The sequence below is a fragment of the Streptococcus sp. SS4 genome (genome assembly GCF_030440125.1).
Lineage (GTDB): Bacteria > Bacillota > Bacilli > Lactobacillales > Streptococcaceae > Streptococcus.
The window spans coordinates 1-57,671 of sequence record NZ_JAQFJM010000003.1 but is presented as its reverse complement, the minus strand read 5'-3'; the positions used below and the strand labels follow the sequence as shown (position 1 = coordinate 57,671).

General features: G+C 40.7%; 49 protein-coding genes, 1 tRNA gene and 1 pseudogene. 9 read left to right on the top strand and 42 right to left on the bottom strand.

The features are described from left to right. Positions 1-70: 70 nt before the first annotated feature. The 7 genes from rseP to PCY16_RS03495 all read right to left on the bottom strand — a co-directional run bounded on the left by rseP (position 71) and on the right by PCY16_RS03495 (position 6,974). Entirely contained in the window at positions 71-1,333 is a 1,263-nt protein-coding gene (gene rseP, locus PCY16_RS03525) for an RIP metalloprotease RseP (RefSeq protein WP_049553845.1), read from the bottom strand. A 16-nt stretch (positions 1,334-1,349) separates the two neighbouring features. Beyond that, positions 1,350-2,144: a phosphatidate cytidylyltransferase gene (locus PCY16_RS03520; protein WP_037598929.1), complete on the bottom strand. Its 795-nt coding sequence runs from the start codon at positions 2,142-2,144 to the stop codon at positions 1,350-1,352. 12 nt (positions 2,145-2,156) lie between these two features. Continuing rightward, a complete protein-coding gene (locus PCY16_RS03515; protein WP_002886457.1) occupies positions 2,157-2,906 on the bottom strand; it encodes an isoprenyl transferase in 750 nt (249 codons plus the stop codon). 128 nt (positions 2,907-3,034) lie between these two features. Further along, entirely contained in the window at positions 3,035-3,373 is a 339-nt protein-coding gene (locus PCY16_RS03510) for a preprotein translocase subunit YajC (protein WP_002886455.1), read from the bottom strand. A 125-nt stretch (positions 3,374-3,498) separates the two neighbouring features. After that, the gene (locus tag PCY16_RS03505; protein WP_002883635.1) at positions 3,499-4,215 is read right to left on the bottom strand and encodes a YebC/PmpR family DNA-binding transcriptional regulator; all 717 of its coding nucleotides are present in this window, start codon (positions 4,213-4,215) and stop codon (positions 3,499-3,501) included. Positions 4,216-4,370: 155 nt separating this feature from the next. Continuing rightward, a complete protein-coding gene (locus PCY16_RS03500; RefSeq protein WP_022496557.1) occupies positions 4,371-5,948 on the bottom strand; it encodes an ABC transporter ATP-binding protein in 1,578 nt (525 codons plus the stop codon). 153 nt (positions 5,949-6,101) lie between these two features. Further along, a complete protein-coding gene (locus PCY16_RS03495; RefSeq protein WP_037600167.1) occupies positions 6,102-6,974 on the bottom strand; it encodes a helix-turn-helix domain-containing protein in 873 nt (290 codons plus the stop codon). Between the two features lie 314 nt (positions 6,975-7,288). Between PCY16_RS03495 and PCY16_RS03490 the strand changes: the two are divergent. Then, positions 7,289-8,538 (top strand): annotated as a pseudogene (locus PCY16_RS03490) (ISL3 family transposase). Between the two features lie 139 nt (positions 8,539-8,677). On the opposite strand, the gene PCY16_RS03485 reads toward PCY16_RS03490, so the two are convergent. The 17 genes from PCY16_RS03485 to mecA all read right to left on the bottom strand — a co-directional run bounded on the left by PCY16_RS03485 (position 8,678) and on the right by mecA (position 26,402). Beyond that, positions 8,678-10,027 carry a glucose-6-phosphate isomerase gene (locus PCY16_RS03485; protein ID WP_022496539.1) on the bottom strand — a complete coding sequence of 450 codons (1,350 nt, stop codon included), beginning with the start codon at positions 10,025-10,027 and terminating at the stop codon, positions 8,678-8,680. Between the two features lie 103 nt (positions 10,028-10,130). Further along, on the bottom strand, positions 10,131-10,946 hold the full coding sequence (locus tag PCY16_RS03480; protein ID WP_037600399.1) for an endonuclease/exonuclease/phosphatase family protein: 816 nt from the start codon (positions 10,944-10,946) through the stop codon (positions 10,131-10,133). Between the two features lie 97 nt (positions 10,947-11,043). Further along, the gene (locus tag PCY16_RS03475; RefSeq protein WP_037600157.1) at positions 11,044-13,230 is read right to left on the bottom strand and encodes a PTS transporter subunit IIBC; all 2,187 of its coding nucleotides are present in this window, start codon (positions 13,228-13,230) and stop codon (positions 11,044-11,046) included. A 154-nt stretch (positions 13,231-13,384) separates the two neighbouring features. Then, positions 13,385-14,323: an AEC family transporter gene (locus PCY16_RS03470; RefSeq protein WP_037600155.1), complete on the bottom strand. Its 939-nt coding sequence runs from the start codon at positions 14,321-14,323 to the stop codon at positions 13,385-13,387. Between the two features lie 163 nt (positions 14,324-14,486). After that, the gene (locus PCY16_RS03465; protein ID WP_037598920.1) at positions 14,487-15,299 is read right to left on the bottom strand and encodes a metal ABC transporter permease; all 813 of its coding nucleotides are present in this window, start codon (positions 15,297-15,299) and stop codon (positions 14,487-14,489) included. Then, a complete protein-coding gene (locus tag PCY16_RS03460; protein WP_014633656.1) occupies positions 15,292-15,999 on the bottom strand; it encodes a metal ABC transporter ATP-binding protein in 708 nt (235 codons plus the stop codon). The genes PCY16_RS03465 and PCY16_RS03460 overlap by 8 nt, the downstream gene beginning before the upstream one ends. A 1-nt stretch (position 16,000) precedes the next feature. Then, positions 16,001-16,444 (bottom strand): zinc-dependent MarR family transcriptional regulator, encoded by a 444-nt coding sequence (locus PCY16_RS03455; RefSeq protein ID WP_080611595.1) that lies wholly within the window; start codon positions 16,442-16,444, stop codon positions 16,001-16,003. 164 nt (positions 16,445-16,608) lie between these two features. Continuing rightward, on the bottom strand, positions 16,609-17,586 hold the full coding sequence (gene dusB, locus PCY16_RS03450; protein WP_002883588.1) for a tRNA dihydrouridine synthase DusB: 978 nt from the start codon (positions 17,584-17,586) through the stop codon (positions 16,609-16,611). Continuing rightward, positions 17,579-18,445, bottom strand: coding sequence for an Hsp33 family molecular chaperone HslO (hslO, locus tag PCY16_RS03445; protein WP_037600144.1), 867 nt, complete (start codon positions 18,443-18,445; stop codon positions 17,579-17,581). Before hslO ends, dusB begins: the two co-directional genes overlap by 8 nt. 80 nt (positions 18,446-18,525) lie before the next feature. Then, positions 18,526-18,885, bottom strand: coding sequence for a hypothetical protein (locus PCY16_RS03440; protein ID WP_013989977.1), 360 nt, complete (start codon positions 18,883-18,885; stop codon positions 18,526-18,528). Positions 18,886-19,058: 173 nt separating this feature from the next. After that, positions 19,059-20,477 carry a Fe-S cluster assembly protein SufB gene (gene sufB, locus PCY16_RS03435; RefSeq protein ID WP_002883666.1) on the bottom strand — a complete coding sequence of 473 codons (1,419 nt, stop codon included), beginning with the start codon at positions 20,475-20,477 and terminating at the stop codon, positions 19,059-19,061. A 79-nt stretch (positions 20,478-20,556) separates the two neighbouring features. Then, entirely contained in the window at positions 20,557-20,988 is a 432-nt protein-coding gene (sufU, locus tag PCY16_RS03430; protein WP_070576230.1) for a Fe-S cluster assembly sulfur transfer protein SufU, read from the bottom strand. Then, the gene (locus PCY16_RS03425) at positions 20,975-22,207 is read right to left on the bottom strand and encodes a cysteine desulfurase (RefSeq protein ID WP_070576233.1); all 1,233 of its coding nucleotides are present in this window, start codon (positions 22,205-22,207) and stop codon (positions 20,975-20,977) included. The genes sufU and PCY16_RS03425 overlap by 14 nt, the downstream gene beginning before the upstream one ends. Before the next feature lie 53 nt (positions 22,208-22,260). Then, positions 22,261-23,523 (bottom strand): Fe-S cluster assembly protein SufD, encoded by a 1,263-nt coding sequence (gene sufD / locus PCY16_RS03420; protein WP_048790376.1) that lies wholly within the window; start codon positions 23,521-23,523, stop codon positions 22,261-22,263. A gap of 36 nt (positions 23,524-23,559) precedes the next feature. After that, positions 23,560-24,330 carry a Fe-S cluster assembly ATPase SufC gene (gene sufC / locus PCY16_RS03415; RefSeq protein ID WP_002883600.1) on the bottom strand — a complete coding sequence of 257 codons (771 nt, stop codon included), beginning with the start codon at positions 24,328-24,330 and terminating at the stop codon, positions 23,560-23,562. A gap of 161 nt (positions 24,331-24,491) precedes the next feature. Beyond that, positions 24,492-25,649 (bottom strand): glycosyltransferase family 4 protein, encoded by a 1,158-nt coding sequence (locus tag PCY16_RS03410; protein ID WP_037598909.1) that lies wholly within the window; start codon positions 25,647-25,649, stop codon positions 24,492-24,494. A 3-nt stretch (positions 25,650-25,652) separates the two neighbouring features. Further along, positions 25,653-26,402, bottom strand: coding sequence for an adaptor protein MecA (gene mecA / locus PCY16_RS03405; RefSeq protein WP_070576236.1), 750 nt, complete (start codon positions 26,400-26,402; stop codon positions 25,653-25,655). A gap of 179 nt (positions 26,403-26,581) precedes the next feature. Between mecA and PCY16_RS03400 the strand changes: the two genes are divergently transcribed. Beyond that, complete coding sequence (locus PCY16_RS03400) at positions 26,582-26,980, top strand: DUF3021 family protein (RefSeq protein WP_225791450.1); 399 nt, start codon at positions 26,582-26,584, stop codon at positions 26,978-26,980. Positions 26,981-27,039: 59 nt separating this feature from the next. Here the strand turns inward: PCY16_RS03400 and PCY16_RS03395 are convergent, their stop codons facing one another. Then, a complete protein-coding gene (locus PCY16_RS03395) occupies positions 27,040-27,894 on the bottom strand; it encodes an undecaprenyl-diphosphate phosphatase (RefSeq protein ID WP_037598902.1) in 855 nt (284 codons plus the stop codon). Positions 27,895-28,099: 205 nt separating this feature from the next. On the opposite strand from PCY16_RS03395, the gene PCY16_RS03390 reads away from it, so the two are divergent. Beyond that, a complete protein-coding gene (locus PCY16_RS03390; RefSeq protein WP_037597348.1) occupies positions 28,100-29,647 on the top strand; it encodes an ABC transporter substrate-binding protein/permease in 1,548 nt (515 codons plus the stop codon). Further along, entirely contained in the window at positions 29,647-30,387 is a 741-nt protein-coding gene (locus PCY16_RS03385) for an amino acid ABC transporter ATP-binding protein (protein WP_002886432.1), read from the top strand. Before PCY16_RS03390 ends, PCY16_RS03385 begins: the two co-directional genes overlap by 1 nt. 93 nt (positions 30,388-30,480) lie before the next feature. On the opposite strand, the gene PCY16_RS03380 is transcribed toward PCY16_RS03385, so the two are convergent. Further along, a complete protein-coding gene (locus tag PCY16_RS03380) occupies positions 30,481-33,048 on the bottom strand; it encodes an SEC10/PgrA surface exclusion domain-containing protein (protein ID WP_148513101.1) in 2,568 nt (855 codons plus the stop codon). 298 nt (positions 33,049-33,346) lie between these two features. Here PCY16_RS03380 and PCY16_RS03375 point away from each other — a divergent pair, with 298 nt between their 5' ends. Continuing rightward, positions 33,347-33,937 (top strand): VanZ family protein, encoded by a 591-nt coding sequence (locus PCY16_RS03375; RefSeq protein ID WP_148513102.1) that lies wholly within the window; start codon positions 33,347-33,349, stop codon positions 33,935-33,937. Between the two features lie 542 nt (positions 33,938-34,479). On the opposite strand, the gene rpsO is transcribed toward PCY16_RS03375, so the two are convergent. After that, a complete protein-coding gene (rpsO, locus tag PCY16_RS03370; protein WP_008535715.1) occupies positions 34,480-34,749 on the bottom strand; it encodes a 30S ribosomal protein S15 in 270 nt (89 codons plus the stop codon). A 113-nt stretch (positions 34,750-34,862) separates the two neighbouring features. Next, on the bottom strand, positions 34,863-36,053 hold the full coding sequence (locus tag PCY16_RS03365; RefSeq protein WP_195413345.1) for an MFS transporter: 1,191 nt from the start codon (positions 36,051-36,053) through the stop codon (positions 34,863-34,865). A 107-nt stretch (positions 36,054-36,160) separates the two neighbouring features. Here PCY16_RS03365 and PCY16_RS03360 point away from each other — a divergent pair, with 107 nt between their 5' ends. Both PCY16_RS03360 and def read left to right on the top strand, forming a co-directional pair. Next, entirely contained in the window at positions 36,161-36,799 is a 639-nt protein-coding gene (locus PCY16_RS03360) for a Crp/Fnr family transcriptional regulator (RefSeq protein ID WP_195413344.1), read from the top strand. Between the two features lie 93 nt (positions 36,800-36,892). Next, entirely contained in the window at positions 36,893-37,507 is a 615-nt protein-coding gene (def, locus tag PCY16_RS03355; RefSeq protein WP_003095026.1) for a peptide deformylase, read from the top strand. A gap of 125 nt (positions 37,508-37,632) precedes the next feature. Here the strand turns inward: def and ilvA are convergent, their stop codons facing one another. The 4 genes from ilvA to PCY16_RS03335 all read right to left on the bottom strand — a co-directional run bounded on the left by ilvA (position 37,633) and on the right by PCY16_RS03335 (position 45,811). Beyond that, a complete protein-coding gene (ilvA, locus tag PCY16_RS03350; protein ID WP_002883616.1) occupies positions 37,633-38,883 on the bottom strand; it encodes a threonine ammonia-lyase IlvA in 1,251 nt (416 codons plus the stop codon). Between the two features lie 110 nt (positions 38,884-38,993). Further along, positions 38,994-42,755: a glycoside hydrolase family 66 protein gene (locus PCY16_RS03345; protein WP_195413343.1), complete on the bottom strand. Its 3,762-nt coding sequence runs from the start codon at positions 42,753-42,755 to the stop codon at positions 38,994-38,996. Between the two features lie 380 nt (positions 42,756-43,135). Continuing rightward, positions 43,136-43,579 (bottom strand): D-aminoacyl-tRNA deacylase, encoded by a 444-nt coding sequence (dtd, locus tag PCY16_RS03340; protein WP_002886426.1) that lies wholly within the window; start codon positions 43,577-43,579, stop codon positions 43,136-43,138. 12 nt (positions 43,580-43,591) lie between these two features. Further along, positions 43,592-45,811: a bifunctional (p)ppGpp synthetase/guanosine-3',5'-bis(diphosphate) 3'-pyrophosphohydrolase gene (locus PCY16_RS03335; RefSeq protein WP_118172435.1), complete on the bottom strand. Its 2,220-nt coding sequence runs from the start codon at positions 45,809-45,811 to the stop codon at positions 43,592-43,594. 167 nt (positions 45,812-45,978) lie between these two features. On the opposite strand from PCY16_RS03335, the gene nrdI reads away from it, so the two are divergent. Then, positions 45,979-46,437, top strand: coding sequence for a class Ib ribonucleoside-diphosphate reductase assembly flavoprotein NrdI (gene nrdI / locus PCY16_RS03330; protein ID WP_070849389.1), 459 nt, complete (start codon positions 45,979-45,981; stop codon positions 46,435-46,437). 40 nt (positions 46,438-46,477) lie between these two features. Here nrdI and PCY16_RS03325 read toward each other — a convergent pair whose 3' ends face one another. The 8 genes from PCY16_RS03325 to tig all read right to left on the bottom strand — a co-directional run bounded on the left by PCY16_RS03325 (position 46,478) and on the right by tig (position 55,781). Next, complete coding sequence (locus PCY16_RS03325) at positions 46,478-49,018, bottom strand: bifunctional 2',3'-cyclic-nucleotide 2'-phosphodiesterase/3'-nucleotidase (RefSeq protein WP_301353735.1); 2,541 nt, start codon at positions 49,016-49,018, stop codon at positions 46,478-46,480. Between the two features lie 165 nt (positions 49,019-49,183). After that, the gene (locus tag PCY16_RS03320; RefSeq protein WP_070849237.1) at positions 49,184-49,927 is read right to left on the bottom strand and encodes a 16S rRNA (uracil(1498)-N(3))-methyltransferase; all 744 of its coding nucleotides are present in this window, start codon (positions 49,925-49,927) and stop codon (positions 49,184-49,186) included. After that, on the bottom strand, positions 49,928-50,881 hold the full coding sequence (gene prmA / locus PCY16_RS03315) for a 50S ribosomal protein L11 methyltransferase (protein ID WP_013989960.1): 954 nt from the start codon (positions 50,879-50,881) through the stop codon (positions 49,928-49,930). It lies immediately after the preceding gene. Continuing rightward, positions 50,860-51,327, bottom strand: coding sequence for an NUDIX hydrolase (locus PCY16_RS03310; RefSeq protein WP_195413340.1), 468 nt, complete (start codon positions 51,325-51,327; stop codon positions 50,860-50,862). The genes prmA and PCY16_RS03310 overlap by 22 nt, the downstream gene beginning before the upstream one ends. A 15-nt stretch (positions 51,328-51,342) precedes the next feature. After that, on the bottom strand, positions 51,343-51,813 hold the full coding sequence (locus PCY16_RS03305; RefSeq protein WP_037598883.1) for a DUF3013 family protein: 471 nt from the start codon (positions 51,811-51,813) through the stop codon (positions 51,343-51,345). Between the two features lie 94 nt (positions 51,814-51,907). After that, entirely contained in the window at positions 51,908-53,512 is a 1,605-nt protein-coding gene (locus tag PCY16_RS03300) for a CTP synthase (protein ID WP_195413339.1), read from the bottom strand. A 252-nt stretch (positions 53,513-53,764) separates the two neighbouring features. Beyond that, the gene (gene rpoE, locus PCY16_RS03295) at positions 53,765-54,340 is read right to left on the bottom strand and encodes a DNA-directed RNA polymerase subunit delta (protein ID WP_002885605.1); all 576 of its coding nucleotides are present in this window, start codon (positions 54,338-54,340) and stop codon (positions 53,765-53,767) included. Positions 54,341-54,497: 157 nt separating this feature from the next. Beyond that, positions 54,498-55,781, bottom strand: a complete 1,284-nt coding sequence (tig, locus tag PCY16_RS03290; protein ID WP_037598880.1) for a trigger factor — start codon at positions 55,779-55,781, stop codon at positions 54,498-54,500. A gap of 142 nt (positions 55,782-55,923) precedes the next feature. On the opposite strand from tig, the gene PCY16_RS03285 reads away from it, so the two are divergent. Then, the gene (locus tag PCY16_RS03285; RefSeq protein WP_195413338.1) at positions 55,924-56,766 is read left to right on the top strand and encodes a mechanosensitive ion channel family protein; all 843 of its coding nucleotides are present in this window, start codon (positions 55,924-55,926) and stop codon (positions 56,764-56,766) included. Between the two features lie 109 nt (positions 56,767-56,875). Here PCY16_RS03285 and PCY16_RS03280 read toward each other — a convergent pair whose 3' ends face one another. Further along, the gene (locus PCY16_RS03280; RefSeq protein WP_195413337.1) at positions 56,876-57,373 is read right to left on the bottom strand and encodes a sigma-70 family RNA polymerase sigma factor; all 498 of its coding nucleotides are present in this window, start codon (positions 57,371-57,373) and stop codon (positions 56,876-56,878) included. Between the two features lie 208 nt (positions 57,374-57,581). Beyond that, positions 57,582-57,655 (bottom strand) — tRNA-Asn (locus tag PCY16_RS03275). Positions 57,656-57,671: the final 16 nt, after the last annotated feature.

Below are 57,671 nucleotides of genomic sequence, written 5' to 3'. Positions count from 1 at the left end.
CATTTACATACTAAGGAGGCTGGCCCTTGGGTCAAGTCCCTTAGACTTCCTTTCGTTTCTTTGTTTCTAATTAAAAGAAAGCACGCATAATATCATTCCAAGTGACTGCAATCATAAGAACAACCATGATAGCAACACCTGCAAGTGTAATATAGCTTTCAATTTCTTGATTAAGTGGTTTACGACGAATGGCTTCAATAATATTCATAACAATTTTTCCACCGTCAAGGGCTGGAATTGGGATAAGATTGAAAATTCCCAAGTTAATTGAGAGCATCCCCATAAGGTTAAGAATGGAAATCAAGCCACTTTCTGAAGCCTGGGCAGACATCTGGAACATGGCAACTGGTCCACCAAGTTTATTCAAACTAAAGTTGGTGATAAGCCCCTTGAGTGCCACGAGAATTTTGAAGGCCCCTTCCCAAGCCATTTGGAAACCACCAAAAATCTTATCTTTTAGACCTGTTTTTAAGGCAGGAGAAACACCCAAAAAGTAGCTACCTTGACTCTCCTTAGGTTTAACAGAGACCGTTTCTTCCTGACCGTTACTTCTCTTAACCGTCACAGAAAGGCTGTCACCTTTGGAGAATTTTTGAGTATTCTCTGTCAATGCTTCCTTCAAGCTGTCCCAATCAGTAACCTTGTCCTTATTGATGGCCTCGATGGCATCACCATTTTTCAAGCCTGCTACCTGAGCAGCACCACCATCAGCCACCTGAATACGGTTGGTTGATGTGTCTTGAACACCACCTTGAACAAAGGCTAAGATAATAAAGACAAGCACCCCAAGAATGAAGTTATTCATAGGACCAGCAAAGTTGGTAATTAAGCGTCCCCAAATGCTAGCATTTTGATATTGGACATCCTTAGGAGCGATACGAAGTTCTGTACCATCCTCCTCAACGATAGTGGCATCATGGTCAACCTCATAGGTCTTGCTCTCATCTAGGACTAGACCTGTAATGGTTAACTTATCTTCCAAATCATAGGCAGTGACGTTCATAGGTAAAGCCGTCTGGTCAACCTGGCGATCCGAAAGGTTGATACGTCTTACCTTACCATCTGATCCAATCGTTAGACTAGCAGGACTACCTGTTTTAATCTCAGTTGTATCTTCACCCCAACCAGCCATACGGACATAACCACCCAAAGGGAGGATACGGATAGTATAAACGGTACCATCCTTACCAGTGTGTGCAAAAATTTTCGGTCCCATACCAATGGCAAATTCACGAACCAAAATTCCTGAACGTTTGGCGAAAAAGAAATGACCAAACTCATGGAAAACGACAATCACACAGAAAATCAGTAAAAAGGTAATAATAGCTTTCATCTAGACACCCCCACTCTTAAAAAAGTCCTAGGAAGTGCATGATTGGGAAAACGAAAATCCAGCTGTCACAACGGTCCAAAATACCACCATGCCCAGGAATGAGATTGCCTGAGTCTTTAACGCCAAAGTGACGTTTAATAGCTGATTCAACCAAATCACCAAATTGACCAAAAATACTAAAGAGAATCGTACAGATAAGCAACCAGAAGAAGTTATGAGGGGCATAAACTCCGTGGTTAATCAACCCAAAGATAAGAGCCACAATGATTGCTGATAAGATACCACCGACACTACCTTCAATAGTCTTATTTGGTGATACTTTTGGCAATAACTTATTCTGACCAAATTGACGACCAAAGAGGTAAGCCCCAATATCCGTTGCCCAAACAATAAAAAGGGCAAAGAGAACCTTTTCCCAACTATCCAAACGTGCTGCAATGAGATTTTGTAAACCAAAACCAACATAAAAGGCAGATGCGATTGGATAAGCTGCATCATCAAAAGAATAGTGGTCGCTATTAAGGACAGTCCCTGCTAGAATCAAAAATGAAATAACAGCGAAACCTGTCACACTAGCATTTGTTGGAAGACTGATAAAATACCGATCAATCGGTACAGCCAAGATAAAAGCTGCCACCATTGATAAAATACCCTCGATAGAGAAAATCTCCAAGTGCTTCATGCGAAGCATCTCAGACACTGCAACCATGGCCATGGCTCCAACCAAAAGTTGGAAAGGAAGACCACCGATAAAGAGCAATGGGAGGAAAATGGCTGCTGCCACACCCCCACCAATTAAACGTTCTTGCATGAGAGGTCCTTTCTAGACACCACCGAAGCGACGGTGACGTTTATTGTAGTCAGAGATGGCTTGACGTAGCCCCTGCTGGTCAAAGTCTGGCCAGAAAACATCTGTGAAGTAAAACTCACTATAGGCAGATTGCCAAGGCAAGAAATTACTAAGACGAAGCTCGCCACTCGTACGGATAATCAAATCTGGATCACGGTAGAGGTAAGGCAATTTATCTGTCATCAAATGCTTAGCAATGAGATCTTCATCAATAGCTTCAGGACTGAGTTTGCCTGCTTCAACCTCTTTAGCAATCGCTTGAACTGCAGATACAATCTCCGCACGACCACCATAGTTCAGTGCAAAGTTGAGAACCAAACCGGAATTATGTTTTGTCTGCTCAACTGCCTTTTCAAGAGCATCTAAGGTTTCCTTAGGCAGACGACTGTTATCTCCGATTGTCAAAATACGAACATTGTTTTTGTCTAATTCTGGTACATACTTGTTAAAAAATTCAACTGGCAAATTCATGATGAATTTCACTTCATCTTGTGGGCGTGACCAGTTTTCAGTTGAGAAGGCATATACTGTCAATACCTTAACTCCAAGTTGTGACGCTTCGATAGTTACCTTTTGCAAGGCGTCCATCCCAGCCTTATGCCCCATCACACGTGGTTGTAGACGTTTTTTAGCCCAACGACCATTTCCATCCATAATAATACCGATATGGTTGGGAATATTGTCTAGAACCTCTTGATGAGATTTTTTTCTAAATTTAAACATGGTATATCCTCTAAATATAGTTTACCCTTTATTTTACCACATTTTCAGGGGTTCTGAACAGCTTTTAATACCGATAAGATTAGAAAACGCAAAAAGACCAGGATTTAACCTAGTCTCAAATACACATCTTACTTTTCATCAGCAGACTCAATTGCTGAATCTTCTTCGATAATTGTCTTTTTAGTTGTTTCTGCTGTTTCTGTAGTTGGTGCTGGTGTGATTACTTTCATGATTGAACGACTCAAATCAAAGGTCAAGAAAACACCTTCTGCATCCAAAACAATACGATTATTTTCTTTGTCAATCTCATCGACAATAGCAATCAAACCACCGATTGTTTCAACCTCAGCACCCTTAGCAAGACCTGCAAAACGATCTTCCTGTGCCTTTGCTTGGCGACGACGGCTGAAAGCCACATAAGCAACAATTGCGACCACATAAATGGCCAAAACTAGCATCATATTCATATTTCGTATTCCTCCAATAATTCACTTGGCTACTACTATATCAGATTAAGTCAGGACAAGCAAGACAAATCCTTAGACAGACCACATAAAAACACTTTCCTTACGATGGAAAGTGTTGAATGAGATTACATATCTGCTACGTTGTGATATACCTTTTGAACATCATCGTCTGCTTCAAGCGCATCAATAAGTCCTTCGAAAACTTCAAGGTCTTCACCTTCAAGAGTAACCTCAGTTTGTGGAATCATTTCAAGTTCAGTCACTTGGAACTCTTCTTGTCCGTTAGCACGGAGAGCTTCCAAAGCTTTGTGAAGATCTGTTGGCTCAGTATAAACAGTGATAGTACCATCTTCTGCTTCTACATCTTCAACTTCTACATCTGCTTCAAGCAATTGTTCAAAGATAGCATCTGCATCTTCACCTGCAAATACGATAACACCTTTTTTATCAAACATGTATGAAACAGAACCTGAAGCACCCATGTTACCACCGTTTTTACCAAAGGCAGTACGTACGTTAGCAGCTGTACGGTTAACGTTTGAAGTCAAAGTATCTACGATAATCATAGAACCATTTGGTCCAAAACCTTCATAACGTCCTTCAACGAAAGTTTCATCAGTGTTACCTTTAGCCTTATCAATGGCCTTATCAATAACGTGTTTTGGCACTTGCGCTTGTTTAGCACGCTCCAAAACAAATTTCAAAGCTGAGTTTGATTCTGGATCTGGTTCACCTTGTTTAGCAGCCACATAAATTTCGACACCAAACTTAGCGTAAACCTTAGAGTTTGCACCATCTTTAGCAGTTTTCTTAGCAACGATATTAGCCCATTTACGTCCCATGGGATTCACCTCTTCTAAGAGATTTGTATCTCTGATTTGTTTTTTCTTTTTTGAAAATAGCAAAGCTTGCTAAATTCACAATCCCTTACATTATAGCACTTTGACTGCCGTTAGTAAAATTGAAATAAATCCTAAGCATTTATCATATGAAACATTTACTCAGTCCCCTCTCCCAAACGAATAATCTTATCAAAATATGGTTCATTTCCCTTTATAAGATGGTGGGTAACCGTGATATAAGTGATATTAGGATCACTTAATAAAAGGTGCTCAATACGAGTAGCATTATTATGGTCAAGATTTGCAGTGGCTTCATCAAAAATCACAACAGAACTTCCTTTTAAAAACGCTCTTATCAGGCCTATTCTTTGTTTTTGACCCTCCGAAAAGCTACCGTCGCTTACTTGCTCATCTATACGACTTAAGAAAGATAAAAGATTAACTCTTTCAAGAACTTCCTTGATCTGCGTATCAGTAATAACTTCATTCCAAAGAGTTAGATTGTTCCTCAAGGTATCATTATAGATATGAGTTTGACTCCCAACATAGGCACATTTAGACACGATTGAGTTCTCATCAATCTCTTTTGACTCCAATTTTCCAAACAAGATTGTTCCCTCGTAATCTTTAAGATTGCCTAGGAATATATTAAGCAGGGTTGACTTCCCACTACCTGAGCATCCAGTAATAGCATACTTGCCTCCTTTTTTAAAGGTTTGGGTGAATCCCTCAAAAATAGCCTTCTCTCCAAAATGATAACTTACATTCTCAAAATGAACATCCTGAATTGTCGCTATACAAGTCTTTGGACCCTCTGGAAAATCGTGAAATTTTTTTAAGATAGGATTGACAGACTTAATGGTCACTTGCAGCTGATTAATGGTGGATAGAGAGTTAAAAATATTACCTGATATCTGTCCTACTGAGGTAATGGTTCCAACAGTAATATTTCCAAAAATAATTAACAAGCCAGTTAGAAGAAGTATCAACATCTGGGCGATAACTGAAAATAAAGCCATCAGCGTCTCAGTGCTAGTCTTTCTTTTTGTAAAAATAATTTTTTGTACAATATATTTCTCAACAATGGACCTCACTTGTCTAAGAAATATCTGTTTACGACTAGCGTAATAAACATCCGCATATCCATATAACTGATCGCTTATTCCAGAAACAAGCTCCTCATTCGCTTTGGAAAATATCTCCATTGATTTCTGCATTTTATTGGTAAATGGTTTGGGAAGATAAGTCAGACACAAAGTTAAAAAAATGGCTAGCAGAACAATCCTTACATCATAACTTAATAAGGCGATAATTGAAAACAAAGTGGTGAATACTGTTGAACAAAGAGTATAAATACTTGAAAAGCCATTTGATTCAATCAATTGGATATCATTATTTAATACTGAGAGATGCTCTCCAATATCACTCTTTCTAAATTCACTAAAAGAATGGTGAATAATTTTACTAAGATAAGACTGACGAATAGACAAAGTCATTTTTTGGATTAATTTTGTTTGATGTACCGCAATAATATAATTCAAAACTAAATAAATAATGTAAAGACCTACCTCTAGACCTAAGAGAGCTAAAAAAGATTGGATTCGCTTAGATACCAGCTGATTCGTCATTAAAGCTAAGGTTACCGAGGCACTCACGAAAATAGCAGCATTCAGTGCTAACAGTAGGATATGAACTAAATTGTCATACTTGTATTTAAGAATATAGGTTCTCATAGATTTCCTCACAATCTAAATCACCTTGGTATATAATCAGTTGGATAAATTGAAGACATTGGAATACCATATATCCATTGAAAATTAAAAACCATAGTGATGTCGTACTATGGTCTTAGTTTATTCTATTTTTTAACTCACTCTATAAAATTGTCATATAGTGGAATTTAACAACTCTTGATACTCTGATTCCTTAGCAAGCAATAACTTTTCCGCACCTAAAGTCCTAAGAGTTTCTAAACACCCCTCAATTAGATTTCTCCCTTCAGCAACTTCACCCGACTTTATCAAGTAAGACCCCATTACAAATATCAACTCATGTCTTTCATATAAGAGGACCTCAGGAATTCCACTATCATTGACTAAATCTAAATAGTATTTCGCTGAATCTAGTTCATCACGTCGTAAAAATTCATAAGCTGCATTAATAAGAAGACTAATTCGGATTCTTTGATTTGAGTCGCTATTTCCAAAAAGTCTAGTTCTATACACAATCTCCTTGGTCAAAACATTAAGTGTCTGGGTGGAAATAAACGACATACTATTTCCTAATATGATTAACTCTCTTTTTCCCCATTGTTCAATGCTAAAAAGATAGTCTGTTAATTCCCTTACCTTATTTTCATCAACCTCTTTATTTGAAACACTTGCCAAAAAAGATTCTAGCATAATACTGTTATAGAGAAATGATTTGTCTTGTGTGAGCTCAAATTTACGACGCTCTTCTCCAGCGTACTTCTGTAACGATAAACTATCGTTTTGATAATAAGCCTTACTAGCACTTTCTAATAACTTTTCAGTATGAGTCGGATTATCTTGAGATAAAATACCATAGAACTCTTCAATACTGACATCCAATTTATCTAACAAAAGAAAAAATCTAGATAATGAGATATCAGATTCTCCACGTTCAAATTTTGATAAGAAAGATACTGATAAATAATCACTAGCAAGTTCTTTCAATGTCAAATTCTTTGATAAACGAATTTTTTTCAACAAAGCACCCATTTCCACAGGTCCAATCATGATTCATCCTCCTATGCTTGAACTAATTATAGCAACAATCATCCCTAAATTAAAGAGCCACAAAACCCAACTAGCCCGTCCGAAACGTTTAGAATAAAAGTTCGTAAATTAAGCTACAAGAAATCATTAATGGAGAGTTTTAGCCTACAAATGGTTAAAAAAAGACCAGCCAAAGCTGATCTTATCTGATTACGGCTCTATAATTTCTGTAGTGGGTAAAACCACTATAGAGATTATAGAGCTTTTTGAGTATACACAAAAAGTCCCATAAGAACTATAATGAAAAGCGACGAAACTACCATTAGGAAGAACTTATGAGACCTATTAAGAATACCACAGAATTAATCGGAATTAAAGACCCTAACATCATTATTTCTCTTGTTTTTGAAACTGATACTCATATCGAAATTCATGCAAAACTGGATTACCCTGCACCACCATGCCCACATTGCCAAGGAAAGATGATTAAATATGACTTTCAAAGACCTTCTAAAATCCCTCTTCTAGAGCAAGCTGGAACTCCGACACTACTACGTCTGAAGAAACGTCGCTTCCAGTGTAAAAGTTGTAGGCGAGTCACGGTCGCTGAGACATCAATCGTTGAGAAAAATCACCAAATCTCAAACCTTGTCCGACAAAAGGTTGCTCAACTTCTAACTGAAAAGCTATCATTAACGGATATTGCCAGAAGACTTCGTGTATCGATATCCACTGTCTATCGTAAACTTGACCAGTTTACTTTCAAGGAGCATTATGACAAACTCCCAGCTGTTATGTCCTGGGATGAGCTTGGGTTCAAGAAAGGTGAACTCGCTTTTGTGGCGCAAGACTATGAGACCAACAAACTCATAACTATCCTCGATAATCGCCGTCAAACCACTATTCGAAACTACTTTTTGAAGTATCCGTTGAAAGCTCGCCAAAAGGTACAGTTTATCACGATAGATATGTCAGGAACTTATATGCCACTAGCTCGAAGACTTTTCCCTAACGCCAAAATTGTTCTTGATCGATTTCACATTATCCAGTACCTTGGACGTGCCTTTTTAAAGACAAGAATTGCGATTATGAACCAGTTCGATAAGAAGTCACTACCTTATCGAGCCTTGAAAAATCACTGGCGACTTTTTCAAAAGGACAGTCGTAAGCTATCTTGTAACTCATTTCACTCGAAGACATTTTGTCAAACCTTAAGCCCACATGAAGTCATTGAGAAGACATTGGTCTTTTCAGAAGAGCTCACCGACTACTATACTCTTTATCAGCTTTTGCTTTTTCACTTTCAGGAGAAGAGAGTAGATGAGTTCTTTGAGCTGATAGAGGAAAATAGAAGCAAGGTCAATCACTATTTTCAAACGGTCTTTAGGACTTTTCTTAGACACAAGCAATACATCCAAAATGCACTAGAAACAGACTATTCAAACGCAAAACTGGAAGCTACTAACAAGTTGATTAAAGACATCAAACGGTTGGGCTTCGGTTTTAGAAACTTCATCAACTTTAAGAAACGTATCTTCATCACTCTAAACATAAAAAAAGAGAAGACCTATCTGGTCCTCTCTAGATGTTAGCTTTTCGCCACCCACTACAGTTGACAAAGAGCCAAAATTAATAAACTAATTAAGAGGCTTGTACTAAAAAATCCACTAGAAATGAACTTGTGGATCTTTTTATATTCTAAATGAACTCAAAGCATATGAGAATCAAAGACGTGCATTCAACTCAGCACCAAGCTCTTCAAAGCCTGGTTTACCAAGCAAGGCAAACATATTCTTCTTGTATGCTTCCACACCTGGTTGGTCAAATGGATTGATACCATTCAGGTAGCCAGAAAGAGCAATAGCTAACTCAAAGAAGTAAATAGTATAGCCCAAAGTGAACTCATCTTGCTCAGGCAGGGTCACAAACATATTTGGCACTCCGCCGTCTGTATGAGCTAACAGCACTCCATCTGTTGCTTTCTTATTGACAAAGTCAACATCTTTTCCTTGCAGATAGCCAAGGCCATCCAAGTCTTCTGCTAATTCAGGAATCAACACATTTTTGCGAGGCTTATCTACACGAATAACTGTTTCAAAGAGGATACGAGTTCCTTCTTGAATAAATTGCCCCAAAGAGTGCAGGTCTGTTGAGAAGTTCGCTGAAGTTGGGTAAATACCTTTTTGGTCTTTACCTTCTGACTCACCAGCCAATTGCTTCCACCATTCTGAGAAGTATTGCAATGATGGTTCGTAGTTAGCTAGAACTTCTGTCAGATAACCTTTACGGTACAAGATATTGCGTACAACTGCATATTGATATGCTTCATTTTCAGCCAACTTATCAGAAGCATAAGCCTTGCGAGCAGCATTTGCTCCTTCCATCAACTTGCTGATATCAGCCCCTGCAGCTGCGATTGGCAAGAGTCCCACTGCTGTCAATACTGTAAAACGACCACCAACACTATCAGGCACTACAAAAGTATCCCAGCCATTAGCATCTGCTTCAACCTTAACTGCACCTTTAGCGCGGTCTGTAGTTGCATAAATCCGTTTATTTGCTTCTTCCTGACCATACTTCTTAACCAAGAGTTCTTTGAAGACACGGAAAGCAATAGCAGGCTCTGTAGTTGTTCCTGACTTAGAAATAACGTTGACAGAGAAATCTTTGTCTGATACATAGTCTACCAAATCAGCCAAATAGCTTGATGAGATAGAGTTTCCAGCATAGAGGATTTGAGGTGCCTTACGTTCTTCCTTGCTTTGTAGATTTACAAAAGAATTATTCAAGAAATCAATCGCTGCACGTGCCCCTAAATAAGATCCTCCAATACCGATGACGATTAACACTTCACTATCAGATTGGATTTTAGCAGCCGCCTTTTGAATACGAGCAAATTCATCTTTATCATATTCTTCAGGCAGATTCAACCAGCCTGTCATTTCTGCTCCGGGACCTGTTCCGTTTCGTAGAGCATTATCTGCTGCTGTAACTTGTGCTTGCATGTATTCCACTTCATGTGGTGCAACAAATTTGTCTAATACTTTTGAATAATCAAATGTAATATGAGCCATTAGTTTCTCCTTTAAAAAAATCAATTCTACCCTTTATTCTACTCTTTTATTTATCTTTTGACAATACTTTTTACCCTTATTAGGTCAAGATAGGCTACAGTTACTATCTAAATGCAAGGTCTGCTTCAAGGCCATAGTGATCACTTACTAGAGGTTGATTGTTTCCATCAAAAATGACACTAAGGCGATTTACTGTCCACTCTTGGCTTGCAAAGACATAATCGATACGTAAAGGCTCTTCATTGCCCTTCCAGCCATCGATACCAGGTCCAACTGTATAGCTACCAGTTGTTTCTTTAGCTACTTCAAAACTATCTTGAAGATTGAGTGGGCTAGCCAAAATGGCTTGATAACCTTCGCGACCTGCTGGGTTGTTAAAGTCACCTGCTAGGATGAGTGGTTTTCCAATAGCTTTGAAACGTTCCTCAATACGTACCCACTCTTCTTGGAAACCTTTGTCCCACCATGAAAGGTGAACACTAGCAACAGCCACTTCTCGGCCATCTACAGTGGTTTCAGCAACTGCTACACGGCGTGTATGGTAGTCAGTTGGATCATCAACATCTGAAACCAAGATTTCGCTAGCTGTCAATGGTTGACGTGACAAGACGGCAACCCCTTCATTAAGGTGATCATAACCAATGTGATTATAAGCCCAAGTCCAATGGTATTGAAGACCTTCTTCAGCCAACTTTTCCACAAGAAGACGGACAAAGTGATCTTGGTGGATTGGTGTTGCTGATGGAAGTGCATGATAGTAATCATCCGTGTCTACAACAGAAGTCTCTATTTCTTGGTTAACTTCTTGGAAGCAAATAATATCATACTGAGCTTTAAGAATCTGTTCCTTTAAGGTTTGGAATTTCCCTTCTGCATCTTCTTCCATCCAACTGTGGGTATTTAAAGTTAGAAATTTCATAAGTTTATCCCTCTTCTGACTTGCATCTAGAAATGACATAGGGTCATTTACAAACAAAACAGCCCAAGGGCTGTCTGCTTGTTTATCGTTTAGCAAATTAAAGTTCTACTTTTGCAACTGGAGCGTTAGCAGCCAATTTACCTGTATGTTCTACTTTAACTGATTTGATTGCATCTACATTTGTAAAGACAACAACTGTAGATGTTTCACGACCTGCTTCACGGATAGCATCAAGGTTCGCTTCAACCAAGAGATCACCTGCAGCAACTGTTTGACCTTCAGTAACTTTAACGTCGAATGGTTTACCTTCAAGACTAACAGTGTCAAGTCCGATGTGAACCAAAACTTCAAGACCATTGTCTGTTACCAAACCAAGAGCGTGTTTAGTTGGGAAGATGCTTGTCACTTTACCAGCTACTGGTGAAACGATTTTACCGTTTTCTGGTTCTACAGCGAAACCGTCACCCATCATTTTTTGTGAGAATACTGGGTCTTTAACATCTTCGATGTTGATAACTTGACCATCAGCAACTGAATGTACTTCGTCAGTCACACCTTTGAAGGTAGCTTCTGCTTTTTGAACAGCAGTCATTTGACTTGGAAGTGTTTCAGGAATAACTTCACCTGAATCAAGAACGTCTTGAATATCAGATTTCAATACGTCTGCTTTAGGACCATAGATAGCTTGAACCCCTTGTCCTTTCATGACAAGACCCATAGCTCCTTCAGCTTTCCATTGTTCTTCAGTTCCGACTTTATCAGCATCTTTAACAGTAACACGGAGACGAGTCATACATGCGTCAACGTCGACGATGTTAGCACGTCCACCAAGAAGGTTGATGATGTTGATAACTTGTGAGCTTGCTGAGCTTGTTCCAGCACTTGCTGATCCAGCAGATTCTGATGGAGCATCATCACCTTGCTCATAGTTACCGTTACGTCCTGGTGTAGCGTAGTCAAATTTCTTAATCATGAAGTTCGCGATGAAGAACATGATAACACCAAAGAGTACAGTTACCCAAATGAAGTTAACGATATCCATCGCCAAACCAGCGTTAATAGCAAGTGGTGTACGTGTCAAGAACTCGATAGAACCGAATGAGTGAACACGAAGGTTAACGATATCAGCCATGGCAAAGGCACATCCTTGTACCAAAGCATAAACGATGTAAAGTGGAGTAGCCACGAACATGAACATGTACTCGATTGGCTCTGTTACCCCTGTCAAGAATGTTGCAAGTGCAGTTGCAGTCAACATCCCTTTGTATTGATGTTTTTTATCATCATCGACGTTACGGTAGATGGCTACGACGATACCCATCAAGATACCGAATGAACCGATCATTTGACCAACTTTAAAGCGGGCTGGTGTAACAGATTCAAGAAGGTGTTTGTATTGTTCTGGGTGTGCACCTTTAAGGTTTGCAAGGTCAGTAACCCAAGCAAGCCAGAGTGGGTCTTGACCCAATACTTCAGTACCTTTAGCGGCACCAGTCAATACGTGGTAAGTACCACCCAATTGAGTGTAGTTAATTGGGATAGTCAACATGTGGTGGAGACCAAATGGCAAGAGAAGACGTTCCAAAGTACCGAACAAGAACGGTGCCAAGATTGGAGCAGTTTCTTTTGAGTTGGCAATCCACATACCGAAGCCGTTGATTCCTGATTGGATAACTGGCCATACGATAGCAAGGACGATAGCTGCGATAGCTGAACGAAGAATAACTACGAATGGTACGAAGCGTTTACCATTGAAGAATGACAAAGCTTCTGGCAATTTACGGAAGTTATAGTATTTGTTGAAGGCAGTAGCTCCGATGAAACCAGAGATGATACCTACGAACACACCCATGTTGAGGGCTGGAGCTTCCAAAACACTGATGAAGTAATCAGATACCTTGATTGATTGACCAAAAATGGTGTGGACTGTAGCAGCCTTATCAGCAAGAATATCTGAAGTAACACCAAAGATTGAACCAGTCAAACGGTTAATCAAGATAAAGGCAAGACCTGCCGCAAAGGCACCGCCTGCACGTTCCTTAGCCCAGCTACCACCAATGGCAAGGGCGAACAAGATGTGAAGGTTACCGATAACCCCCCAACCAATCTGCTCAAGAAATCCACCAGTAATAACGAGTGGTGCCATGTTTGGATTAATCATGGCAATCGTTTTACCGATAGAAATCATGAGACCTGCTGCTGGCATAACCGCGATAACAACCATGAGGGCTTTACCGAATTTTTGCCAGAACTCAAAGCCAAATTTTTCTTTTAGCTTATTCATTTCATTTCCTCCTACGTTTTGATGCAAACGTTTGCATAACTTATGTAATTATTATAGCATCTTTTTACAATTTGTAAAGCGTTTTCGTAAACTTTTTTTGAATTTTTTTACAAATTTAAAAAACCCCAGAAAAACCGGGGTTACTTGATTATTTTTAAGCCATAAGGACCATCAAAATTGGAATTACAATCATGGTAGCAAGGGTAGTCTCAGTAACCATGACAGCAGCGTAATCACTATCAGCCCCATATAGTTTAGCAACGACTGGAGCATTGGTCATGACAGGCATAGCCGACTGGATGATAAAAACTTGCTTCATCAAAGTTGGGAGGGGCGCCCAATATACGATGGTAGCCATTAAGAGAGGAGCAACCACAAAGCGTCCCAGCAAAATCAGTAACTGGTCCTTTTTAAGAACCAACTGCTTGACACCTGCATTGGATACTGACAAACCGATGAAAATCATAGATAAAGGAGTCGTCAAACTACCTAAATACTGCAAGTCACTGGCTAAAAAGCTTGGTAATTTAATATGGAGGATAACAATAAGAAGGCCTAACATGAAGCCCATTAGAGGGGGGGAAAAGATTTTTTTCAGACTTGTTCTTAAATCAAATTCAGCGTCTCCTTCCCCATCACGTTGGATGAGGTAGGTCCCCAAGGTCCAGAAAAAGGTCGTATTGCACATATAATAGATAAGAACATAGGGGATACTAGCGTCGCCAAAGAGGGCTTGATTGATAGGGAGCCCCACAAAAATGGTATTCGAATTAAAAAACATGGAAATAAAGAGACCACGACGCTCCTTTTTCACTGCAAAAATTCTAGCCACCGCTGTCGCAATCCCGAGTAAAATCACCATAGAAAGTGTAGGAAAACGCAATTCCGGCAACATTTTAAGTAGGTCTGCCGCTGTGAAACGCTGTGTAATCGTATAGAGCATATAACAAGGAAGGGCAATTTGAGTGACTAGCTTAGCTATAAGACCACGTGACTTGTCGTCAAACCAGCCTTTTTCACCCATTACGAATCCCACTAAAATCATACCCAAAATGACTAGGATTCCCGATATACTCGTTAGAAAGATTTCCATGTTTTCTCCTTTTTTGTTACTATTACAAATGATAGTGGATACCAGAGAAATATAATCATCATTTCTGCCTAGAAAGCTACCATTCTTATTTTAACTTCTCTCAAAAACCACTTTAGTATATCACAAAAAGAGCTTGATTTCTCAAGCCCTTTTCTTCTATTATCTATTCTGCTTTTAAGAGAGGTTCAAAGATTGATACCAGACCAAAGAAGGCGATAAAAATAAGGGTAATAGTGGCACTAGCTGGTGTTTCCCAATAATAGGAAATAAAAATACCAGAGAGCATGCCAACCAAACCAATACCAATAGCCCAGAAAATGACAGATTTAAAGGTTTGACCTATTTTCATACCAATAGCTGCTGGAAGAATCATGATGGTGGAAACCAAAAGTGACCCTGCTGCTGGAATCATCAGGGCAATCGCTATCCCTGTCACAATATTGAAGAGGAGAGACATGAGACGAACTGGCAAGCCATCCACATGAGCGGTGTCCTCGTCAAAGGTTAAAAGATACATAGGACGAATAAAGAGTAAGGTCAAGACCAGTACAATAGCCGCAATAACAAAGAGGGCATAGACCTGTTCAGAGCTAATGGTGATGATAGAACCAAAAAGATAGCTATCCAGACTCATGCTACTGCTACCCGCCTTGTTACTAAGAATAAGAGCCACTGCCAATCCCATTGACATGAGGATAGCCGTTGAAATCTCCATATAATGCTTGTAACTGACCCTGAGATATTCCAAAACCAAAGCGGCAATAACCACAACCACAAGAGTCATCCAAGTGGTTGATTGTCCCAAGAAAATCCCAACAGCCACCCCAGCTAGGGACACGTGACTCAAGGTATCGCTCATCAGACTCTGACGACGAAGAATTAAGAAGAGCCCCAAAATCGGAGAAAATATACTGATAGCAATCACGGCGAGAATAGCACGTTGCATAAAATCATAGGCTAATAATTCACTAATCATGTCTGTGCTCCTCTCCATCCTTTTCATGAACATTGAAACAACGCCAAGGCAATTTCTGATTACGAACCAGATGAATATTACGGTCTGTGTACTCTTTGACTTCCTCTGGGTCGTGGGTAATCATCAAGACCGACTTGCCATGCTTGTGAGCCGAGTGGTGCATGAGTTCATAGAAAGTATTAGCTGTCCCTGCATCCATACCCGTCGTTGGCTCATCCAAGACAAAAATATCTGGATCTGAGGCAAAAATACGAGCAATAACAGCACGTTGCTTCTGGCCACCTGAGAGACGCCCAATTTGCTTGTGACGATTTTCCCACATACCTACAGACTCAAGGGCACGTTGAACGTGTTCCAAGTCGTGCTTCGTCAAACGACGAAACCACCCCTTACGAGGATAACGGCCAGACTTCACAAACTCGTAGACCGTGCTCGGAAAACCTGCATTAAAGCTGGCAATTTGCTGGGGAAGATAGGCCATACGAAGCTTTTTACCATCTTTATTGGTTTCAGAGATGGTTACAGTTCCCTTCTTAGGCTTGAGAATTCCGAGGGTAGCCTTGATAAGCGTTGACTTGGCCGCTCCATTTTCCCCAGTCAGGGTTACAAACTCCCCAGAATCCAAATGATAGTGAATATTGTCCAGAACGGGCTCCGCATCATACTGGAAGCTCAGTCCTTCAACTGTAATATAGCGCATCTTATTCCTCGATTTTTTCTGCTAATGTTGTCAAGAAACGTCCAATAACCTGACGCTCTTGATTATCAAACTGATCCAATACAGACCGATAAACCCCCAAGGTCTCTTGGTGGTGTTCCTCATGCTCCTGAGCAATGGGGTGAGCCTCTTGTGTCAAGACAAAGTAGGTCACGCGCCCATCATCCTTGTCTTTCTTAGCCTCCAACATACCCTCTTTGACCAAGGTTTTAACAGCCTTGGTAACAGCAGCCTGACTGACATTTAAGGTCTTTGCCAACTCCGAATTGGTCTTGCGACCCTCAGCCAAAAGCATGAGAATATGTTCCTGAGTATTAGTCAATTTGACTTGACTACGGCACTGACCAATAAGGAGCTCATGCTGATTTTCAGACTTGAGCACGATTTGATTAATCAATTGATTGACTTGTTCTTCTAGTTCTAGCATTGCTTTCTCCATTTACTTAACCAGTTAATTATATCGAAAACACTGAGATTTTGCAAGGGAGGACAAAGAAAAAGATTGGTGATGGGCTATCATCACTATCAAGGAAGAATAAAGGTAAAATAAAAACCTAACCAAGCTGGTTAAGTTTTCATCATATTATAGATTTATCGCAAAGTTGCAAATATTTCTTCGACCTGAGCAACAGACTCGGCACGTGAGACTTCGCCACGAACCTTAGCTGCTCCTGCTGTTCCACGAAGATAGTGTGGTGCCAGACCACGGAATTCACGAACAGCAATCTTTTCACCTTTAAGGTCCACCAAACGTTTGAGGTGGTCTTCAGCGATGTCCAGCTTCTTATCAAATGGAAGCTCTGGCAATTCCTCTCCCGTTTCGAAGAAGTGATTGATTTGCGTGAAGATGTATGGGTTGTTCATAGCTGCACGCCCCACCATAACCGCATCTACACCAAGTTCTTCAATCATGAGTTTAGCGTCTTGAACGCTACGAACATCACCATTTCCGATAAATGGAATCTTAGTAATAGCTTTAGCAACACGAGCCAGCGTCTCATGGTCACAGTGACCAGTATACATTTGTTCACGGGTACGACCGTGCATAGCAAGAGCAGAAACACCTGCAGACTCAGCTGCAAGAGCGTTTTCCACAGCCAAATCACTGTCTGACCAACCCGTACGCATCTTAACAGTCAAAGGAATATCAAGTACTGACGTTACTTCCTTGACAATGTGGTAAATCTTATCTGGATCCTTGAGCCACTTGGCACCAGCTTCATTTTTGACTACCTTATTGACCGGACAACCCATGTTGATATCAACGATATCAGCCTTCGTATTGGTCTGGATAAAGTCGGCTGCTCGCTTCAAGCCTTCAGCATCACCACCGAAAAGCTGGATAGACATTGGATGTTCATTCTCATCGATGTGAAGCATGTGAAGAGTTTTCTCATTATTGTAGAGGAGACCTTTTTCAGAAATCATCTCCATCACCACAAGACCAGCACCAAACTCTTTTGCAATGGTACGAAAGGCAGAGTTGGTCACGCCTGCCATAGGAGCTAGGACTGTTCGGTGAGGGATCTCTACATTTCCAATCATGAAGGACGAATTAAGTTTAGTCATTGATGAGTTCCTCCAAGTCAGCTTCTGAAAATTCATACTTGTTTTGGCAGAATTGGCAGATGATTTCAGCACCGTGATCTTCATCTTTAATAGCTTGAAGTTCATCCTTACCAAGCGTCAAGAGGGCATTTTCAAAGCGTTCACGTGAGCAATCACAGTCAAAACTCAGCTCCTCTTCAGACAAACGTTTGAAAGGCTCATCCCCATAAATAGCATTCAAGAGAGCTTCGATATGGTCATCAGACTCCAAAAGCGTTGAAATGGCTGGCATCTCTTGGATGCGTTTTTCGTAACGAGCGACTTCTTCCTCGCTAGCCCCTGGCAAGACCTGAAGCATGAAACCACCAGCAACCTTAACCTTATCCTCTTCGTCAAGAAGTACATTAAGACCAACAGCAGATGGTGTTTGCTCAGATTCTGTCAAATAGTAGGCAAAGTCTTCACCGATTTCACCAGAAATAAGTGGTGTTGATGACGTGTAAGGATTACCAGTTCCATAATCGATGATTGAGACAAACTGCCCTTGACCCATGAAAGGACCCACCAAAACTTCACCAGTCGCTGTTTTCTTGATGTCCACACCTGGATTTTGGATGTAGCCCTTAACATGTCCTTTGGTATCAGCTACAGAGATGATATGACCAAAAGAGCTGTTTCCGATAACCTTAACTGTAATTTTGCTTTCACCCTTTTGGTTAGCAGCCAAGATTTGATTGGCAATAAGAGTACGCCCCAAAGCAACTGTTGATGATGATAATGTATTGTGTTTTTCTTGTGCGGTTCTAACTGTTTCAGTGCTATCAAGAACATAAGCACGGAAAGAACCTGATTCTGAAATTGTTTTAATTAATTTATCCATAGTGTCTCTATTATAACACAAAAAAGAGGGTGGAAAAGTCGTAAACGCTTGGCGTTTCCTCTCCCACTCTCTCTAGCAAATTACCATGAAAACTCGGACAGTTTAGCTTTCCAGTCCATTATTTGGCGATTATCAAGCTGATGTTTTTCTTTTATTAATGGCGGCAAATTCTCCAAATACTCAATATAGATGCTGACAAGGAGATTATAGTCATTAGTCGTCAAACGTTTGAGTTGACTATGAATGAAGGCTGTCGCCTGATCATACTTTTCGTGAATTAACAAATCATCAATGTAGTCATTTCCATCAACAGTGTGCCCTTGCTCATCTTCCACCTGACCTAAATCAATATCCAGAGTCTCAAATTTAAAAGCCTTGCTGACGACATTAGCTGTCCCTCGAATCTGATTGAGTAGCCAGTCACTGTTATATACTCCCATATTAGTCACCTCCATTACTTGCTGTTCAAATCTATTATATCTTTTTAAATATCAGTTGTAAACGCTTTCCAAACATTGCAATTGCGCTTCGCTAACATTAAGCTAGAGCTCATTTCCTCATTTTTCAACCAAAACAAAAAGGACCATCCGGTCCCTTTAGATTATCAGAGTTCTTACCCAACTGATCCTTCCATTTCATAACTAATTAAGCGGTTAAGTTCAACAGCATATTCCATTGGAAGTTCTTTGGTAAATGGTTCCACAAATCCCATGACAATCATTTCAGTTGCTTCTTGTTCTGAAAGTCCGCGGCTCATGAGGTAGTAGAGCTGTTCTTCAGAAATCTTAGAAACTTTAGCTTCATGTTCAAGCGCAACTTGTGAATTGTGGATTTCGTTGAATGGGATAGTGTCTGATTTAGACAAGTCATCCATCAAGATGGTATCACATTCGATGTGAGATACCGATTTCTTAGAATCCTTGTTGAAGGTTACTTGTCCACGATAGTCAACCTTACCACCATTACGAGCGATTGATTTAGAAACAATAGATGATGATGTATGCGGTGCATTGTGAATCATCTTAGCCCCTGTATCTTGGTGTTGACCAGCATTGGCAAAGGCAATTGAAAGCATAGTACCACGTGCACCTTCGCCATCAAGGTAAACAGAAGGGTACTTCATGGTTACTTCAGCACCCAGGTTACCATCAATCCACTCAACAGTTGCGTTTTTCTTAGCCGTAGCACGTTTAGTTACCAAGTTGTAGACGCTATCTGACCAGTTTTGGATAGTTGAGTAGCGCATGTAGGCACCATCAAGTGCAAAGATTTCAACGATAGCCGCATGAAGGCTGGCAGTTGTGTAAGTTGGCGCTGTACATCCTTCAACATAGTGAACGCTGGCACCTTCATCAACGATGATAAGAGTACGTTCAAACTGAGCAGTTGCTTCGTTATTGATACGGAAGTAGGTTTGAAGCGGAATATCCACCTTAACGCCTTTAGGTACATAGATAAAGGTACCACCTGACCAGAAGGCTGAGTTAAGGGCTGCAAATTTATTATCTGTTGGCGGAACCAGTTTTGAGAAGTACTTCTTGAAGAGTTCTGGATGCTCTTTAAGAGCTGAATCCGTATCTGTAAAGATAATCCCCAACTTGTCGTACTCTTCTTTCATATTGTGGTAAACCACTTCTGATTCATACTGAGCTGAGGCTCCAGCAAGATAAGCACGCTCTGCTTCTGGGATACCAATACGTTCAAAAGTTTCCTTAATTTTCTCAGGAACATCTTCCCAGTCACGAGCAGGTTTGTCTGATGCCTTTTGGAAATAAGTCAGGTCATCAAAGTTAATACCAGAAAGGTCTGGTCCCCACTCTTGCATGGCCATTTTGTTAAAGGTTTCCAATGATTTCAAGCGGAATTCAAGCATCCACTCAGGCTCCCCTTTTTCAGCAGACATGGCACGGACCACGTCTTCACTGATCCCTTTTCCTGTTGAAAAGACTGGCGTCACATCATCATGGAAACCGTATTTATATTCCCCAAGATCAATGGGTTTTGGTTCTACTTTTTCATTTGTTTCAGTCATAGTATTTTCCTTTATTAAAGGTTTGATTATTTTTCTTTATTTAAGACTTGAGCAAGGAGGATAATTGCTCCATTGCTTCCTAGAGCTCACTTCTCTCTATAGCCTTTTTAAGGGCATTCCAAGAGAGTGTTGCACATTTGATACGTTGTGGAAATTTAGAAACCCCCGCCAAGAGCTTAGCCTCACCTAGCTTATCTTCATCTTCATGATTTCCTTGAATCATAAGAGAGAAAATCTCCGCTAGTTCCAAAGCCTCTGCCTTAGTTTTACCAATAACCGCATCCGTCATCATACTTGATGACGCTGTAGAAATGGTACAACCATCTCCAGCAAAGGCAATGTCTTCAATCACGTCACCATCAAATTTTACTGACAGATTGATAACATCTCCACAAGTCGGATTATTCAGTTGAAGTTGCTCCACATCAGGTAGAACACCATGATGGTGAGGGCTCTTAGAGTGATCGGCCACAACAGCCATATATAAACTATCTAGTCTAGAGAGTGCCATTGAAAAACTCCTTCGTCGCAAGAATTGCCTCTACAAGCTTGTCACAATCCTCTTTAGTATTGTAAATATAGAAGCTTGCTCGGGCAGCTGATGAGATACCTATATGATTGATTAAAGGCTGAGCACAGTGGTGACCTGCACGCACTGCTACTCCTTCATAGTCAAGGGCAGTCGCCACATCATGAGGATGAAGCCCATCAATGTTAAAGGCAATAACACCTGCGTGCTGGCTAGGATTATCTGGACCGTAGACTGTCAATCCCTCAATCTCATGAAGTTTAGGCAAAACATAGTCTACTAACTCCTGCTCGTAAGCATGAACATTTTCCATACCTAAAGCAGAGAGGTAGTCCACAGCAGCACCAAGAGCAATAGCCCCCGCAATGTTAGGTGTACCAGCCTCAAATTTCCAGGGCAATTCCTTCCAAGTGGCTTCCTGTTCATAAACGAAATCAATCATTTCACCACCAAATTCAATAGGATTCATCTGGTTAAGAATCTCTTCCTTGCCGTAAAGAACCCCAATCCCTGTTGGACCTAACATCTTATGTCCAGAAAGGGTGAAGAAATCACAATCCAAATCCTGAACATCAGTAGCCATGTGAGGCGCCGATTGGGCACCGTCCACCACCATATAGGCACCAACTTGGTGGGCGAGCTTGGCAATTTCTTTGACAGGATTGATGCAACCTAAAACGTTAGAAACCTGAGCTAGACTGACAAATTTTGTCTTTTCAGTAATCTTGTTGGCCAAATCTTCCATATCCAATTGGCCATCTTTCAAGTAGGCGTAAACAAGTTTAGCCCCCGTCTTCTTACAAGCTTCCTGCCAAGGAATGATATTCGAGTGGTGTTCCATAATTGAAATAATCACCTCATCTCCTGGCTCAAGAACCTGCTCTGCAAAACGACCAATCCAGTTAAGACCTGTCGTCGTTCCACGGGTAAAAAGGACCTCTTTGGTTGATTTAGCATTGATAAATTGACGAAGCTTTTCACGACTAGCTTCGTAAGTAGCTGTTGCACGCTCAGCCAAGGTATGTACACCACGGTGAACATTGGCATTGTCCTCATGATAGTAAGCCATGAGAGCGTCCAAAACGACTTGAGGCTTCTGGGTCGTTGCTGCATTATCCAAGTATACCAAAGGTTCATCATTAACTACCTGATCTAAAATGGCAAAATCTTGTCGAATCTTATAGGCATCTAAAGCTGACATCTTATCTCCCTATCTAGATATATTATAGGTTAGACTATCTGCGTCGATAGTTCCTAACGTTTGTTTAGTTTTGTATCAGTTACAGAAATCATTTCATCGCGTACTTCTTTAACTGGAATTTCGGTAATAACCGCTCCCAAGAAACCGCGAATAACCAAACGTTCTGCAGTGTCTTGATCAAGTCCACGACTCATGAGGTAATACATATCCTCTGGATCCACCTGACCGATTGAAGCAGCATGCCCTGCCGTAACTTCGTTTTCGTCAATCAAGAGGATTGGGTTCGCATCTGAACGTGCCTTGTCAGAAAGCATTAGAACACGGCTTTCTTGTTGTGCATCAGCACCCTTAGCACCTTTGACAATGTGACCAATACCATTGAAAGTCAAGGTACCACGTTCCAAAATAACACCATGTTGTAGGATATGTCCCACAGAGTTGTTACCATAGTTAGTTACACGAGTATCAATTCCTTGAACCTGACGCCCTGATGAAAGACCAATAACTTTAAGGTTGGCATGACTTCCATTACCAATCAAGTCACTATCAAAGTCAGCAATAACATTGCCCTCGTTCATGATACCAAGAGCCCAGTCAATGCTGGCATCACGACCGATACGACCACGACGACTAATATAAGTTGTAACGTTTTCGCCCAAACGGTCAATAGCCGCAAACTTAACTTGTGCACCATCTTGAGCAATGACTTCAACTGAAATGTTGGCACTAGCTTTTTCAGTCGCTTCACCTAGCGTTTCAAAGCGCTCAAGGTAAGTCAATTTACTGTTTTTACCAGCCACAATCAAAACGTGTTTGTTAAATGGAACATTTGAAGTTCCATCTTGGTAAAAATAGCTTTCAACTGGCAAGTCAATTTCAACATTATCTGGTACGTAAAGGACCGCTGCACTATTGAAATAGGCATAGTTATAAGCTGCCAATTTGTCCTCATCATAGGCTACAGCCTTACCAAAGAAGGCTTCAACGACTTCTGGGATTTCCTCAAGAGCAGTCGTCAGGTCTGTGAAGACCACACCTTGACTAATCAAGTCAGCTGGCAATTGTTCAAGTACAGTATTTGTTCCTACTTGGACCAATTTAGGGTTGTTTCCAAGCGCTGTAAAATCAGGTACATTTGCTGATGGTTCATTTTCAGTAATCGTTCCATCACCGAGATTCCAACGGTGGAATTTAACACGCTCAATTTTTGGAAGAGCCAAGCTTTCAAGCTTATCAAAGGCTGCTTGACGAAGGTCTTGCAACCAAAGTGGCTCTGCTTTTGCTTGTGAAAAAGCGATAATAGATTCTTTTGACATAGGTTACTCCTTTTCTAGTTATTTCGAGTAACAGACTTACGCTTCTTCGTGGTACTCGTAACCGAGCTCTTCAGCGATTTTCGCATAACCTTCTTGCTCAAGACGAGCAGCCAATTCAGGACCACCTGAAAGAACCACTTTACCTTCCATCATCACGTGTACGACATCTGGAGTGATGTAGTTCAAGAGACGTTGGTAGTGAGTGATAATCATGGCACCAAAGCCTTCGCCACGCATAGCGTTAACCCCTTTTGAAACCACTTTAAGGGCATCGATATCAAGACCTGAGTCAATCTCATCGAGAAGAGCAAACTTAGGTTCCAACATGAGCAATTGAAGAATTTCGTTACGTTTTTTCTCACCACCTGAGAAACCTTCGTTAAGGTAACGCTCAGCCATTTCTTCACGCATACCAAGCAATTCCATCTTTTCATCCAATTTAGTGATGAAATCAAGAACAGAAATCTTTTCGTCATCTTCTTTACCAGCGTTCATAGCCGCACGGATGAACTCAGCATTTGTGATTCCTGGGATTTCAGCTGGGTATTGCATAGCAAGGAAAAGACCTAGACGTGCACGTTCGTCAACTTCCAAGTCAAGGATACTTTCACCATCAAAAAGGATGTCCCCTTCTGTGATTTCATAGTTTGGATTACCCATGATAGCAGCTGAAAGGGTAGATTTACCAGTTCCGTTAGGACCCATGATAGCAGCAATCTCACCAGTTTTAAGAGTCAAATTAAGACCCTTCAAGATTTCTTTATCTTCAACAGAAACATGAAGATTTTTGATTTCAAGTACAGACATTGTATACTCCTTTTTCATATATACAGCGAGCAGTCGCTCGCTAATTTGCATTATTTTTTTGAAAATAGTCTTGCTATTTTCTGGAAAACAAAAAGAGAACTTCCATTTTCCTTAATTAGAATCATTATAACAAAAAAGCCATTACTTGGCTTTTCAAATGTTTAATTTTTTCGCCCTTGCTTCCATTTTAACAGGGTTGCTTGGCGATAATCACTATTTCCGATAAATTTCAGGAGGTTGAAGAGAGGTGTTCGACCAACGCCCCAAATCTCAAGCCCTTCAATCAGAATTTCCATTCCCAGAAGTAAACTCAAGAGCAAGAGAATACCACCAAGACGGCTAGAAACATTTAACAAGAGGGCAATCAATGAAAAGAGGATAGCGATGGCATAGACCACTAGAACCGCTCCACGATGAGTAAAGCCCATAGCTAGGAGACGATGATGCAAATGCATCTTGTCAGCTTCCATAGCTGGGCGCCCTGACAACTTACGGCGGACAATAGCCACCACTGTGTCAACAATTGGCACTCCAAGGATAATAACAGGTGACAAAATAGCCACCGCTGTCGCATTTTTCAACCCTTGCAATGACAAGACACCAATCATAAAGCCAATAAAGAGCGCCCCTGTATCACCTAGATAGATAATCGCTGGATGATAATTGTAAGGGAAAAATCCCACAATGGCAGCCACCAAGACAAAGATAGTCATGGTCAAGAAAATATCAGTGTCATAGAGGAAGAAATAAGAAATCACCCCCATAGTCATAAGGGAAATGATAGAAACTCCTCCAACTAAGCCATCCAAACCATCAATCAGATTAATGGCATTGGTGATGGCCGCAATCCATAACACCGTTAAAATCAAGGTCAAGACCGGCCCAAAATGAATCATGGGACCACCAAATGGAATCTTAAAGCTATCAAATCGGAAGTCTGTAAAAGCCCAAACGATGACAGCTCCAATGACAATACCAAGCATCTTAGGTAGAGGCTTTAATTCCAAGATATCATCAATGAAGCCAGTCAGAGCTACGACAGATCCTCCTACAACAACCGGCAAGATGTACCTGATGTAGGAAACATGCCAGATATCCTTATGAATAATCATAGGCATAAAGACCAAGGTCGCTAGTACAAAGGCCAACAAAATAGCTAGACCACCAGCACTAGGCATTGGCTTTTTATTGATACGTCTTGCATTGGGATTGTCAACAGCTCCGACACGTAAGGCCAAAGAGCGTACCAAAGGAGTCGCCACAATGGCAATCAAAAAGGTCCCAATCAAAACGAATATATAGTTAATGGTCCAAGGCATGTCTTAGCTCCATTTCGTTGCTTGTAGTACCGGTAAGGCGTCCTCTTCCATCAAAATTGTTGCATGCTCTTGTAGGTAGGCACGTGTTCGGTCTGCCACATTCGCATATTCAAGAAAACGCGCATACATATTGTTCGCGTAATAATCAGGCTCATCAGCCAAGTAAAGAAGGATTGTCATATAGTAGACATTCCCAAGTTTATAAAGCTCAGAACCTTCAACAGGTACATTCTTCAAGCCTTGTGTAAAGGTCACTACTTGATCAAAGTCAGAGAAAGCCAAGACATAGTGGGTATAGTCTTCACGAATATTTTCTTCAGCCACTTCCTTGGTAGGCTCTGTCATAGCCTTATCAACTTCTTCCAAGGTCTTCTCAAGTTCTTCGAGCTTATGGTGTGCTTCGATATCCCCCTTGTCCATAAAGTTACCTTCAAGAGCCTTGAGGAACTCTTCTGGAGAAAGCCCTGAGTAGTCGTCCATATCTGACAAATCGTTGAAATCAAGGTCTTCCTTAAGATCTGATTTAGTCACAAAGACATCCACACGGTCCTTGCGTGGCGTGACACGGAAGCTCAGCATCCCGCTATTTTTAAAGTTATCAGGCAAGTCCAACTCATCCATGACAGTGTAGAAAAATTCCTCTGTTTTTTCCTGGGGAATCAAGAAATCTTTCAATTCCATACCATGTTCTTCAAGATCTTCCATGGTAATCATGATTTTTAGAGTTGTCTCGCTTATTTGTTTCATTTCCATATGTAAAAAACCTCGCACGAGTAGTTATTTCATTATACTAGAAAAGCCAAGAGATAGCAATTTCTGAGCAAGTTTGCGTCTTATTTAGGATAGGGTTTCTAAAAACTTCTTAATGCTAACAAAACCTTGTATTTCCCCATTAATACCTGTCATCTCCCCCAGAAAGCGATATAATATAAATGAAACTATACGTGGAGGTGATGACCATGACTGCCTACAAAAAAGGGTGGCTACGAGCTAGCATTGCTGGGGGAATAACGAGTTTATTGACGCTCTTTCTCTACTTGTCGGGGCAACCTCATCAAGTAAACAAATCTACCTTTCTTACGGGGCTAATTGTCGCCATCATACTAGCAACTGCTCCCATTTACGACGATAACCGTTTATCGCTCAAACAGCAATCACTGCTCCACTTCTCTATCATGTGTGTTACCATTCTTCCAATCCTCTGTTTGTCCGGATGGTATCCCTTGCATAATGTCGTGGACTTCTTGAAAATCCTAGCTAGCTTCTTAACTTGCGGACTGGTCCTATGGTTGCTGGCTTATCTCATCTTTGGAAAACTTATCCACAAATGACTTCAAAACCAGATAAAAAGGACTCCAATTGAAGTCCTTTTCAGTTTACTTAAAAGTAATTATCCAAAAATAAGTTTAACAGCTCCATAGAGAAGCACAATAATACCAAGCACGATACGGTATTTTCCGAAAACTGTAAAATCATGTTTCTTAATGTAATTCATCAAGAAGCGAATCACGAACAAGCTGACAACAAAGGCTGTCACACTAGCTACCAAGAGAATAGCTGCTTGTCCACCTGTCAAAGTATTTCCGTCAATGAAGTACTTAACTGCCTTAAGGCCACTGTAACCAAACATGGTTGGAATACCAAGGAAGAAAGTGAAGTCAGCAGCTACGCTACGACTAGTACCAACGATGATACCCCCAAGAATAGTAGCACCTGAACGGCTTGTCCCTGGAATGATACTCAAGACTTGGAAAAGACCAATATAGAAAGCTGTCTTGTAAGACATACGTGCCAAATCCGTTACCTTAGGCTCTACACGTCGATTGCGGTCCTCAATCCAAATAAAGGCAATCCCGTAGACCACCAACATAATAGCTACTACAAAGAAATTACTGAGATGAGCCTCCATCCAGTCATCTAAAAGAAGCCCAAAGAAGGCTGAAGGAATACAGGCAATGACCACCTTGAGCCAAAGTTGCCAAGTCAACTGCACTTCACGTGCTGTCTTACCAGGTTGGAAGGGATTCAAGCGTTTAAAGTAGATGACCATAACCGCAAGAATAGCACCAAGTTGGATTACGATATTAAACATATCAATGAAATCTTTACTCTGTCTCAAATTCAAGAATTCATTAACCAAAATCAAGTGACCTGTAGATGAAATAGGTAGCCACTCTGTGATTCCTTCGACAATCCCAAGAAAGACTGCTTTTAGTAATTCAATAATAAATTGTGCCGTTTGCATAATTATCTCCGTTTTAAAATGCTAGCCCCATCACACCAAAAATGATCAGGGCTCCAAATTGTCCTTCCCATTATATCAAATTACAACTTGTATTTGAAGACAATCTTGATATAGAGATTGTTTTTCTAATCCCAGCTTATTGTCATTAGTCCTAATTTCCTGTAAAATAGTAAGGTATGACATTTTTATAGGAGACATTGTTTCAATGAAAAAAATTATTGTAGCCTGCTTTGCAGCGCTCCTCCTCGTTTTTGGTGGGGTATCAAGCGCTCAAGCAGACGAGTATCTCCGTGTCGGTATGGAGGCTGCCTATGCACCTTTCAACTGGACACAGGACGATGACTCAAACGGAGCCGTTCCAATCGAAGGTACTAAACAGTATGCCAACGGTTATGACGTGCAAATCGCTAAAAAAATTGCTCAAGCCCAAGGTAAGAAACCCTTGGTGGTCAAAACAGCTTGGACAGGTTTGATTCCTGCCCTCACTTCTGGCAAAATCGATATGATTATCGCTGGTATGAGTCCAACAGCTGAACGTCGTCAAGAAATTGACTTTTCAGATAGCTACTACCGAAGTGAGCCTGTTATGGTTGTTAGCTCTGATGGTGATTATGCCAACGCTAAGAGCCTCAAAGACTTCAAGGATGCTAAAATCACAGCTCAACAAGGGGTTTATCTCTATAATTTAATTGACCAAATCCCAGACGTCAGCAAACAAACAGCTATGGGAGACTTCGGTGCTATGCGCCAAGCCCTTGCATCTGGTATCATCGATGGTTATGTTTCAGAGCGTCCTGAAGCAAAAACTGCCGAAGAAGCTAGCTCAAAATATAAGATGATTACGCTTAAAGATGGTGGTTTCCAGGTTTCAGACGATGACGTGTCCTTGGCCGTCGGTCTTCGTAAAGGAGACAGCCAGCAAATGGAACAAGTCAATAAGGTCCTTGCTGGAATCAGCCAAGAGGAACGTGTCAAACTGATGGATCACATCATTGCCATCCAACCTGCAGATAAGACTGATGAGGCTAAAAAAGGAAACTTCTTTAGTCAGATGAGCGCTATCATCGCTAAGAACTGGCCACAATTCTTACGTGGTACAGGAATTACCCTTCTTATCTCAATTATTGGTACAGTTGTGGGTACTTTCATCGGTCTTATGATTGGTGTTTACCGCACAGCTCCTAAAGCTGCTAATAAATTTGTAGCTTTGCTCCAAAAACTCTTCGGTTGGGTTCTTAATGTCTATATCGAAGTTTTCCGTGGTACGCCAATGATTGTACAATCTATGGTTATCTACTACGGTACTGCCCAGGCCTTTGGTATCAACATTGACCGTACCCTAGCAGCTGTCTTCATCGTTTCTATCAACACCGGAGCCTACATGAGTGAAATCGTTCGTGGTGGTATCTTCGCTGTAGATAAAGGACAATTTGAAGCGGCAACTGCTCTTGGATTTACCCATGGTCAAACCATGCGTAAGATTGTTCTTCCACAGGTTATCCGTAACATCTTGCCAGCTACTGGTAATGAGTTCGTTATCAATATCAAGGATACCTCTGTTTTGAACGTTATCTCTGTTGTGGAACTTTACTTCGCAGGTAACACTGTTGCAAGCCAAACTTATCAATACTTCCAAACATTCTTTGTTATCGCAGCAATCTACTTTGTCCTCACCTTCACAGTGACACGCATCTTGCGTTATGTAGAACGCCGTTTGGATCAAGATACTTACACACAAGGAGGGGTTCACTAATGACTGAAACGATTTTAGAAATTAAAAACCTCAAAAAATCATACGGAAAAAATGAAGTCCTCAAAGATATCTCCCTCAGCGTCAAAAAGGGTGAGGTTATCTCAATTATTGGCTCTTCAGGTTCAGGGAAATCAACCTTCCTTCGCTCTATTAACCTACTCGAGTCCCCTTCAGGTGGTGAAATCCTCTATCATGGAGACAATGTCCTTGAAAAAGGTTACGACCTCACTACCTATCGTGAAAGACTCGGTATGGTTTTCCAATCTTTCAACCTCTTTGAAAACCTTAATGTTTTGGAAAATGCTATCGTAGCTCAAACAACCGTTCTCAAACGTGACCGCAAAGAAGCTGAGAGTATCGCCAAAGCTAACTTGGAGAAAGTTGGTATGGGGGAACAATACTGGAAAGCTAAACCAAAACAACTTTCAGGGGGTCAAAAACAACGTGTGGCCATTGCCCGTGCCCTCTCTGTTGATCCAGAAGCCATCCTATTTGACGAGCCAACTTCAGCCCTTGACCCAGAAATGGTAGGGGAAGTACTCAAGACTATGCAGGAGCTATCTGAAACTGGTTTGACCATGATTATCGTTACCCATGAAATGGAGTTCGCACGTGATGTTTCAGACCGTGTCATCTTCATGGATAAAGGGGTAATCGCTGAACAAGGTAGCCCAGAACAAATCTTTGAAAATCCTAAAGAAGAACGTACCAAGGAATTCCTCAAACGTTTCTTGGGTTAAAAACAAAAAAGTTAAGGTTTCGACCTTAACTTTTTTAGATTCTCAAATATATAAAAAAAAAAAAAACGGCAGATGCCGTTTTTTTGTCTATGATTAGTTACGACGTGTACGTCTGTCAACAAAACCAAGGAAGGCCAATAGTGTCATAAAGAGACCTACAAGGCTGAATCCTACTGCAGTTGACTCACCTGTTTCTGGCAAGCTGTCTGCTTCTTGTACAGGAGCTTGTTTCTCAGCTTTTGTTTGACCATAATTTACAGGAACTTGAGCTACAGTTTGAGCTGCTTGTTCTTGTGTTGTGAAAGCAATAACTTTACCATCTACATCGTAAACAGGTACTGGTGTAAGACCTTTAGAGATGATGTTAGCATACTCTTTAGCCAATTGTGTTTGAAGCTCTTTGTCTGCCTTAGCTTTCATATAGTTATCGAAAGCTGTTTGAACAGTCATGTATTCGCTCGTTAATTTATCACGTTTAGCAGACAATTCATCAAGTTTCGCACGTTCAGTTGAAAGAGCCGCTTTCGCAGCAGTAAATTTAGCAAAGGCTGTTGCACGTTCTGCTTTAGCCTTAGCTAGGTTAGCTGAAGCATTTGTAAGGGCGGCTACACGGTTCTTAGCAGCTGTCAAGGCTTGGTTAGCTTGAGTCAATGCTACTTGTTTCTTAGCAGTATCTTGCTTAGCAGCGTTGTATGCATTTGTCAAACGTTGCAAGGTCGCAGAGCTTGCTGCAAGTTTATCTTTAGCTGTTTTAAGCTCTGATTGTTTTGCATCAAGAGTTGCTTGAGCTTTGCTAAGTGCTGCTGCTTTTTCTTGTGCGTTAGCATTGAGGTTTTCAACTGCAGCGTTAGCTTTTTCTAATTCTGATTTAGCAGTTGCAAGGGCTGCTTGTTTTTCAGAAAGGTTATTCTGAGCAGCTGCCAATTTGCTTGCAGTCGCTTTAAGAGCTGCAAGTTCTGATTGAGTATTCTTAAGTTTAAGAGTTGCTGACTCAGAAGCAGATTTCTTGCTAGCCAAATCACTTTGAGCTTGATCGTTAGCTTGTTTAGCAGCTTCATAAGCTGCTTTTGCAGCTGCTAGATTTGCATTTGAAGATGGTTGAGATTGGTTACCTACATATGGGTTAGCAATCTTAGTTGTGTCAAAGCTACTATCAGAAGCGATAGAATTTTTATTGACATTGTTTACGTGAACGTTAAAGGCACCGGCAACAACACTGATATCTGTACCAATGTAAGCCTCACCACCATCTGCTGTAAGTCCAGAGATAGAACGAGCATGGTTCCACTCATTACCATTAAACATGAAGTCGAGCATAGCTTCATAGACATATTTCTTAATGTCGTTAAGTGTAAATGGTCCTGTCAAACCTTGCCATGTATTAAGGTTTTCACCAATACTTACACTATTAAATGACTTACCAGCACGGTCAAGGGCGGCACTATCATGTCTTTTATGGGTAATAGCTTCCCAACCCCAGTTATCTGCTACATAACCATCTGAAACACGATCAGCTGCAAGAACACTACCTTTTGAAACAGATGTTTGAGTTGTACCAAAAGCTGTACGAATTTGGTTAATCAAACTTGAAGCATACAATGACAAATCTGTAATTTGAGCTTCACTAAGGTTATTCAAATCACTAATTTTAACATTTTTATCCGCTTCATTATCTTGATAACTATTGTTACCACGATCACGTTTATTGACGTTCTTCAAGACTTGTTCAGCTTGAGCTATTTCTGCTGCTGTCGCTGTTTTAGACTCATGAATCTTAAGAGCATTGACATACTCTTGTGACACTGAGAATTTTTGACGAACATTAGCTGTTGAAGTTGTTGAAGATTCTGCTTTTTTCTTAGCTGCTTCAGCGGCTGCAAGGGCAGCTGCCTTTTCATTAGCTACTGTTTGAGCAGTCTCATAGGCTGCTTTAGCTTGGTTTGCTGCATTTTGGTCTGCAGTCAATTGACCTTCTTTAGCTGAAATAGCAGTAGCTTTTTCTTTATCAGCTGCCTGAGCGGCTGCCAATTCTTCTTGAGCTTTTTTCTCAGCTACTGTTGCAGCGTCAAAAACTGATTGTGCTTTAGCTTGGTTAGAAGCTGCCTCAGAAGCGCTAGAACCATTAAGAGCTGCTTTAGCAGCATCTACTGATTTTTGAGCATTAGCAACTTCACTAGCTTTAGCATTGACATTAGCTTGATCTGTATTAACGACAGATTGCTGTTTGTCTGCTGCATCTTTGGCATTTTTTTCTGCTGATTGAGCTGTTTCGACTGCTGACTTAGCTTCCTTAGCCGCATTTTCTGCAGTAGTTACTTGACCTTGAGCGGCAGCAATAGTTTCTGGGCTTGCTTCATCGGCTGCTGTTTGTGCCTTTTGCAAGTTAGCATCTGCTGTCGCTAGATTTGCTTGAGCCTGGTTGGCAACTGCTTCACGATTAGCAACTACTGACTCTTGTTGCGATACTGCTTGATTTGCAGCGCTGGCTTGTTCTCTAGCCGCTTCAACTTGGGCTTGAGTTGGGACAGCTTGTGTAGCTGTCGATGATACTGATGCTGTTGTTGAGGCTTGATCGTTTGTCGTTACCTCATCAGCTTTAGCAACTGTAGCAGAAACTGCAAGTGCTGCAATTCCAGCTGTCGCCAAAACCTTTTTATTCATAAGACGAACTCCTTTTTATGTTAAAAATTCACTACTATATAATAACATTTTAATAATCCTGAAACAAGATGCTGACTCCTAATTTTTTAAATTTAATTATTTTATAAGCTTTCATAGCCTGTTTACAAAAACCATTAAATTGTTAGTCAAAAGTAGAGTTGCTGTTTCAAAGTCCTTTTTTAGTCTTTGATTCTGCCTTATCTTTCCATTCTACCAAAACTTCGTTACAGTTTCTTAACTTTCTTTAAACGTTTTTTTGATATAATGTGTACTCATCATATGCAAATGGAGGAGCAAAGTGGCAAAAACATTAAAAACATTGAGTAATATCTTACTAGGAAGCCTATCACTGTGCTTGTCTTATTGGTTTTATAGGGGTCATCTCGAACAGTACGTTCATTACATCGCCCATTATGGCTCCTACTTCCAAGTCTTACTCAACCTAGTCATCATAGTCCTGCTTAGTTACTTTGTCTACGCTTTTTTGAAACTCCTTCTTACTAGACAGCTGAAAAAACAGACACTGCTCCTACTCTACTTCATTTACTTTCTTGCTCTCTTCTACCTACTTTTCTTGAAAAACATTGGTACCCAAGGTCTCTCACTTAATCCCCTTTCCTTCGCTCGGGAATTATACTGGGGGAGCCACTTCGTTCCCATCATGAACCTATTAATGTTCATTCCTCTGGGACTCCTCTTTTCTTCACGATTGAGTAATCTCCTACTTTGTCTCCTGACCCTTTTCACCGTCGAATCCATTCAGTACTTCGGACATTTGGGAGTCTTTGATTTAGGAGATATCGCCTTAAATATGCTAGGTATCCTTGTCGGAACCGCTATCCATCAACTCCCTCAATTTCAAACAGGTATCAAAAAGATTTTAAGATAAAGAAGCCTCCAGAATTAAACCTGGAGGTCTTTTGCCTGCTCTATAGATCTATCATCGTAAGAAATTCTTAGATGAATACAGCAAAACTGCCCTCTGAATCTAAAGAGCTGTTCTGAACTCGGACTAAAATCCTAGTGAAAAAGAAAAACTGCCCCATCATAGAGCAGTTCCATTTTCGTGTATTCAATTGAACAAAGCCTAAGCACTTGGCAAAAAAGATAAAATCTCCTAGAAACTGAAGTTTCTTCGTCAATTTTCCTATTTTTGCTTTGTGCTTTTGACGGTCTTTGTATCTTGGGAATTGAAAATAAACCAAAAAAACAAAATAACAGCCCTCTAAATCTAGAGAGCTGTTCTGAACTCGGGCTAAAATCCTAGTGAAAAAGAAAAACCGCTCCTTCATAGAGCAGTTCTATCTTCGCGTATTCAATTGAACATGACCTAAGCACTTGGCAAAAAAGATAAAATCTCCTAGAAACTGAAGTTTCTTCGTCAATTTTCCTATTTTTGCTTTGTGCTTTTAACGGTCTTTGTATCTTGAATTAACGACGAAGTCCGAGTGAGCTGATCAACTCACGGTAACGGTTAACGTCTGTACGGCGAAGGTATGCCAACAAGTTACGACGGTGACCAATTTTTTTCATCAAACCACGGTAAGTAGCGTGGTCTTTTTTGTGTTGTTTAATGTGGTCGTTAAGGTGATTGATTTCCCAAGTAAGGACAGCAACTTGAACCTCTACTGAACCAGTGTCACCTTCGTGACGTGCGTATTGAGCAATGATTTCATTTTTTTTCTCTTTTGAGATTGCCATGTTTTTTCTCCTTTTTTTGCTCCATCCGAGTCTTAGGATTGGCTCTCCTAAAACCAAGAAAGAGTTGGTTTGTCTTTACGACCTCTCTATTTTAGCTCATCTACTAATCTTTGTCAATCACAAGATTCACTGTTTAGATTTCTACATCTTAGACTTTTTGTCATTCTTGATTTCATCAAAAACCCAAGGAAAAGTAGGAAACTTACTATAGCATAGGCTAGGAAAATCCAACTAAAACTTGGAGATACAAGTGCCAATAATTTCAAAACATAAGGAGAGAGGGCAGACCCTAGGTTACACCCCAAGAGGACATAGGCTGTCGCTTTGTTCAACAGATTTCTAGCAATACGCTCAGAAAGTTGGTTAAAGATAATTGTCAAAACAGTACTATAGAAGAAACCAACACCAACTGAGGATAAAATCAAAATCGGTAAGTTACTAGCCGCTGACATCCCAAAGAGACAAACCGCCAATAAAAACATCACTATATGCAAAAGATGATTCTTAAAATATCCTATGAGAGAAGCGAAACTTAGTCCAGCTACAATTCCAATTCCCTGCTCTAAACTAAGTACTAAAGCTGATTGCCCACTCGCAATGGTCTTACCAGCAACCTGAAATAGAGGCACACGCAAACTAATCGAAGAATTAATACAGATGACAAATCCTGCTAAAAGGGCCATGCCAAGGATCATACTAAGGTCTTTTTTGTTTAGACCTTGCTTACTTTTTGTAATCTGCTTCCTCTCCACCTGATCCATCGTTGGCACAAAAAGGAGGTACATGGTCAGAATCACAAAACCAAGACCATAAATAAGAAAGGCAAAGGTCCAATGGATTTTCAATAGTTGACCAACCAAAAGAGAACACGAAGCTCCACCAATCAACTCCATGGAGCCACGAATACCTAACATCTGAACCCGTTCTTTACCTTGAAAGCGTTGACTGATGATGGCAATCGCCTTAGCATTGATAAGGCCAATCCCCATCCCAAAAGCAATACGTGACAGTAAGACAAGAGGATAGGCTTGTACAAAAAAAGGAAAAATCCCAGCACTACTAAGTAAAAGCAAGCCAGTCACAATTAGCTGTCTATCACTTAGCCATTTGTCAATAAATGAATTAAGTAAGAGCATCGCTACTACGGAAAATGAAGGGACAGATACTAAAAGCTCCACTTGCGCGGCAGAAAAGGTTGGGCTATAGTAGTCCAACATAGGTGGTAGCGCTGTTGAAATCGAAAAGGCCGAAATCAAGAGCAAGGATAGCCCAAGTAGGCTCATTTTTTCTAAAATTCGTGTCATAATATAGGGATTAGAACATCCTTTCCTTACTTGTCTGATAGTTATTTTTTCATTATAATCTAAGGAGACTTTAAAAAATAGGACCTAGGTCCTAAAAAAGGAGATGTATGCGTAATCATGACATAAGACCTCAACTTGATCAGGTCTTTCCACCCCCCTACCTCGACCAATTACAGAAAGTCACCTTTCAAAAGAATGATTATATTTGTACCCAAGGGCAAGCTATCACAGAGCTAACCTACATTTTGTCAGGAAAGGTAAAAATTGTGCGTTCTCTCTTCAATGGTAAAGAACATATCCTAGAAATGCTTAACCAACCACAAATATTTGGAGATGTAGAACTCATGACCAATCAACCAGCAGGGTCATCAGTCATTGCTTTAGAAGAGGTTCAAGCAGTTCAGCTCCCTTTAAATAATAAAGAAGAGCTCCTCAAAGATCCCGTTTTTCTCTATCAAATTGGGCATAACCTAGCCATGGCACTGCATAAACAGGGTATTACTGCCTCAACAAATGCAAGCTACTCTGTCAAAGAGCGTCTGGCTACTCATATGTTGAGTATTGAGGAAGAGGGTGTTTTTCAACTATCACCATCTATCCTAGCTGCCAGTTTTGGGACTAGCTATCGCCATGTGCAACGAGTCATCAAACAATTTATCGATCAAGGAATTATTGGAAAAGAAGCTTTTAAGACCTATCGTATTTTACAACGACAAACCTTGGAAAAACTGGCTTTTATCGATTAGAAAAAGCCTCACTTTAACCCTTGATGGTTTAATTTTCAACCCTTTTGTGCTATAGTTATAAACAAGTAAATCAAAGAAAATAGAGGTAAACAAATGGACGCTCAAACCAAAATTATCCGCGCCAGCCATATGATTGATATGAATGATATCATTCGCGAAGGAAACCCAACCTTGCGTGCTGTCGCTGAAGATGTAACCTTCCCACTATCAGACGAAGACATTATCCTAGGTGAAAAAATGATGCAGTTTCTTCGTAATTCACAAGATCCTGTTATTGCTGAAAAAATGGGGCTTCGTGGGGGAGTCGGTCTTGCAGCCCCACAATTGGATATTTCAAAACGCATTATCGCGGTTCTCGTTCCAAACCCTGAAGACGCTGAAGGTAATCCACCAAAAGAAGCCTATAGCCTTCAAGAAATCATGTACAACCCTAAAGTAGTTGCCCATTCTGTTCAGGATGCTGCCTTGGGTGATGGAGAAGGATGCCTCTCAGTCGACCGCGACGTTCCTGGTTATGTGGTTCGTCATGCTCGAGTAACTGTTGAATACTACAACAAAGAGGGCGAAAAGCAACGTGTTAAGCTCCGTGGGTACAACTCAATTGTTGTTCAACATGAAATCGACCATACTAACGGTATCATGTTCTACGACCGCATCAATAAAGATAATCCATTCGCCATTAAAGATGGACTCTTGATTATCGAATAAAGAAAGCCTCAGTAGCAATACTGAGGTTTTAATTTGAAGATAAAGCCTTAGTGCCTCCGTATAGCTGGGTTAAAGTAGAAAAGAACCGACTTTGTCAGTTCTTTTTTCATTATGTGAACCTGTCCTCAGACAAGCATATTGTATAGTGTTTCGTTACCGTGAAGGTTGATATAACTTGGGTCAAAGGCCGAAAGACGCTCGAGAAGTCCATCATAGTCGTTCTTATCACTAAGAGCTATACCAATGAGAACCGGACCTTTTCCTTTATTAGCACGTTTGATGTACTCAAAACGAGTGATATCATCATTTGGTCCCAAGATATCATTTACAAATTCACGAAGGGCACCAGGACGTTGTGGGAAGTTAACCACAAAGTAATGCTTGATACCATCGTAGATAAGCGCACGTTCTTCCATCTCTGGCATACGGTTGATGTCATTGTTACCACCTGAAATGATGCAGACGATGGTTTTTCCTTTAATCTCATCTTTGATCACTTCCAAAGCTGCCACTGATGCCGCACCTGCGGGTTCTGCAATGGTACCAACCTTAGAGTACATATCAATTAGGGTTTCTGAAATCAATCCTTCATCAACTCCCAAGAGGCGGTCAACATATTTACGTGCGACTTCATAGGTCTTGACACCTACCTTTTGAACAGCAATCCCGTCCGCAAACTTATCAATTTCTTCGAGTTTTACAGGATAACCACGGTCAAAGGCAGCACGCATACTACGAGCACCACTAGCCTCAACACCAATAACCTCCATAGACGGTGCTACATCCTTGATATAGGTAGCTACACCAGAGATAAGGCCGCCACCACCTACTGGAACCAAGATACTATCGAAGGAAACACCTTCCTCTTGAGCCTGCTCATAAATTTCATAAGCAACAGTTCCTTGCCCCGCTTGGACATTATAATCGTCGAATGGATCAATGAAAGTCATCCCTTCAGACTTGGTATATTCCTGCGCTGCTTGGGCAGAAGCATCAAAGGTATCTCCCACCAATTTGATTGTTACAAACTTGCCACCAAAGAAACGGACTTGACCAATTTTTTGGAGAGGTGTTGTTACTGGCATAAAGATGGTTGCCGGAATCTTCATCTCGTTACAAGTGTAGGCAACCCCCTGAGCATGGTTTCCGGCTGATGCACAAACCACACCACGCGCCTTATCCTCATCACTCAATTGATGGATAGCATAGTAGGCTCCACGCAATTTGAAAGAGCGTACCTTTTGCATATTTTCTTTTTTAATATAAATGGTCGCCCCGTATTTTTCAGATAGGTAGCGATCAAAATCTAGTGGTGTGCGTTCCACCACGTTTTTTAAGACTTCATTAGCCTTTACGATATCATTTGCAGTAATCATTGGCTCTCCTTTGACACAATATTCAAACTATTTCTATTGTATCACAATTTTCAGAAAAAATAGCAGCCAGTATAAAGAAAACTCCTTGTTTACACAAAGAGTTCTACTTATTATTTATCAACTTTTTTTGACATCAAGAAGTTACGAAGAGCTGCAAGGGTTGCCGCACCTGCAAGGACAATAGCTGTAAGGATAGCTACAGCATGTTCTCCCCACTTGTGAGATTTTGCTGTTTTAGCAATTGTAGCCTTAAGATCTTCAGTTGTTCCTTTTTCACCTGCTTGCGTCGTTGTCTTACTTGCAAGGTTAAGATCTTGACTACCATTGTAAGTATTATCTGACGAAGCTGTATTGACAAGGTCTTGACGGCTACTGCGAGTATAGCTGACATTTGTTGTAATGCTATCAATCATCTCAACAATATTTCTGATTGTTGTAGCATCGTACAAGCCACCCTCAGTATCTTTCAAGATAGATACTGCTAATTTTTCAATAGAAACTTCTGAAGAAGCTGCTACCATAGAGTGAGATTCTGAGCTTGCTGTTTCTGAATATCTTGCATAGTTGCTAAAGAGTGATGCTGCTTCTGTAATCGTTTCAGAAGTACTTGGTAAGGTTTCTGAGACGCGAGGAGCTACAGAGAGTCTATTCCAACTATTGATGTTTTCTGATAGTCCATCAAGGATGACTTCCTCTGATGTGCTTACTGTTTCTGAAATCGCCGAAGTCACTTCTGAAGTGCTCACTTGACTTTCTGATTCTGTCAATGAAACAGCTGGTTCTTCAACTACTTCTGATTCTGAAACGACTGTGCTGATTGAATTCTCTGATTCAGATGCTGAAGTCTCTGAAGTTGATGCTGCTGAGATAATATCAGTTTCTGAGACCTTCGATGATACTGTTGTGCTTTCTGATACTTCTGACGGAGCAACTGAGACAATTGTGCTAGTAGTTTCTGAAACAAGGCTAGTGCTTGCCTGACTCTCTGATTCTGTCAAAGAAGCCACTGGTTCAACTACTGTATGTGATTCTGAAATTGCTGTCGTCGTTGAAATTGCTGACTCTGAAGTTGATGCTACTGAACTATTTTCAGTTTCTGATGCTTCCGATGATACTGTTACACTTTCTGATACTTCTGATGAGACTGTTGAGGCAGCTGTGCTTGCAGCCTCTGAAGCTGGTGTAGTGATTGAATCTGATGCTACTGTACCTTGATCCGTATTAGATACTGAGTTGTCATCTTTCTTATCATGTGCGGTCTCTGACACAGCTATCGCCACTGGAACAGCTGCTGAGTTTACTAACTCGTCAACTGATGGTGCTGGTTTAGTTGTTTCATCTAGTTTAGGAGCTTCAACAGATGGTTTCGTATCAGTTGGAGCCTCTGAACCTTTATTTACTGTTGTATTTTCTGATTTAGCTGTTTCTGAGCTTGCTTCAGATGTTACTGTATTATCTACTTTCTTACCAGCTTGGTTAGTAACTGGTTTCAAGATAACTGGTTCTACCGGTGTTGCTGTTGTGTCTTCCTTGATATAGAGCATGTTCCAAAGAGTTAGTTTAGGAACTGAAATGACAAGCACTGGTTGACCATTTTCATCTGTTTCAAGGCTTGCTTGTGCCTTCTTCATGCTTGAAGTTGCCCAATCATCTGGTGATGTCACATAGACTTGATCAGCAATTTTAGCTGCTTCTTGAGCTGTTTTACCTGCTAGACTAAGACGAACTGTGAGATTTTCTTGTGCGTCCGGTGTTTTATTGTCCGCATAACCCTCTTCATTATGCCAGCCCGCATTGATGCCCATCATGTTAATCATTTGAACAGTTGAGAAACCTTTTCCTGATTTAGCAAATGTCCAAACTTGATTTCCTGTCACACCAAGAGCATCTTTAGAAAGGATTTCACCAGAAGCATTCTTGGTAGATACAGACTGAGTGCTGTTAGTCACACCCTCACCACGGAGAAGATTTTCATAAGCAGTGATGAACTGTTGGTAATTGTAAAGCTTACGAATAGTGTCCTTAGCCACACTGAGGTATTGAGTTGGGTAATAGGCACTTTGAAGAACGTTAAGGGCTGCATTAGCATTGGCAAGGGCTGCAATGGACATGTGATAACCACCGGCTGCAGCTACTGTCGCATCTACGAGAAGAGTCGCATCAGCTTGCAATGGCTTACCAGCAAGGGCATCTTTACCTGCACCGTTAGTTGCTTTTCCACCAGGAACAGTATAGTCAATACCTGGTTCTTCCATGTAGGCACCAACGATAAGTGATTTACCAGTTTTATTGCGTACCATATCGATACGTGCTTTCAAATCACCATAGGCAACCTGCATACGTCCTGGAATAACTGAACCACCATTTGTCCAAAGCTCATTATAAACAACATCTTGACGTGCCTTGGCTAGTTTATCATCATTACCACCATTAACATCATTGATTGTGATGTAGTACTTTTCACCGATGAGGTCCTTCATGGCATTAATAAATGATGCATATGAATCAGACATCATGTGTGAGTCAGCCTCGTCTGTGCTGTTACGGTGCTCATAATCAGTCACACGGTTGTCACCAATTGTATCACCTTGCCAACCATCGAATCCCATACGATCCATAGCTGATTTCATGACACCTGCGATGTATTTTTGCCAATCTGGATTCGCTGGATCATAGTAAACTTGAGTTGGGTTATCACCGATAGTGTAAGTCATCGGTTCACCCTTCTTACCAAAGCTATCGTAGAAGTTATAAGCCAAAGCAACAAGTGGAAGTGCTGGATTCTTTGGATTTGAATCTGCTGAAATCATGTTATAAAGCATGGCAACAGCACCTGACTTATGAACTTGGTCAACCAATTCTTTAACAGCCTTAGTATCAACCTGAGTGTGACTCCAGGTATTCCATTTTTGAACAAAGCTATCGACACCTTCTGGGAAAGGATCTGTAGCTTCATTATAAGCATCATAGAAGAAATATGAATTGATATTCATAGATTTCATGAGCTCAAGCTCTTTACGGTAGGCTTCAAGATTTTTAACAAGAATACTGTTTTGATCAGTTGGCGAACCTGCTACAATACCGTAACGTGGGAAAACTGTCCAATCATCTTCAACAGACAAGCCAGCACGCTTGCTTGACAAAGTACTACCTGATTTATCGTTGACACTGATTGTCACCAAGTAACCTGTATTGTTTGTCAACCACTCTGACGCTACTGTCAAGTTTGAAACCTTAGCTGAAGCTCCTGCCGCTAGCGTGAGGTCAACGTTATCTTGACCAATGATTTCTGAAGCATGTTGAAGTGTCAAGTTGACAGTCATCGTCTTAGTTTCTGCTGTTGGATTAGATACAACAACGGAATAATTAATATCACCATCTGTCTTGCTATAGGCTGCTTTTGTTGTTTCTGGATCTGTCAAGTAGGCATCACCATTCAAGTTTTGCTCTGTCACTTCTGTAACTGGTGTTACTTGAGCAGTTGAATGGCGTCCTGCTTCAGTAGCATTATCAGATGATGATGTGATGGTTTCCACAGCAGCTGACTCAGGAGCTAGTGCTTCACTGGCTACAAGCGTTTCTGAGCTAGCACTTTCTGCTGGCACAGCTTGTGAAAAGATTGTAGAAGCTGTCGCTGTTGTTGCAGTATCTGTCGCAACAGTAGCAGTTGATGGACCTACTTCTGTTGTCGCTACTGGAGCAACGGCCTCAGTTGGTACCACCACCAAGTTATCTGCTTCAGTTGTAATAACTGGTTTTGTTGCTTCTGAACTGACCACGTTATCTGCCTTGGCAACCTGATTCATCCCTAGGACACCACCGGCTACAAATAAACCTGATAATAATTTAGTTGACGCTACTTTCTTTGACATATCTCTCTATCCCTCTAAAAAAGTTTAAATCACCTCGGCGTTTCAAATTATCACTATTTGTATTTGCATGCTGTAAACTCGAGTTATTTTTAGTTTCATAAAAATCGCTTGGTGTTTCTTATGAAACTAATGTTAACTTAATCTTTTTTGTAAGACAAGGGAATTTCCGGTAATCCTCGTAAACGGTAATTTTTTCATCATGAATGGTCAGGTTTTTTCAGAAATTTGAGAATAACATTTTCTAATTTCATTAAATATTCACTTGATTCAGTCTATTTAAAATGACAAAAATAAATCCCAAATAATGAAAATCCATCACCTAAATAGTTCATGTGAGAGAATAAAAAACCACCTCTCACACAAGGCGAGAAATGGTTTGTTTATCTATTTTTAGTATCTAAAATAATGGTCACAGGTCCGTCATTGACCAGACTAACCTGCATATCTGCACCAAAGCGGCCTCTTTCTACAGGAACATGAGTTGACAAGGATTGGTTGAAATCGTCATAGAACTGGCTAGCCATGTCGGGCTTTGCAGCACCCGTAAATGCTGGTCGATTCCCCTTTTTCGTATCTGCAAAAAGCGTAAACTGAGAAATCGACAAAATCTGGCCGCCAATATCCTTAACAGAAAGATTCATCTTGCCATCTTCATCTGAAAAAATGCGCATATTGACAATCTTACGAACTGCATATTCTAGGTCCTCTTTGGTGTCCTCGGGACCAACTCCGACCAAAAGTAAGAGTCCCTGCTTAATAGCGCCAACCGTACAATCCTCAATAACCACAGAGGCACTTTGCACACGCTGAATTACAATCTTCATCGCAGTAACTCCTTACCCATTCGTACGTTTAACACTGTAAACGTCAGGAATAATTTTAATCTTATCCACAAGACCAGTCAATTCAATAAGGTTTGCAATTTCAAAGCTAACGTGAATATTGGCAAACTTCATGTCCTTAGTTGGTTGCGCATTAACCGTAGCAATGCTCTTGGTCGTATTTGACAAGATTTGAAGAACATCATTCAACAGACCAGAACGGTTAAGGCCATAGATGTCAATCTCTGCCAAATAAGATTTATTGGCATTACGTTCATCCCACTCCACTTCGATTAGACGTTGCTCATAACCTTCTTGACTCTTGATATTATTACAATCGGAACGGTGAATAGCAATTCCACGGCCCTTGGTGATATAACCTTCAATCTCATCTCCAGGTACTGGGTTACAGCACTTAGCGATACGCATGAGGAGACCTGAGGCACCTTGAATGATGACGCCATTTTCACTCTTAACCTTGAGAACTTCTTTCTTCTCAGTCTTAACTTCGCCACCGTTCATTAGCTCTTCAGCTTCAGCTTTTGCCTTCGCACGCTCTTCCTCACGGCGTTCTTTTTCTGTCAAACGATTGAAAACAGCAGCAGCACTAATTTCACCAAAACCAACAGCGGCATAGAGAGCTTCTTCACTACGCACACTCATACGGGGGAGAATTTCCTCAATATGTTTCTTGTCTAGGTACTTATTGGCAATATAGCCATGCTCTTGGAAGTAGGCAATCAAAAGCTCACGACCCTTGGTGATAGAGGCTTCCTTGTCCTGATTTTTAAAGAATTGACGAATTTTATTTCTAGCCTTGGTGGTCTTAACCATCTTAATCCAGTCACGGCTAGGACCAAAGGAATTGGCATTGGTGACAATCTCAACCACATCACCTGTCTTGAGTTTGGCAGTCAAGGGCACCATACGGCCATTAACCTTAGCACCTGTGGCCTTCTCACCAACTTGAGTATGGATGGCATAGGCAAAGTCAATAGGTCCTGAATCTTTAGGCAATTCCTGAACAGCACCATTTGGCGTAAAGACATAAATACGCTCGGAGAAGATATCCTCTTTGACAGAGTCCACAAACCCCATAGCATCACCATTTGAGGCGTCTTGAAGTTCAACAAGGTCTTTAATCCAGTTCATTCCCAAAGCAGACTCTTTCGAATCTACCTTGCCCTTGATACCTTTCTTGTAAGCCCAGTGAGCTGCAACCCCGTATTCGGCAACTTGGTGCATTTCCTTGGTACGGATTTGAATTTCAATAGGTCCTTTTGGCCCATAAACCGTTGTATGGATAGACTGGTAACCATTGGATTTAGGATTGGCAATATAGTCTTTAAACCGGCCAGGCATCGGACGCCAGAGTTCATGGATGTATCCCAACATGGCGTAAACATCACTATGCGTCTCCATAACACAACGGATGGCAATCAAATCATAGATTTGATCAAAGCGCTTTTTCTTGTCGCGCATCTTACGATAAATAGAGTAGATATGCTTTGGACGACCATACACATCACCAACAAGTCCTTGTTCAGCTGTGTAAGTCTTAATTTTATCGACGATCTCGTCCACAAGTTCCTCACGCTCACGACGTTTTTCCTTCATCATGTGGGAAATCTTGTAAAATTCCACCTCATTAAGGTAACGGAAAGACATGTCTTCCAATTCCCATTTGATACGACTAATACCCAGACGGTGGGCCAAAGGAGCATAGATTTCCATAGTTTCGCGAGAAATGCGCTCTTGCTTATCCTTACGAAGATGCTTAAGGGTACGCATATTGTGCAAACGGTCGGCCAATTTAACCAAGATGACACGGATATCCTTAGACATGGCCATAAGCATCTTACGGTGATTTTCAGCCAACTGTTCCTCGTGAGACTTGTACTCAACCTTACCAAGCTTAGTAACACCGTCCACGATATTTCGTACATCTGTACCAAAATCCGCTTCCAAATCATCGAGCGTTTTTTCGGTGTCTTCAACGACATCGTGTAAGAAACCACAGGCTACTGTCACTGCATCAAGATGGAGATCTGCCAGGATACCTGCCACTTGAATAGGGTGAATAATATAAGGCTCTCCTGACTGACGAAATTGCCCACTATGAGCATCTGTCGCATAATGCCAGGCTTTTTCAACTAATTTCAAATCATCTGCTGACATGTAGGCCGAGCAAATGTCTAAAATTTCTTCTCCTGTTACATTTTTATCTTTAGCCATGATTTCTTCCTTCGCTTCTTTTAATAACCTTTATTTTATCACTTTTACAAGTAAAGAAAAAGAGCTAGATAGGCAATTCTTAAGCGCAAGGAGCTAACTTGAAAAGCACAATATCTTGTGTTAGAATGATTGAACAAACACAAGATATAGATAGAAAGAGGACGCTTATGTCTCAACTTACCCTCGTTTATATTAGTCTAAGCGGTAATACCCAAAGCTTTGTCAAACGTATGTCTGACTATCTATCCCTCAACCACGGGATTGAATGTCGCCAAATCAATATTAAAGAGCTTAATCATGAAACCTTCCAAGTAGATGAACCCTTTGTCGCACTCTTGCCAACCTACCTTGAAGGAGGAAATGGTGTTGACAATGGAGATGTTGAAATCCTAACCAATCCACTAGGTGACTTTATCGCAGCCCATGACAATCACAAACGTTGCTTTGGTATCATCGGTTCTGGTAACCGTAACTTCAATAACCAGTACTGCCTAACCGCCAAACAGTACAGTCAACGTTTTGGCTTCCCAATGTTGGGAGACTTCGAGCTACGCGGTACACAGTCCGATATCGAACGTCTGGCACCTGTTATCCTAGAAGCACAAAAGAACTTTAACCAACGCTAAAACTAGAGCAAAAAGCCCTGATAGGGGCTTTTTCCTTTGCTTAATTTTTTTCGTGTTTTTTGATTCCAAAGAATCCAACCAAGGTCATAAGAACCAGACCTGCTAAAGTTGCTGACACAGATTCGTCTGAACCAGTGTTTGGCAAGGTCTTATCTGAACTTGAACCTTGAGTTTCTTGTACTTGAGCTTGAGGCAAGATAACGACTTGAGCATTTGACAACTGGATAGCTGGGGCAGGTTTAGCCACGCTGGCACCTACAGTAGCTTTTGGTGTCTCACGCTTAGTTTGGTCTGCTGTCTCAGAACCTTTTGGTGACTTCTCAGATTCTTTATTAGTTGTATCCTCAACTTGATTTGCCTTTTCCTTAACAACCAAACGATACTCTGCAAATCCTGCTTGTGTTGATGGTCCTACATAACTAATGGCATCCTGACCAGCAAGGTGGGCACGCGCATTGTCAGATGAGGCAAAACGGATATCTGCATTCGTGATATTAGGGACGAAACTCCAATTTCCATCGGCACTCGGATTAATCGTTTTCTCGCTGACAATATAGTCAATGATGGCCTGACGATTCTCAAGATTGAGGAGACGTTTTTCTGCAGCATCTTTAACACCAGGGAAGTTACCAGTCGCACGATAGTTGTTAGTCACGACAAGGAAAGTCTGATTCAAATCAATAGGTTTACCTTGATAAGCCAAGTCACGAACACGACTAGCGTCTGGATTAACCAACTTACCTTCACGATCGTATTTGTTAGGTTGTGTCAAATCGAATTTATAAGTCAACCCATCAATCACATCGTAATTGTATGAGCGATAGCTACTGTTAATGAGTTGTTGGGGTTCTTTGCTGTTAGGATCAATTTGATTGAACTGTCCTGCAGACATTTCCAACCATTCTTTAATTTGTGCCCCAGTCACTTTGAGTAGGGCAGTAACATTGTCGTAGAGGTAGAGGTCCGCGACGTTCTTAATGGCCAATGGACCAGCTGGGATATCGGTATAGTAGGTCGCATCCCCACGAGTCCCTGCCTTGAAAGGTGCAGCTGCTGAGAGGAGTGGAAGATTTTCATCTGCTGTTCCCGCTACTTGTTTTTTAGCATACCATAGTTGTGCATTATTAACTATTTGAATAGATGGATCATCCTGAACCTGAGCAAAGTAGCTAGTAATTGGTGCTGTAGTCTCACCAACTTCCTTACGAACATAGTTGATTGTTCCATTATGGTCATGAGCTGCCATGTCAATTAAGTCCTTGTCCGCAACATCTGACTTAGTATCAATCTTTTCAAGCTTAGCCTTACTATTGACGACTTTCCATTTGCCATTCGTATAAGTCAATTTGACATCCATGATACCTAGATGATCTCCGAATTTACCAGCCATAACCACAGGTTTCCCATTGATGAGACCATTAACATCATCTACACCAGGGTATTTCGCATAAAAACTTGTGCCATCACCATTTGGGAAATCCGCATGAGAGTGCCCTGTCGCAACAGCATCAACGCCTTCGATACCAGCAATTTGGTAACCTTCATTTTCCTCATTCTTAGTGTATTCATTGTCACCAATACCAGAATGAGCAGCAACAAGAATATAGTCAGCTCCTGCAGCCTTCATCTTAGGAACGATAGCCTTAACAGCCTCCATTGGATCATCCACGGTTACCTTACCTTCAAGGTTGGCCTTATCCCAAACCAAAATCTGTGTTGGAAGGACACCAGTAATACCGATTTTTAGCGTTACCTGTTTGCCGTCCGTATCGGTAAAGGTCTTGTTAACAATCTTATAAGGATTGTAATAGTAATCACCAGTCTGAGCATTACGCACATTGGCATTGATAATGTTAATCTTAGCAGCCTTAACCATACGATCCAAAAATTCTAGACCATAGTTAAACTCGTGGTTTCCAAGCGTTTCGGCATCATAACCAAGCATCTCGAAAGCCTTGTACATAGGGTGAGTCTCACCTTGGGCAACAGGATCAATCAAGGCCTTATAAGTCCCAAAAGGAATCCCCTGAATCGTATCCCCACTGTCTACTAAGACCGTATTTGGATTAGTTTCACGGGCTTTTTTGATAAGGACAGCAGTTTTAGACAAACCAACTGTTTGAGACGGCTTATCTTGATAATAGTCATAGTTAACCAAGTTGGTATGAAGGTCTGTTGTTGACAGAATCTGCATATCAACGGTCTGGCCCTCATGAGCAGGCTCTGTAACAGTTTCAGCCTGTACTGGCACTGCTGGTGTCACCTGATTGGCATTCGTCAAAACAGCACTGGCTTCTTGACTCGCTTGGGTTGTTGAGGTATTAGCTGATGGCTCTGTAAATGCATTTGTCGCTACTGTTGTTGGTGTAGCAGAGACAGTCTCTGTTCCTCCTTGAACAGCTGTCCCAGAAGTTCCTTGTCCTGATACTACAGAAGTACCACTATCTGCCACAGTTTCGGTAGAAGTAGTTGATACAGGTGCCGTTGCTTCATCAGCTTGCCCTACGACTTGTGGCACAGTCAAGAGAGTAAAAAGGCCCAAAACCACAGCGGATTGAGTCACATAACGATTCGTTTTCATTAAAAATCTTCCCCTTTTATAAAGATAATACAATTATATTAAAACTAAATAAGATTATCAACTTTTTTAGAATTACTCGATTTGTCATACAAAACCAATGGCAAGATGCAATCTTAGCTTAAAAGTGTCAAATACAAAAAAAGTTGGAACAAGGCCAACTTTCTCTTATTTATTCAATTCTAGGGCATAACTCACACTACTCAAAGCGTAGAGAGGAGCCGTTTCCGTCCGCATAATACGCGGTCCAAGGCCAATTTTAAGGCCACCAGCTTCTTCAAATGCATCAATCTCAGACGGAGAAATACCACCTTCTGGTCCAAAGATAAAGAGAATTTTCTGACCATTCTCTACCTGAACCAACTCACGAGCTAGAGTAGCCAACTCGCCTGCTTTGGCTGTTTCCTCATAGGCGATAAAAATCTTATCAAAATTATCTAATTCTGATAGAAATTCTCCCTTCTTCTCGAACAATCTAACTTTTGGAACACGATTACGCTTGGATTGTTCTGCAGCTCCCAGAGCAATCTTGGCAAGCTTATCTTCCTTCTTGGCAAGCTTCTTACCATCCCACTTGACAACAGACCAGTCGGCAGGGAAGGCCCAGATAGCCTGAGCTCCAAGCTCTGTTGCCTTTTGTGTCACCAGATCCAGCTTATCTCCCTTAGGAAAGCCAGAGGCAATAGTTACAGATACAGGCATCTCAACATTATCATTTAAGTCTTCAATCACTTCAAAGACACGATTCTCACGGTCAGTCACACGCGCAAGACGCTTGATACCGTCTTCAAAAACCAAGACAACCTGATCATCCTCTGTTAAACGCATAACGTTAAACATATGCTTTACAGTATCCTTGTCTTTGATGGTTACTGGATTTTCAACCTGCCCCTTTATAAAATACTGTTGCATTTAGCCTCCAATCACACCTGAAATATCATCTGTCTTCTTGAAGACACAAGCATTCCACTCTCCCTGAACCATGTGAGTTTCTAGGAAGAAACCAGCTTTCTCAGCCGATTCACGCACCATATCCCATTTTTCAGAGATAATCCCCGACATAATCAAATAACCTTCATCCTTAACCAAACGGTAGGCATCTTCCGTCAGATGGATGAGAATATCCGCCAAAATGTTAGCCACGATAACATCAGCTTCTTGAGTTACACCCTTCAAAAGGTCACCTGCAGCAACGTGGATATTTTCCATGCCAGGATTCATATCAATGTTTTCCTGTGCCACTCGAACCGCCACATCGTCAAGGTCATAGGCATAGATTTCCTTAGCTCCAAGAAGAGAGCTAGCAATCGAGAGGACACCCGAACCAGTTCCCACATCAATCACCGTCTCGCCACCACGAAGCACCTGTTCGAGTGCAAAAAGACTCATCTTAGTCGTTGGGTGTGTTCCGGTTCCAAAGGCCATGCCAGGATCTAGCTTGATAATCTTCTCACCTACTGATGCCTCATAATCCGTCCATGACGGTACGATAGTCAAATCGTGGGTAATGCGAGCTGGTTCATAGTACTTCTTCCAATTCTCAGCCCAGTCTTCTTCAACCAATTCTTGAGTAGCCAAGTGAATATCTCCAGTTTCAAGACCAAAATCCGTCAACTCAGCCAAACGCTCATTAACCTGCTTAGTAATAGCCTCGATATCTGCTGACTCCGGATAATAGGCCGTAATTTTAACCGTCTCAACCTGCTCAACCTCAGGATAAAGCTCACCAAAACGGTCTGCATTTTCCAAATAATCTGCACTATCATCAATAGCCACACCTTGACTACCAGATTCAATTAAAATATTAGAAGCCGCCTCTTCGACCTCACGATTAACCTCAATCGTTAGTTCTTGCCATTTGTCCATATATTATTTTCTTCCTTTTCTGATAAATAGTCTTTAAAGCGTTCCTGCAACTGGGGAATGACACCTTCTGCTTTTATAAAATCCTCTATAGGCATTAGTTTAAATTCCTGCCCCTCGTCACCAAAACGAATCTCACGATACTGCTCTTGGCTAATTTGGCCAACCACAAAAACAGCTAACCTATTTTTATCCAACATACTAGGATAGATTTTCGACCAAATAATCGATTCCTCTTTCAAAGTCAAGCCCAGCTCCTCCCAGACTTCGCGTTGAAGACACTCAAATGGTGTTTCTTGACCTTCTCTTCCACCACCTGGCAACTCCCATGTATTTGGCCAAGGAATATCTGGCTTATTATCTCTGAGAATGACCAAAATACTTTGCTCTACGAGTAAGGCAGCCTTAACACCTGTAAAATCGAACTGATCTTTTAAATAAGCATCCATCCCTTTTCGCTCCCTTTAATACCTTGGATAAGCAAAAAATTCCTTCTCTTCAAGTTGAGCTTTCCCTTTTTCGAAAGCTTCTTTGTCCCAAACCAAACCGAATTCCTCAGGTCCATCATCAGATAGAAAATCCATCAAGTCACTCAATCCTTCTGTTGCCACCTCATTCAAGGTCTCCGCAAAATAGGACAAAAACTCACGAGATAGACCTTTCTTAGGTTCATATGGAATTGTCACTAGGTAGTCCTCTTCATCAAAACGTGATTTTGCTGGATTGTAAAAGAGCACGTAATCCTCAAAAATGACATCTTCATCAGACACTTCACCCTTATCATCAATAGTTTCGACATTACTACTGTTTTGCGCTTCCAGGATAAACGTTACTTCCACAGCATGATTCTTTTTATCCCAGTCCATCGCAAAATCATAGTCCAGGTGCTTATCCAGTTCTTCTTCTAATACTGACAAAAAGCCAAATTTAGCCATTTGTTTTCCTCGTTCTTTCTTATTATTCCCTTTATTTTAGCATAAAAGGAGCCAATAAAAAACAGAGTAGGCTATCCCACTCTGTCTTAGATAATTATTTAGCATTTTCAACCGCTGCTGTCACAAAGGCACTGTAAAGTTCTTCCGCATGATTTGGACGGCTATGGTATTCTGGGTGGTATTGCGCTGCCACAAAGAATTTCTTGTCTGGGAGCTCTACCACTTCCATCAAACGATTATCTGGTGACACACCTGAGAAGACAAAGCCTTCAGCCTCAAACTGTTCACGGAACTTGGTATTAAACTCATAACGGTGACGGTGACGACGTTGAACAACTTCTTGGTTGCCATAAGCTGCAGCAGCCTTAGAACCTGGTTTCAACTTACATGGGTAAAGACCAAGACGAAGAGTACCACCCATATCTTCAATGTCAATTTGATCACGCATAATATCGATAATTGGATATTTTGTGTCTGGATCAAGCTCAGCTGAGTTAGCGCCATCCAAGTTAAGGACATGACGGGCAAACTCAATACATGTCAATTGCATACCGAGACAGACACCCAACATTGGCACATCATTTTCACGTGCATAACGAATAGCTTGAATCTTACCTTCAGTACCACGTTGACCGAAACCACCAGGAACAATAATACCATCAGCATCAGCCAAACGAGAAGCAACATTTTCAGCAGTCAAATCATTAGCATTGACCCAGTCAATATCAATGGCAGTATCATTTGCCAAACCAGAGTGTTTAAGTGCCTCAACTACTGACAAGTAAGCATCGTGAAGCTCCACATACTTACCAACAAGAGCAATTTTAGTTGTTTTCTTAAGGTTAAGCACCTTATCAACCATAGCAGACCATTCTGTCATATCTGCAGCTGGAGCATCCAGTTTCAAATGATCACAAACGATTTGATCCATTCCTTGAGCCTGCATATTAAGTGGCACTTGATAGATATGTTCCACGTCGAGTGATTCGATAACAGCCTCAGGTGCAACATCACAGAACTGAGCCAATTTATTCTTGATTCCTTGACCAGCAGGTTGTTCTGTACGAATAACCAACATATTTGGTTGGATACCCAAACCACGCAGTTCCTTAACAGAGTGTTGCGTTGGTTTTGTCTTCATTTCACCAGCAGCCTTCAAATAAGGAAGAAGCGTTGTGTGGATATACATAACATTGTCAGAGCCCACATCAGCCTTCATTTGACGAAGCGCTTCAAGGAATGGAAGACTTTCAATATCACCAACCGTACCACCAACTTCAGTGATAATGACATCTGAATCAGTCGTTGTCGCTGCGCGCTTAATCTTGTCTTTCAAAGCATTTGTGATATGCGGAATCACCTGAACAGTCGCACCAAGATACTCTCCTTTACGTTCCTTACGCAAAACTTCGCTATAAATCTTACCAGTAGTCACGTTAGAGTATTTGTTAAGATTGATATCAATAAAACGTTCGTAGTGACCAAGGTCAAGGTCAGTTTCAGTACCATCATCAGTAACATAAACTTCACCGTGTTGGTAAGGACTCATTGTCCCTGGGTCAATATTGATGTAAGGATCAAATTTTTGAATCGTGACCTTAAAACCACGGTTCTTAAGCAAACGCCCAAGACTTGCAGCTACAATCCCTTTACCAATTGAAGATACCACACCACCAGTGACGAAAATATATTTTGTCATGTTAACTCCTTATAATATAATTCAAAACAACTACAGATAGCAGATTGGTTACCCACTCAGATAATCACGATAGTCCTTTCCTAGTACCTGATTGGAGCCGTACAAAGTACCTCACCTTAGACAAGTCCAGTAAATGACTAAAAACAAAAATGACCCCCAAGAGTTTTACTCTGGGAGCCTTAATCATGACCTCTTCAAAAGAGGTGCCCGATAAATAGTCTAAACTATCCAAGACCATTTGTCAATGAAAACTTAGTCGTTTGACTCATCCTCATAGTCATCGTCATCATCTTCTTCTGACAACTCAACATCATCCAAATCATCATCTGGAATAATTTCATTCAACTCAGAGTCATAAGATTCCACTTCGGCTTTCTCATCATCTTCGCTATCGTCGTCATATTCAAGACTATCAGAATCAGGTGTAAAGTTCTCGTCTTCTGGATCATCGTCATTATAATCGATGGCATCTTCATCACCATCCATGAAGGCATTAACTTTCTTGTTCTTACGTTTTGGTGCATTTTCATCAGTATCTTCCAATGTGATGACCTCTTCATCGATTTCATCAATTGCATACCATGAACGCAAGCCCCATTTGTTATCACCTAGTGGAATGAAACTTCCATCCGTATTCAAATCTGAATAAAAGAATGGCAAAGCATTGCGGATATCAGCATCCGATTTTTCTAAGTAATTTTGAATTTCATTGACCAAATCATTGAAATACATTTCATTATCACGACCACGTGTTTCTAAGATAGCACGGGCCACTTCAATCATTGATAATTCACTTTTTTCTTGTCCAGCAAATACGTCTAGTTCCAAAGTGGTTCTCCTTCATTCTTACTCAAGCTAGTTTCTATCAGAAATAGCTCAGCAATCAATTTTTCGCTACCTTTTATTTTACGCTAAAAAGAGTCAATAGTCAAAGCATTTATAGAAGAAAAAATCAAGTCTCAACAGAAACTTGATTTTAGTCATATTATTTAACTTTTGCTGTGCTTGTGATAACTTCAACAGCTTTCTTCATAGTGATATCGTGTTTAAGCATTTCAGGTGAAAGAAGTGCAGAAACTTGTGATACTTCCATGTTGTACTCAGCTGCAAGATCGTTAATTTCTTTTTGGATTTCTTCTTCTGTAGCGTCGAATCCTTCAGCAGCCGCAACAGCTTCGATAACAAGGTTAGTTTTCACACGTTTGTCAGCGTCAGCTTCATATTGTTTGTGAAGATCTTCTTGAGTTGTACCAGTGATTTGGAAGTACATTTCAGGAGAGATACCTTGACGTTGCATGTTACCCATGAATTCGTTCATAGCACGGTGAACTTCGTCTTCAACCATTTCTGCTGGCAATTCAACGATTTCAGCGTTTTCAACAGCCAAATCAAGTGCAGCACCTTCAACAGCGTCATCAAATGCGATTTCTTTAGCTGCTTCAAGTTCTTTACGGTATTTAGCTTTCAACTCGTCAAGAGTTTCAACTTCATCGTCAAGATCTTTAGCCAACTCATCATCAAGAGCTGGAACTTCTTTAGCTTTAACTTCGTTAACTTTAGTAACAAATACAGCAGCTTTACCTGCAAGGTCAGCAGCTTGATAGTCTTCTGGGAAAGTTACTTTAACTTCTACTTCATCACCAGCTTTTGCTCCAACCAATTGGTCTTCGAAACCTGGGATAAATTGACCTGAACCAAGTTCAAGAGAGTGGTTTTCACCTTTACCACCATCAAATTCAACACCGTCTACTGAACCAACAAAGTCAATAACAACAGTGTCGCCATTTTCAGCTGCACCTTCTTTAACAACCAATTCAGACAAGTTTTTGCGTTCGCTTTCAAGCTTAGCATCAACTTCTTCATCAGTAACTTCTTTAGAAGCTTCAACTGAAACTTCAAGATCTTTATATGCACCAAGTTTTACTTCAGGTTTTGTAACAACTTCTGCAGTAAGTGTCCAATCTTGACCTTTTTCAATTGATTTTACATCAATTTTTGGTTGTGCAACAACATCAAGACCAAGTTCAGCAATCGCTGCTTCATAAGCTGCTGGAAGAATTGCATTCAAAGCATCGTCGTAAAGAGCTTCTTCACCAAATTTTTGGTTAAATACGGCACGAGGCATGTGTCCTTTACGGAAGCCTGGAGCGTTCAAATTCTTTTTAACCTTGTTAAATGCTTGATCCAAAGCTGGTTGAATTTTATCTTGACCGATAGTGAATGTCACCACACCACGGTTAGTGGCTGTGTTTTCAAATGATACAGACATGTAGTCATTCTCCTTAAAATTTTTTATAGATACAGTTTAGTTTACCATATTTCAAAGCCTTTTAAAAGTTTTTTTATCCAATTTAATCACAAGAAAATCGTTAGAAACTGCTACTTTTTCAAAATTTTGATAAACTAGAGCTATGAATATTTTACAAAGATACATCCAACAATTTAATTTTGAAGAGACCCTAATGGTACTCATTACGAAAGGGATTAAACTCCTTATTCTCCTCATCATCTTTCTTCTTAGTAAGAAGATTATCAACTTCCTTTTTAAACATACAGTGGGACGCTCTCTAGCTTGGACAATTCAAACACCTGCTCGACAAAAAACCATTGAACGATTACTACACAATTGCATGAACTACGTGCTATACTTCTTCCTTGTTTACTGTCTTCTTAGTATCCTTGGGGTCCCAGTATCTAGCCTCCTTGCTGGGGCAGGACTTGCTGGGGTTGCTCTTGGTCTAGGAGCTCAGGGCTTCCTATCTGATGTCGTTAATGGTTTTTTCATATTGTTAGAAAACCAATTTGAAGTCGGTGACGCAGTTGAAGTAGGAGCCGTTACAGGCCTTGTTTCAACCGTAGGTATTCGAACTACTCAAATTCGAGGATTTGATGGAACCCTCCATTTTATACCTAACAGAAATATCACAATTGTATCCAACAAATCTCGAGGAGATATGAGAGCTCAAATTGATATCCCAGTCTATCCGTCAACCGATATCAATAAGGTGACAAGCATCATCCAAGAAGTAAATCAAGAAAACATTGAAAACTATCCTCAAATCTGTGGAGCACCAAATATCATTGGATTAAGCACAACTCCTTCTGGACAACTGGTATTTCGTATTGATATCTTTACAAAAAATGGACAACAAACTCATATCTATGCAGACTTCTTGAAACTTTACCAAGAAGCCCTAATCAAAGAAAATATTGAACTTCCAAGATTTATTGGAAACCCTATAGCAGTAAAATAAATTCATTACATTAAAAACACTTCAAAAGATAGATAAGATAAATCTACTTTCGAAGTGTTTTTTCTATGACTTATACACAATAATACTAGTTCAGCTTCTATATTCAGAATTAATCATCTTCATTGTAAGGATCAAAATCAACCATCCAAAATTTTAACTCTCGAATCATCTTTTTACGACCTCTAAAACACTCACCAGCTAGCAAACGGTCTAACTTAGTAGCATCTTCTGAAGACAACTGATTACGGAAAGCATTAAGCTGCTCATCATAAACAAGCCTATCAACAGCATCTAACTCTTTATTCGGAAGACAAAAAGCAATATCTGAAATTTCGATATAACATTGTCGATTAGCTTGTCGTTTTACAGACTCCTGCCTTCTAACCTCATCATTAAGTCTATTCCTAAATTTCGTTTTAAAATAACGCCGTAACTTATCATCATCAGACTTTAATTCAGGAAACTTTTCTAAAAGCTGATAAAGCGTCATCATAGCCTCTTGTTCCATATCTGATTGGTCCCAAAGTTGGATGAAATATTGTCTACTAGCCTTAAGTACAATCGGCCTTACAACTTCATATGCATGAACAAAAACTTCTTGTTCCATTAAACCTCCTATTAATAGATATAATATTTGTAATTAAATTAATTACGAAACCTATTATAAGAGATAGATAAGAAATAAAATAGCGACATATATGTCACTATAAAAATTATAGGCTCTATAATTTCTGTAGTGGGTAAAAACCACTAGTACAGCTAGTGGTTTTCGTAAAATAAAAAAGCTAGACCTAGGTCTAGCAATGAGAATTATACTCCGCCAGTAGGACTCGAACCTACGACATCATGATTAACAGTCATGCGCTACTACCAACTGAGCTATGGCGGATAAACGCTAAGCGACT

Excerpts from the sequence above, each read along its gene's own strand:
- rseP (WP_049553845.1), bottom strand. The coding sequence starts at position 1,333 with ATGAAAGCTATTATTACCTTTTTACTGATTTTCTGTGTGATTGTCGTT.
- PCY16_RS03395 (WP_037598902.1), bottom strand. The coding sequence starts at position 27,894 with ATGCAAACGGCACAATTTATTATTGAATTACTAAAAGCAGTCTTTCTT.
- ilvA (WP_002883616.1), bottom strand. The coding sequence starts at position 38,883 with ATGATTACTGCAAATGATATCGTAAAGGCTAATGAAGTCTTAAAAAAC.
- PCY16_RS03440 (WP_013989977.1), bottom strand. The coding sequence starts at position 18,885 with ATGGGAGTATATAACAGTGACTGGCTACTCAATCAGATTCGAGGGACA.
- nrdI (WP_070849389.1), top strand. The coding sequence starts at position 45,979 with ATGTCTCAACTTACCCTCGTTTATATTAGTCTAAGCGGTAATACCCAA.
- def (WP_003095026.1), top strand. The coding sequence starts at position 36,893 with ATGGACGCTCAAACCAAAATTATCCGCGCCAGCCATATGATTGATATG.
- PCY16_RS03510 (WP_002886455.1), bottom strand. The coding sequence starts at position 3,373 with ATGAATATGATGCTAGTTTTGGCCATTTATGTGGTCGCAATTGTTGCT.
- PCY16_RS03515 (WP_002886457.1), bottom strand. The coding sequence starts at position 2,906 with ATGTTTAAATTTAGAAAAAAATCTCATCAAGAGGTTCTAGACAATATT.
- sufD (WP_048790376.1), bottom strand. The coding sequence starts at position 23,523 with ATGTCAAAAGAATCTATTATCGCTTTTTCACAAGCAAAAGCAGAGCCA.
- PCY16_RS03325 (WP_301353735.1), bottom strand. The coding sequence starts at position 49,018 with ATGAAAACGAATCGTTATGTGACTCAATCCGCTGTGGTTTTGGGCCTT.
- PCY16_RS03365 (WP_195413345.1), bottom strand. The coding sequence starts at position 36,053 with ATGACACGAATTTTAGAAAAAATGAGCCTACTTGGGCTATCCTTGCTC.
- PCY16_RS03470 (WP_037600155.1), bottom strand. The coding sequence starts at position 14,323 with ATGGAAATCTTTCTAACGAGTATATCGGGAATCCTAGTCATTTTGGGT.
- PCY16_RS03305 (WP_037598883.1), bottom strand. The coding sequence starts at position 51,813 with ATGGCTAAATTTGGCTTTTTGTCAGTATTAGAAGAAGAACTGGATAAG.
- PCY16_RS03500 (WP_022496557.1), bottom strand. The coding sequence starts at position 5,948 with ATGAGAACCTATATTCTTAAATACAAGTATGACAATTTAGTTCATATC.
- sufU (WP_070576230.1), bottom strand. The coding sequence starts at position 20,988 with ATGGCACTCTCTAGACTAGATAGTTTATATATGGCTGTTGTGGCCGAT.
- PCY16_RS03280 (WP_195413337.1), bottom strand. The coding sequence starts at position 57,373 with ATGGAACAAGAAGTTTTTGTTCATGCATATGAAGTTGTAAGGCCGATT.
- PCY16_RS03425 (WP_070576233.1), bottom strand. The coding sequence starts at position 22,207 with ATGTCAGCTTTAGATGCCTATAAGATTCGACAAGATTTTGCCATTTTA.
- PCY16_RS03360 (WP_195413344.1), top strand. The coding sequence starts at position 36,161 with ATGCGTAATCATGACATAAGACCTCAACTTGATCAGGTCTTTCCACCC.
- PCY16_RS03485 (WP_022496539.1), bottom strand. The coding sequence starts at position 10,027 with ATGGCTCATATTACATTTGATTATTCAAAAGTATTAGACAAATTTGTT.
- PCY16_RS03505 (WP_002883635.1), bottom strand. The coding sequence starts at position 4,215 with ATGGGACGTAAATGGGCTAATATCGTTGCTAAGAAAACTGCTAAAGAT.
- PCY16_RS03460 (WP_014633656.1), bottom strand. The coding sequence starts at position 15,999 with ATGCGCTATATTACAGTTGAAGGACTGAGCTTCCAGTATGATGCGGAG.
- dusB (WP_002883588.1), bottom strand. The coding sequence starts at position 17,586 with ATGACTAAACTTAATTCGTCCTTCATGATTGGAAATGTAGAGATCCCT.
- PCY16_RS03480 (WP_037600399.1), bottom strand. The coding sequence starts at position 10,946 with ATGAAATTTCTAACTTTAAATACCCACAGTTGGATGGAAGAAGATGCA.
- sufB (WP_002883666.1), bottom strand. The coding sequence starts at position 20,477 with ATGACTGAAACAAATGAAAAAGTAGAACCAAAACCCATTGATCTTGGG.
- PCY16_RS03285 (WP_195413338.1), top strand. The coding sequence starts at position 55,924 with ATGAATATTTTACAAAGATACATCCAACAATTTAATTTTGAAGAGACC.
- PCY16_RS03380 (WP_148513101.1), bottom strand. The coding sequence starts at position 33,048 with ATGAATAAAAAGGTTTTGGCGACAGCTGGAATTGCAGCACTTGCAGTT.
- PCY16_RS03320 (WP_070849237.1), bottom strand. The coding sequence starts at position 49,927 with ATGCAACAGTATTTTATAAAGGGGCAGGTTGAAAATCCAGTAACCATC.
- PCY16_RS03455 (WP_080611595.1), bottom strand. The coding sequence starts at position 16,444 with ATGCTAGAACTAGAAGAACAAGTCAATCAATTGATTAATCAAATCGTG.
- dtd (WP_002886426.1), bottom strand. The coding sequence starts at position 43,579 with ATGAAGATTGTAATTCAGCGTGTGCAAAGTGCCTCTGTGGTTATTGAG.
- PCY16_RS03520 (WP_037598929.1), bottom strand. The coding sequence starts at position 2,144 with ATGCAAGAACGTTTAATTGGTGGGGGTGTGGCAGCAGCCATTTTCCTC.
- PCY16_RS03310 (WP_195413340.1), bottom strand. The coding sequence starts at position 51,327 with ATGGATGCTTATTTAAAAGATCAGTTCGATTTTACAGGTGTTAAGGCT.
- PCY16_RS03345 (WP_195413343.1), bottom strand. The coding sequence starts at position 42,755 with ATGTCAAAGAAAGTAGCGTCAACTAAATTATTATCAGGTTTATTTGTA.
- PCY16_RS03475 (WP_037600157.1), bottom strand. The coding sequence starts at position 13,230 with ATGAATAAGCTAAAAGAAAAATTTGGCTTTGAGTTCTGGCAAAAATTC.
- mecA (WP_070576236.1), bottom strand. The coding sequence starts at position 26,402 with ATGGAAATGAAACAAATAAGCGAGACAACTCTAAAAATCATGATTACC.
- PCY16_RS03385 (WP_002886432.1), top strand. The coding sequence starts at position 29,647 with ATGACTGAAACGATTTTAGAAATTAAAAACCTCAAAAAATCATACGGA.
- PCY16_RS03410 (WP_037598909.1), bottom strand. The coding sequence starts at position 25,649 with ATGCCTTGGACCATTAACTATATATTCGTTTTGATTGGGACCTTTTTG.
- PCY16_RS03465 (WP_037598920.1), bottom strand. The coding sequence starts at position 15,299 with ATGATTAGTGAATTATTAGCCTATGATTTTATGCAACGTGCTATTCTC.
- prmA (WP_013989960.1), bottom strand. The coding sequence starts at position 50,881 with ATGGACAAATGGCAAGAACTAACGATTGAGGTTAATCGTGAGGTCGAA.
- hslO (WP_037600144.1), bottom strand. The coding sequence starts at position 18,445 with ATGGATAAATTAATTAAAACAATTTCAGAATCAGGTTCTTTCCGTGCT.
- sufC (WP_002883600.1), bottom strand. The coding sequence starts at position 24,330 with ATGTCTGTACTTGAAATCAAAAATCTTCATGTTTCTGTTGAAGATAAA.
- PCY16_RS03400 (WP_225791450.1), top strand. The coding sequence starts at position 26,582 with ATGAAACTATACGTGGAGGTGATGACCATGACTGCCTACAAAAAAGGG.
- PCY16_RS03390 (WP_037597348.1), top strand. The coding sequence starts at position 28,100 with ATGAAAAAAATTATTGTAGCCTGCTTTGCAGCGCTCCTCCTCGTTTTT.
- PCY16_RS03335 (WP_118172435.1), bottom strand. The coding sequence starts at position 45,811 with ATGGCTAAAGATAAAAATGTAACAGGAGAAGAAATTTTAGACATTTGC.
- PCY16_RS03495 (WP_037600167.1), bottom strand. The coding sequence starts at position 6,974 with ATGATTGGACCTGTGGAAATGGGTGCTTTGTTGAAAAAAATTCGTTTA.
- PCY16_RS03300 (WP_195413339.1), bottom strand. The coding sequence starts at position 53,512 with ATGACAAAATATATTTTCGTCACTGGTGGTGTGGTATCTTCAATTGGT.
- tig (WP_037598880.1), bottom strand. The coding sequence starts at position 55,781 with ATGTCTGTATCATTTGAAAACACAGCCACTAACCGTGGTGTGGTGACA.
- rpsO (WP_008535715.1), bottom strand. The coding sequence starts at position 34,749 with ATGGCAATCTCAAAAGAGAAAAAAAATGAAATCATTGCTCAATACGCA.